General features: G+C 68.7%; 35 protein-coding genes and 2 pseudogenes. 21 read left to right on the plus strand and 16 right to left on the minus strand.

Annotated features, from left to right (window positions below):
• Positions 1–129 (plus strand): annotated as a pseudogene (locus tag ACZ4LX_RS33920) (IS110 family transposase); the annotation flags it as partial.
• Between the two features lie 40 nt (positions 130–169).
• Complete coding sequence (locus ACZ4LX_RS33925) at positions 170–391, plus strand: IS3 family transposase (RefSeq protein ID WP_467650857.1); 222 nt, start codon at positions 170–172, stop codon at positions 389–391.
• On the opposite strand, the gene ACZ4LX_RS33930 is transcribed toward ACZ4LX_RS33925, so the two are convergent.
• Positions 325–606 (minus strand): DUF6188 family protein, encoded by a 282-nt coding sequence (locus tag ACZ4LX_RS33930; protein WP_467650858.1) that lies wholly within the window; start codon positions 604–606, stop codon positions 325–327. The genes ACZ4LX_RS33925 and ACZ4LX_RS33930 overlap by 67 nt on opposite strands.
• A 266-nt stretch (positions 607–872) precedes the next feature.
• Here ACZ4LX_RS33930 and ACZ4LX_RS33935 point away from each other — a divergent pair, with 266 nt between their 5' ends.
• Positions 873–2,255: a serine hydrolase domain-containing protein gene (locus tag ACZ4LX_RS33935; RefSeq protein ID WP_467650856.1), complete on the plus strand. Its 1,383-nt coding sequence runs from the start codon at positions 873–875 to the stop codon at positions 2,253–2,255.
• Positions 2,256–2,306: 51 nt separating this feature from the next.
• On the opposite strand, the gene ACZ4LX_RS33940 is transcribed toward ACZ4LX_RS33935, so the two are convergent.
• Genes ACZ4LX_RS33940 through ACZ4LX_RS33950 form a run of 3 tightly spaced genes read right to left on the minus strand, consistent with a single transcriptional unit; the run spans position 2,307 to position 4,449 of the window.
• Positions 2,307–3,470, minus strand: coding sequence for a winged helix DNA-binding domain-containing protein (locus ACZ4LX_RS33940; RefSeq protein ID WP_467650855.1), 1,164 nt, complete (start codon positions 3,468–3,470; stop codon positions 2,307–2,309).
• A 29-nt stretch (positions 3,471–3,499) separates the two neighbouring features.
• Positions 3,500–3,952 (minus strand): GNAT family N-acetyltransferase, encoded by a 453-nt coding sequence (locus tag ACZ4LX_RS33945; protein ID WP_467650854.1) that lies wholly within the window; start codon positions 3,950–3,952, stop codon positions 3,500–3,502.
• Positions 3,953–3,990: 38 nt separating this feature from the next.
• On the minus strand, positions 3,991–4,449 hold the full coding sequence (locus ACZ4LX_RS33950; RefSeq protein WP_467650853.1) for a MarR family winged helix-turn-helix transcriptional regulator: 459 nt from the start codon (positions 4,447–4,449) through the stop codon (positions 3,991–3,993).
• A gap of 139 nt (positions 4,450–4,588) precedes the next feature.
• On the opposite strand from ACZ4LX_RS33950, the gene ACZ4LX_RS33955 reads away from it, so the two are divergent.
• The 3 genes from ACZ4LX_RS33955 to ACZ4LX_RS33965 all read left to right on the plus strand — a co-directional run bounded on the left by ACZ4LX_RS33955 (position 4,589) and on the right by ACZ4LX_RS33965 (position 6,985).
• Positions 4,589–5,803 (plus strand): MFS transporter, encoded by a 1,215-nt coding sequence (locus ACZ4LX_RS33955; protein WP_467650852.1) that lies wholly within the window; start codon positions 4,589–4,591, stop codon positions 5,801–5,803.
• Between the two features lie 59 nt (positions 5,804–5,862).
• Positions 5,863–6,288 carry a GlcG/HbpS family heme-binding protein gene (locus ACZ4LX_RS33960; RefSeq protein ID WP_467650851.1) on the plus strand — a complete coding sequence of 142 codons (426 nt, stop codon included), beginning with the start codon at positions 5,863–5,865 and terminating at the stop codon, positions 6,286–6,288.
• 67 nt (positions 6,289–6,355) lie between these two features.
• Positions 6,356–6,985: a hypothetical protein gene (locus tag ACZ4LX_RS33965; RefSeq protein ID WP_467650850.1), complete on the plus strand. Its 630-nt coding sequence runs from the start codon at positions 6,356–6,358 to the stop codon at positions 6,983–6,985.
• Between the two features lie 75 nt (positions 6,986–7,060).
• Here ACZ4LX_RS33965 and ACZ4LX_RS33970 read toward each other — a convergent pair whose 3' ends face one another.
• The 6 genes from ACZ4LX_RS33970 to ACZ4LX_RS33995 form a co-directional block, all read right to left on the minus strand.
• The gene (locus tag ACZ4LX_RS33970) at positions 7,061–7,969 is read right to left on the minus strand and encodes a GNAT family N-acetyltransferase (RefSeq protein WP_467650849.1); all 909 of its coding nucleotides are present in this window, start codon (positions 7,967–7,969) and stop codon (positions 7,061–7,063) included.
• A gap of 5 nt (positions 7,970–7,974) precedes the next feature.
• Entirely contained in the window at positions 7,975–8,502 is a 528-nt protein-coding gene (locus tag ACZ4LX_RS33975; protein WP_467650848.1) for a DUF2269 domain-containing protein, read from the minus strand.
• 236 nt (positions 8,503–8,738) lie between these two features.
• Positions 8,739–9,218, minus strand: a complete 480-nt coding sequence (locus ACZ4LX_RS33980) for an NUDIX domain-containing protein (protein ID WP_467650847.1) — start codon at positions 9,216–9,218, stop codon at positions 8,739–8,741.
• Between the two features lie 63 nt (positions 9,219–9,281).
• Entirely contained in the window at positions 9,282–10,178 is an 897-nt protein-coding gene (locus ACZ4LX_RS33985; protein WP_467650846.1) for a LysR family transcriptional regulator, read from the minus strand.
• 209 nt (positions 10,179–10,387) lie between these two features.
• The gene (locus tag ACZ4LX_RS33990; protein ID WP_467650845.1) at positions 10,388–11,551 is read right to left on the minus strand and encodes a cystathionine gamma-lyase; all 1,164 of its coding nucleotides are present in this window, start codon (positions 11,549–11,551) and stop codon (positions 10,388–10,390) included.
• Positions 11,552–11,618: 67 nt separating this feature from the next.
• Complete coding sequence (locus ACZ4LX_RS33995) at positions 11,619–11,996, minus strand: phage holin family protein (protein WP_467650844.1); 378 nt, start codon at positions 11,994–11,996, stop codon at positions 11,619–11,621.
• Between the two features lie 68 nt (positions 11,997–12,064).
• On the opposite strand from ACZ4LX_RS33995, the gene ACZ4LX_RS34000 reads away from it, so the two are divergent.
• The 4 genes from ACZ4LX_RS34000 to ACZ4LX_RS34015 all read left to right on the plus strand — a co-directional run bounded on the left by ACZ4LX_RS34000 (position 12,065) and on the right by ACZ4LX_RS34015 (position 14,288).
• Entirely contained in the window at positions 12,065–12,382 is a 318-nt protein-coding gene (locus ACZ4LX_RS34000) for a cupin domain-containing protein (protein WP_467650843.1), read from the plus strand.
• A 139-nt stretch (positions 12,383–12,521) separates the two neighbouring features.
• Positions 12,522–12,737, plus strand: coding sequence for a DUF5326 family protein (locus tag ACZ4LX_RS34005; RefSeq protein ID WP_467650842.1), 216 nt, complete (start codon positions 12,522–12,524; stop codon positions 12,735–12,737).
• 241 nt (positions 12,738–12,978) lie between these two features.
• Positions 12,979–13,749, plus strand: coding sequence for an IclR family transcriptional regulator (locus ACZ4LX_RS34010; RefSeq protein WP_467650841.1), 771 nt, complete (start codon positions 12,979–12,981; stop codon positions 13,747–13,749).
• A gap of 101 nt (positions 13,750–13,850) precedes the next feature.
• Positions 13,851–14,288, plus strand: a complete 438-nt coding sequence (locus ACZ4LX_RS34015) for an SsgA family sporulation/cell division regulator (protein WP_024489558.1) — start codon at positions 13,851–13,853, stop codon at positions 14,286–14,288.
• 81 nt (positions 14,289–14,369) lie between these two features.
• On the opposite strand, the gene ACZ4LX_RS34020 is transcribed toward ACZ4LX_RS34015, so the two are convergent.
• Positions 14,370–15,701, minus strand: coding sequence for a YibE/F family protein (locus tag ACZ4LX_RS34020; RefSeq protein WP_467650840.1), 1,332 nt, complete (start codon positions 15,699–15,701; stop codon positions 14,370–14,372).
• 195 nt (positions 15,702–15,896) lie between these two features.
• On the opposite strand from ACZ4LX_RS34020, the gene thiC reads away from it, so the two are divergent.
• On the plus strand, positions 15,897–17,687 hold the full coding sequence (gene thiC / locus ACZ4LX_RS34025) for a phosphomethylpyrimidine synthase ThiC (RefSeq protein WP_467650839.1): 1,791 nt from the start codon (positions 15,897–15,899) through the stop codon (positions 17,685–17,687).
• A 401-nt stretch (positions 17,688–18,088) separates the two neighbouring features.
• Here thiC and ACZ4LX_RS34030 read toward each other — a convergent pair whose 3' ends face one another.
• The 3 genes from ACZ4LX_RS34030 to ACZ4LX_RS34040 all read right to left on the minus strand — a co-directional run bounded on the left by ACZ4LX_RS34030 (position 18,089) and on the right by ACZ4LX_RS34040 (position 21,433).
• The gene (locus tag ACZ4LX_RS34030; RefSeq protein ID WP_467650838.1) at positions 18,089–18,910 is read right to left on the minus strand and encodes a hypothetical protein; all 822 of its coding nucleotides are present in this window, start codon (positions 18,908–18,910) and stop codon (positions 18,089–18,091) included.
• Positions 18,911–19,091: 181 nt separating this feature from the next.
• Positions 19,092–20,147, minus strand: a complete 1,056-nt coding sequence (locus ACZ4LX_RS34035; protein WP_467650837.1) for a metallophosphoesterase — start codon at positions 20,145–20,147, stop codon at positions 19,092–19,094.
• 173 nt (positions 20,148–20,320) lie between these two features.
• Positions 20,321–21,433 (minus strand): LacI family DNA-binding transcriptional regulator, encoded by a 1,113-nt coding sequence (locus tag ACZ4LX_RS34040; protein ID WP_467650836.1) that lies wholly within the window; start codon positions 21,431–21,433, stop codon positions 20,321–20,323.
• Positions 21,434–21,803: 370 nt separating this feature from the next.
• Here ACZ4LX_RS34040 and hisC point away from each other — a divergent pair, with 370 nt between their 5' ends.
• From hisC to ACZ4LX_RS34065, 5 genes are all read left to right on the plus strand, one after another.
• On the plus strand, positions 21,804–22,883 hold the full coding sequence (gene hisC, locus ACZ4LX_RS34045) for a histidinol-phosphate transaminase (RefSeq protein WP_467650835.1): 1,080 nt from the start codon (positions 21,804–21,806) through the stop codon (positions 22,881–22,883).
• 348 nt (positions 22,884–23,231) lie between these two features.
• A complete protein-coding gene (locus ACZ4LX_RS34050; protein ID WP_467650834.1) occupies positions 23,232–24,737 on the plus strand; it encodes a cytochrome ubiquinol oxidase subunit I in 1,506 nt (501 codons plus the stop codon).
• Positions 24,738–24,756: 19 nt separating this feature from the next.
• A complete protein-coding gene (gene cydB / locus ACZ4LX_RS34055; RefSeq protein WP_467650833.1) occupies positions 24,757–25,758 on the plus strand; it encodes a cytochrome d ubiquinol oxidase subunit II in 1,002 nt (333 codons plus the stop codon).
• Positions 25,759–25,804: 46 nt separating this feature from the next.
• Positions 25,805–29,509: a thiol reductant ABC exporter subunit CydD gene (cydD, locus tag ACZ4LX_RS34060; RefSeq protein ID WP_467650832.1), complete on the plus strand. Its 3,705-nt coding sequence runs from the start codon at positions 25,805–25,807 to the stop codon at positions 29,507–29,509.
• A 62-nt stretch (positions 29,510–29,571) separates the two neighbouring features.
• Complete coding sequence (locus ACZ4LX_RS34065; RefSeq protein WP_467650831.1) at positions 29,572–31,494, plus strand: sensor histidine kinase; 1,923 nt, start codon at positions 29,572–29,574, stop codon at positions 31,492–31,494.
• Between the two features lie 209 nt (positions 31,495–31,703).
• Here ACZ4LX_RS34065 and ACZ4LX_RS34070 read toward each other — a convergent pair whose 3' ends face one another.
• Together ACZ4LX_RS34070 and ACZ4LX_RS34075 are read right to left on the minus strand one after the other, a co-directional pair.
• Entirely contained in the window at positions 31,704–32,570 is an 867-nt protein-coding gene (locus tag ACZ4LX_RS34070; protein ID WP_467650830.1) for a Cof-type HAD-IIB family hydrolase, read from the minus strand.
• A 338-nt stretch (positions 32,571–32,908) separates the two neighbouring features.
• A pseudogene (locus tag ACZ4LX_RS34075) lies at positions 32,909–33,598 on the minus strand (LLM class flavin-dependent oxidoreductase); the annotation flags it as partial.
• Between the two features lie 29 nt (positions 33,599–33,627).
• Here ACZ4LX_RS34075 and ACZ4LX_RS34080 point away from each other — a divergent pair.
• The 5 genes from ACZ4LX_RS34080 to ACZ4LX_RS34100 all read left to right on the plus strand — a co-directional run bounded on the left by ACZ4LX_RS34080 (position 33,628) and on the right by ACZ4LX_RS34100 (position 40,575).
• Complete coding sequence (locus ACZ4LX_RS34080; protein WP_467650829.1) at positions 33,628–35,061, plus strand: recombinase family protein; 1,434 nt, start codon at positions 33,628–33,630, stop codon at positions 35,059–35,061.
• Positions 35,062–35,615: 554 nt separating this feature from the next.
• Complete coding sequence (locus ACZ4LX_RS34085; RefSeq protein WP_467650828.1) at positions 35,616–37,157, plus strand: DnaB-like helicase N-terminal domain-containing protein; 1,542 nt, start codon at positions 35,616–35,618, stop codon at positions 37,155–37,157.
• Positions 37,158–37,438: 281 nt separating this feature from the next.
• Positions 37,439–38,176, plus strand: coding sequence for a DUF2637 domain-containing protein (locus tag ACZ4LX_RS34090; protein WP_467650827.1), 738 nt, complete (start codon positions 37,439–37,441; stop codon positions 38,174–38,176).
• 267 nt (positions 38,177–38,443) lie between these two features.
• A complete protein-coding gene (locus ACZ4LX_RS34095; protein WP_467650826.1) occupies positions 38,444–39,004 on the plus strand; it encodes a MobC family plasmid mobilization relaxosome protein in 561 nt (186 codons plus the stop codon).
• Positions 39,001–40,575, plus strand: a complete 1,575-nt coding sequence (locus ACZ4LX_RS34100) for a relaxase/mobilization nuclease domain-containing protein (protein ID WP_467650825.1) — start codon at positions 39,001–39,003, stop codon at positions 40,573–40,575. Before ACZ4LX_RS34095 ends, ACZ4LX_RS34100 begins: the two co-directional genes overlap by 4 nt.
• Positions 40,576–40,612 lie beyond the last annotated feature (37 nt).

The following is a 40,612-nucleotide window of genomic DNA, read 5'->3' on the forward strand; positions in this document are numbered from 1 at the left end:
TACGTCACCCGTCGAACCGCAGAGGGCAAGACGAAACGCGAGATCATCCGCTGCCTCAAACGCTACGTCATCCGCGAGGTCTACCACCTCATCCGGCCTGCCCCGAGGACGTTCTCTGCGGGGAGTTGACAACTATAGGAGCGTCAACGCCCTCGCGGAGAATCTGTGGATGCTGACGAAGACCGAGTGCGTCCGCGGCCGTGTCTTCGCCACCAGGGCCGAAGCGAACCTCGCGCTCTTCGAGTACTTCGACGGCTTCTATAACAGCCGGCGCATCCAGAAGCGGCTTGGCTACCTCAGCCCGATCGAGTTCGAGGAGAAGCACTACGCCGAGCAGGCAACGGCCGAACGAACGAACCTGAAACCCTGCCAACCTTCGCTGACCAGCTGATCAGCACCTCCCGAGTGACGGGGGAACCTCACCCGCGGAAGGGCCGCAGCCACGTCCTGGATCTCCGGTGTCAGACGGACGCCGGGATTGGTGCGGACCGACCCGGACGAGAGTCGGGTCGGCGCTTCCCGCACAACTTCCCAGCGTGAGTCGAGGTTCAGTGTCAGCCGGAAGTCGATGCTGACCCTGCTGACGCACATGCCACGGAGGGTCAGAGCCCACCGGTCTCATGCTCGACTGGTTCAGCTTCACTGCTCGTCACCGCGCCATGGCGCACTCCGTCGCGTGCGCGGAGGCGTCTGGCCAGTCGCAACGACGGCGTCAGAGCCAGACCGTGGTGTTCCGGTTTGTGTTTGTTGCCTTGCAAGCCGCATTCGGGCCACTGCTGCAACTCTCCATACCCGCTTCCCTGCCGGTGGGGCCTGTGCCCGAAGCAGCAAATGAACTCGCCATGCGGCAGTGCGGAAGGTAGTTGTTGACGATGACTTCTCTTGCTGAACAGTTGCTACCGGGCACGCAGCGCGCCCTGCTGCACCGCATTGCCACGGCCCAGGCCGAAGGGCGCTCACCATCCTTCGTCGCTGCCGTGCAACGGCAGGGACACGTCGTCTGGAACGGCTCCCGCAGCTGTGTCGACGGCCATGCCCCGGATGCGGATACACAGTTCCGGATCGGTTCCCTCAGCAAGACGTTCACTGCCGTGCTGGTGATGAGGCTGCGGGACGAAGGCCTGCTGGATCTGGGTGATCCTCTGGAGAAGCACCTTCCCGGTACTGGTGTGGGCGACGTCACTGTCCATCAGCTGCTCGGACACAGCGCGGGACTCGGCGCCGAGTCGCCTGCACCTTGGTGGGAGCGGACACCCGGCAGTCTGCGTCCAGGTCTGGCGGACGTCCTCGGTGAGCAGACCAGAATGCATCCCCCCGGCCGCCGCCATCACTATTCGAACCCGGGCTACACACTGCTCGGAGCGCTGGTCGAAGCGGTGCGCGGAGTTTCGTGGGCGGAGGCCTTGAGAAGCGAGGTGCTGGAGCCGCTGGGCATGCACCGGACGAGCCCGCAGGCGCAGGCCCCGCACGCCGACGGCTGGGCTGTCCATCCGTGGGCGGATGTCATGCTGCCCGAACCGGTCGAAGACCTCGGTCTGATGGCGCCGGCCGGCCAGCTGTGGTCCACCACTGCCGACCTCCTACGCTTCGCCGCCTTCCTTGCCGACGGAGACGACCGGGTACTCGTGGCTGCGTCCGTGGCCGAGATGAAGGAGCCGGCGTCTCCGCCCGAGTCGGGTGACTGGAGCGGTAATTACGGCCTGGGACTCCAGGTGGTACGGAGGAAGGGCCGCACACTTGTCGGGCATACGGGTTCACTTCCCGGCTTCCTGGCCGCGCTCTGGTTCAGCGCCGAGGACGATGTGGCCGCTGTCGCATTCGCCAACGTCACGTCCGGGCTGGCGGTCGGTGAGGTCGCCGCCGAACTCGTTGACATCGTCGCCGAGTCGGAGCCACGCATCCCGGAGCCGTGGCGCCCGTTGCCCGAGGTGGACGCGGAGCTTCTCGCGCTGACCGGCCCGTGGTACTGGGGCGCCCGTACGAACATCCTGCGGCTGACTGCCGATCGGGGGCTGGAGCTGCGGGCACCGAACGGTCAGGGCCGCGGCGCCCGTTTCACCGCCCGTCCGGACGGCACTTGGATCGGACTGGACGGCTACTACGCGGGGGAGACGCTCCGGGTTGTGCGTAACGACGACGGCAGCGTGAACCACCTGGATCTCGGTTCGTTCGTCTTTACGCGTGAGCCTTACGATCCCGCAGCGGCCGTTCCGGGTGGAGTGGACGCGGATGGATGGCGCGGCTTGGGGAGTTGAGGGGACTGGGGAGTTGAGCGCTCGTTTCACGTGAAACGAGCGGAAGGCCATTCAGGCCGTCAACTCCCTTTCCAGCGGCGTGCGGAAGCGTGGTGTGACCCGAGCCTCGCCGACCCAGCCCGCAAGCCGGGAAGCCTCTCTCTCGATCGCGGCAGAGGCATCCCGGCCTGCGTCGGCAAGGAGCCGCCAGACCGGCTCGCCGTCGCCGCGCAGCGCCCATCCGCCCACGATCCGACCGTTCCACCACACGGTGGGGCCGGCGTTGCCGGAACGGTCGAAGAGCGCTGCCCGATACTCGGTGGGAAGGTGGAAGCCGCGATCGGACCACCCCATGGCGCTCGGGTCGAGTGCGGGCAGCAGGGCCGCCCAGGGCTCGGGTGCCGACTCGGGTTCGTAGTCCTGTGGTGCGACCCACCCCGTGGCGCCGCTGTCGAGCCGTACCTCTTCCGCGCCCGCGGTTGCCAGCGCCTTGCGGACCTGGCCGAGTCCCCAGCCAGTCCACCACTTGAGGTCTCCCTCGGACGCGGGGCCGTAGGAACGGAGCCAGCGCAGGGCAAGCTCCGCCTGTGCCCCGTCTGATTCCTGTGCGGGGCGGGGCGCTGATGCCGTCCACCGGAACTGGCTGGAGGTCCAGGACCCTCGTGGCCGGTCCCGTCGGATCCGTCCCTCGGCGGCCAGCACGCGGATGACCCGTGTGGCCACTCCCTGAACCGTCTCCTGCTTCTTTCCGGGGAAGAGTGTGATCTTGGTACGCAGGGCGGGTACAGCGGCGGAGAGCTCGCTGCCCGAGGCGGAACCTCGGGCAGCCAGGGCTGCGAGGACAGACTCTTCGGTGCCGGCCAGCCACTGGTCGTCCAGCCCGTTGCCGTCCTCCGCCAGGTGTTTGAGGAGTGTCCGGCGTTCTTTGGCGGCGACAGCGCGGGCATTCGACGCTTCGATCCGTGAGGCCATCTCCTCCGACACGACAAAGAGGGTGTTGCGCATGGAGAGCAGCCGGACCAGTGAGACGTCTTCGTAGAGGTGTTGTTCCACGGCGGCGACGTCCGGTACCTGGAGACGTGCGCAGGTGGAGAGGAAGACGGTGGCCGCGTCGGTGGCGTGCAGGGCAACGACGGCGTCGGCCACTGCGACGGGGGAGTCCGACCGCACCGAGGGGGCCAGAAGGTGGCGGCGGCCGATCCTGATGCGGCGCTGTTCGTCGCTGATGCGGTGCACAGTCGACTCCCTTGGATGCGGGACAGCGGTCAGAGGGCGAGTTTGAAGCCCACGTGGCTGGCCACGAAGCCGAGCCGTTCGTAGAAGCGATGGGCGTCGGTCCGAATCGCATCGGACGTCAGCTGGACCAATTGGCACTCCTGCCGACGCGATTCATCGACGGCCCACTGGATCAGCTGCGTACCGAGACCGCTGCCGCGCTCGTCCGCGTGGACGCGGACGCCCTCTATCACCGACCGGGTCGAGCCGCGCCTGGAGAGCCCGGGGATCACGCTGAGCTGCAGCGTCCCTACGACGCGGTCCGCGCGTACGGCGACCATCACATGCTGATGCGGATCGTTGGACAGCCGGTTGAACGCCGACAGGTAGGGAGCGAGATCGTCCGGCGACTCACGTTGGGCGCCCAGCGCATCGTCGGCGAGCATGGCCACGATCTGTGAGAGATCAGCGACGGTCGCAGGACGGATTTCCGGATCGTTCATGATCGGCAGCCTACGCCGCGCCCCCGTGGCGCGGCTCTCTATACGGGAACCTTCAACTGCTCGACCGTCCGGACCAGCGGCGCCAGTTCGGGGTTCCTGGCGGCCTCGTCCAGCGCGGCACGCAGTGCGGTGTCGTTGGTCGGCCGGGCTTCGGAGAGCAGCGTGAGGCCGGCTTCGGTGACATCGGTGTAGATGCCCCTCCGGTCGGTGTCGCAAAGATACCGGGTCAGCAGGCCCCGGTCCTCGAGACGGGTGACGAGACGTGTGGTGGCGCTCTGGCTGAGCACAACGGCGTCGGCCACCTGCTTCATCTGCAGATGTCCGCCCGGCCCGTTGTGCTGTCGGCTCAGGACGTCCAGCAGGGAGTACTCCCGCACGCTGAGGCCGTGCCCGCTCTGCAGCGCCCGCTCGATACGGGCCTCGATCTTCCCGTGGAGCAGGGAGAGCGCACACCAGCCTTGGGAAAGGGCGGTCAGGGCAGGGTCCGTCGCTGTCATGGGTCTCTCCTCCGTGCCGGAGTTGCTTGCGTCCAGGATAGGCGACGAGTGCAATAGCCCGCGCTTGCAATTAGTCGGCGTCTGCAATTATTGTCGACGCTCGTAAGGCGCAGACGCAACCTCCTGGAAGGTGGAACCCATGCCGCTGGCGCTCCTCGCCCTCGCCATCGGGGCATTCGGTATCGGAACGACCGAGTTCGTGATCATGGGGCTGCTCCCCGAGGTTGCTGCGGACTTCCAGGTCTCGATCCCGACCGCAGGCTTCCTCGTCACCGGCTACGCGCTCGGTGTCGTCGTCGGAGCCCCGCTGATGACCCTCCTCGGCACCAGGGTCAGCCGCAAACGCATGCTGATGATCCTGATGGCGCTGTTCGTCATCGGCAACGTGGTCTCCGCGACCGCCCCCGTCTTCGGAGTGATGCTCGCGGGCCGGGTGATCGCTTCGCTCGCACACGGAGCCTTCTTCGGCATCGGTTCGGTGGTGGCAGCTGATCTGGTCGCTCCGCACAAGAAGGCCGGCGCGATCGCCATGATGTTCACGGGCCTCACCGTCGCCAATGTCGTCGGCGTGCCGCTGGGCACCTACATAGGTCAGAGCGTCGGCTGGCGGAGCACGTTCTTCGTTGTCGCCGCCCTCGGTGTCATCGGTTTGCTCGGTGTGGCCCGGCTCGTTCCCGACCAGCCCCGCCCCGAAGGCGTCCGGCTCCGGCACGAGCTTGCCGCCTTCCGCAATGTGCAGGTACTGCTCGCCATGGCGATGACCGTCCTGGGCTTCGGTGGGGTCTTCGCCGCTATCACTTACATCACGCCGATGATGACGGAGATCGCCGGTTACTCGGCCTCTTCCGTCACCTGGCTGCTGGTGCTCTTCGGCCTCGGCATGGTCGGGGGCAACCTGCTCGGCGGCAAGTTCGCCGACCGTCACCTGATGCCCTTGCTGTATGTGTCGCTGGGTGGCCTCGCCCTTGTCCTGTCGCTGTTCACGCTGACCGCTCACAACCAGATCGCAGCAGCCGTCACCATCTTCCTGATCGGCGGCCTGGGCTTCGCGACCGTGCCCCCGCTGCAGAAGCGGGTGCTCGACCAGGCGGCCGGCGCCCCGACGCTCGCCTCTGCGGTGAACATCGGAGCCTTCAACCTGGGCAACGCTCTGTCGGCATGGCTGGGCGGCATCGTCATTGCCACAGGTCTCGGCTACACCGCACCCAACTGGGTCGGTGCGGTGCTCGCAGCTTCCGCACTGGTGCTCGCCGCCGTCTCCAGCACCCTGGAGCACCGTACGACCAGCCGAAGTCTTCTCGTGACCGACCACACCCCGGAGCCGGCCGTCGTACCCGCGGCCGCCCGGCGCTGACCGACTTCACTCCCGCACCACCCCCACCCCCACACCGCACCACATCAAGGAGCCCCTCCATGAGCACGTTCACTGTCGCTGCTGCACCGCTGACCACACAGGACGCGGAGGCACTGATCGATGTGGCCCGCACGGCCGCCGAGGCTGCAGGTGTCGCTGCAGCCGTCACCGTCCTGGATGCGGGAGGCCATCTGCTCGCTTTCCGGCGTGACGACCGGGCCGTTCTGGTCGCGGGCGAGACCAGCACCCGTAAGGCGTACACAGCGCTTCAGCTCGACGCACCCACGGCCGACCTCGTCGAGGCGGTCCAGCCGGGCGGACTCTTCCACACCCTGCCGACCGCCCTCGACCGCCCTCTGCTCTTCATCGCCGGTGGTGTCCCGGTTCACCGCGATGGCCGGCTGATCGGTGCCGTCGGGGTCGGTGGCGGTGCGCCCGAGCAGGACCACGCGTTCGCGACCACTGCTGTGGCCGCTCTCGTCTGAGGTCCCCTGCCCTGCGCAGCGGTAATTCGCTGGTGTCGGCTCCCATGTGTCCGGAGAATCTCCGTGCATGGGAGCCGACATTCATGGGTTCATCGAGTGCCGGTCGCGATGGGCGGAGCCGGAGGACGAGTGGTCGGCGGCCATCGATCTCGACCTGCTGTACCTGGGCCGGGATTATGACGCGTTCGGCTGCCTGTTCGGCGTGCGTAACTACGCAGGATTCATTCCACTTGCGGCGGAGCGAGGACTGCCCGAGTTGATCTCCGCCGCCGCACGCGCGGATTTCGACGACTGGGCCTCCAGCACGCACAGCCCCAGTTGGATCGCGTGGAGTGAACTGAAGTGCGTCGACTGGGACGAGTCCGCGGCGTCGACGGACCGGCGAATCCATGAGTACGAGTCGGTGGACGATACATGGGTCCTGGTCTCCAAGGCGGTCTGGAGCGCCCGATTCGCCGCCGCGGCAGGGCTCCCGGCAGATCCCGCGACTCGATTCGGCGGTCGCAACGGCCGGACGGACTGGCCGGAGGGAACGGAGTGGCGGGACGACGACCGCCTCTACCGGCTGGAGCGGATGACTCGGCGCGACGCCGTGCCGCCGGACGGTGAGTGGAAGCCGGTGTGGTCCGTGATGGAGTCCCTCGCCACCGTCCACGGAGACGAGAACGTCCGGCTCACAGTGTGGTTCGACAACTGAGCAGGGGTACCGAATCGGGGCCGGTGCTCCTGACGGTTCGGTTCTCCCGGTCAGCCGAACCGGACCTGTCGGACGTCAGCCGGTCGCTACGCTGAGCGGCGCAAAGCTCCTGGTCCAGTCCCCCGGCGGTGGTGGGTTCCCGAGTCGCATCAACGTGGTCGCCGAGCCGGGCTCGAGACCACATGCACCGAACCAGGTCAGCAGTTCTTTATGACGAGTGTCGATGTCCGCGCGCAACGGCCGGTCCGTCGCCCCGGCGAGGGAGATGACAAGCAGCTTCGCCGTGGCGGTGTCCCGTGCGATCAGCGGCCCGACCACATGGCTTTCCGAGCTGGGCCACAGCGCGGCGTATCCGACGAGCTCCCCGCGGTCCTCGGCCACCCGCAGATGATCGGCAAAGGCCGGGAGACGCGTCAGGAGCAGCATCCGGTCAAGACCGGACACCTTTGAATCCAGGCGCAGTATGGCCGGCAGATCCCCCGCTGTGGCAGGGCGGACGGTCAGGCCCTCAACGTCGGCCGCGCCCGGGGCACCCCCGGCTGTGCCGCTGCCCGGCCCGGCGCATGGCCGGAAGTACCCGCTCACCCGCTGGGTCCGGCCCACCGCGCTGAAACCGAGCTTCTCGTAGAGCGGCCGGCCTGCCGACGTCGCATAAAGGCTGAGCGGGGTGCCCCCGGTCGTGCAGATCACCTGTTGCATCAGGTGCCGCGCGATCCCCTGACGGCTGTAGCGCCCGGCGACCAGAAGCATGCCGATGGCGGCCATGTCCGGACCGTACGAGGTCACCACGCAGGTTGCCATCAGGCCCTTGCTCGCGGGGTCGTCGATGCCGTAGGCCGTCCCCGCGCTGAGGAGTAGTCCCCACCGGTGCTCGTCGCGCGGCCAGCCGCGGTCCTCGCTGAGATCGGCGCATGGGACCAGATCGTCCCGGGTGAGGCGCCGGATGGGTAGGTCGGCGAGCGGGCGGGGCAATGAGCTGGGCATAGAGGTCAGGCTGTCCGACGCGGTGATCGATCGTCCACCGTTTTAACGGATCTGCCCGAGACACGTAGCTGACGGCCGCGTCGAGTAAGCCCCCACGGCTTCAGTACGGAGATCGCGGTGATGAACAGATAGGTCGCGGTGGCCACCGAAGGGGCGATGACGAGGCTGATGTCGACAGTCCCGCGCTCTGCGGCCTCGTTGATGCTGGGGCGCAGGGAGAGGACCGACAGTCCCGTCGTGACCAGGGTGAGCCAGAACTTCGCCCACACCCAGCGATGCCTGGCCAGTCCCCACGGGGTGCCGAGCGACAGGATCAGGCCGCTGAAAAGGGCCGTCAGCGCGACCGGGACAACAAGCCAGTCGCTGAAGGCCTTCATCGCCCGGGTGGCGGCTTGCGCTGTGAACGGATCGCCGGTCCCGAATGCGGTGATGCCGAGCGTCAGCAGCCCGGCGGTGAGGCCGAGCCAGCTGACGGATACCGATACATGGGCGACGAGAAGGGTTCTGCGCGTGTGGCGCTGGAGTGGTTTCACGTGAAACACGGTGCAGTGGGACGCAGGGCGGGGCATCTGCCGAGGGGAGTATCCCGACGTACTGGTTTCGGCGTACGGGGGCGGGATAGCAGGCCCGCCCACCACCCGAAAGCAGCCGAGTCGCCGCCCCCTGACCGGGTGCCCTGCGGAGGCGGCCCGGCGTCGCAGGACCGCTGCGCCCGCCATACCGGCCCGGCTCCGCAGGAGGACGGCGCGAGCGGATACGCCCTCGTGGATCAGCCCAGGTCGGGCGCGTGCATGGCCCGGACACCCTCGATGTTGCCGTCCAGGTAGTGCCGCAGTGACAGCGGTACGAGGTGGACGGCGGCGATTCCGACCCTGCTGAAGGGCACGCGTACGACGTCGTACTCCCCGCAGGGGTCGTCGATCTCGGGGCCGTGGCGCAGGGACAGGTCCATGGATTCGAGTCGGCAAACGAAGAAGTGCTGGACCTTGACGCCCTTCACTCCGCCGCCCTCGATGTGTTCCACGGTGTCGACGAAGCAGGGCACCACATCGGTGATCTTGGCGCCGAGTTCCTCGTCCAATTCACGGTGCAGGGCATCGATGACAGTGGCGTCCTCGGGCTCGACCCCGCCACCCGGCGTGAGCCAGTACGGATCCACCCCTGGCTTGGTGCGCTTGATGAGGATGAGGTCGTCGCCATCGAGCAGGACGGCGCGTGCGGTGCGCTTGACCACAGGACGTTCGGTCATGGCAAGAGAGTGGCCCGCAGGACCGGTTCTGAAACACCTGAGGCCTCCTGGGCCGCCCTGCGGTCACCAGTCGGCTGCCGCGCGCAGCAGTAAATCGTGCGCTGGAGCGAGATGCGGAAGCGCGAGCGTGCCGGTCCGCGCGGCCAGGAAGTACGTACGCAGGGGTGGCACCGGTGGATCGAACAGTGCCACCACCTCTCCCCGTTCCAGTGCGCCCTCGCACAGATATCGCGGCAGCACAGCGAGCCCGGCCCCCGCCGCTGTGCATTCCAGGACCGCGCGCAGGTCCGGGGTGATGACGGCCCCGGCGGCCGCGGGGCGGCTGTCGAAGACCGCCGCCCAGTAGCGGGAGACGAGGGGCAGGCTCTCGTGCACCTCGACCACCGGCAGCTGCTCCAGGACCACCGGACCGTTGCGCCGTAGCGTTCCCGGTCCCAGACGCCCGGCCCACCGGGGTGCTGCGACCAGAACGTGCTCCTCGTCGCAGAGCGGCGCGGCCGTGAGCAGCCCGCCGCGGGGCCGGGCCGTCACGATGGCCAGGTCATGGTGCCCGGCGGCCAGACCGTCGAGCGTCTCGTCGGTGTCCGCAGAGAACGAACTGCGCAGTGCGAGGCCCTGGGCGATCAGCGGGGTGAGGGCAGGCAGAGCCCGCAGAGCGGTGAATTCCGGCGGTCCCGCCAGATGCAGTGTCCGTACGCCCGACTCCTCGTCGAGCTCGGTCTCTGCGATCTCGACCAGTGCGTCCAGGTGGGGAGCGGTCCGGTGCGCGAGCTCGTCGCCCATGGTGGTGGGTGTCACGCCGCGGGCCCTGCGGAGGAAGAGCGGCCGGCCCAGTTGTCGTTCGAGGGTGCGGATCTGTGAGGTCACGGCAGGCTGGGAGAGGCCGAGAAGCGCGGCGGCTCGGGTGAACGAGCCGGCGCGGTGCACGGTGACGAAGGTCCGCAACAGGGCCAGGTCCATGTGCGTCCCCTCTCGCCCGCGCGACCCGTTGGACCCGGACAACTATAAATATGTCGATAGGCCGCTGCCGCTACTGTGATTGGACACTGACGCACAGTCAACTAGCCTTGTCGAAGCGGTTCTTCGCGGGGAGAAGGCGGAGAACCGGGACGGTCCGAGCCACGAGGGGGGAGGCTCGGACCGTCCGTACCGTACCGGCGCCGGAAATCTCAGCTCCCGGTGACGGCCTCGGCCAGTGCGCGTTCGACATCGGCCACCAGGTCGGCGGCGTTCTCGGCCCCGACGGAGAAGCGGATGAAGCCGTCCGGCACGGCGTCGCCGCCCCAGCGGGCACGGCGTTCGGCGGTGGAACGCACACCTCCGAAGCTGGTGGCGTCCTCGACGAGACGCAGCGCCGAGAGGAAGCGCTCCGCGGTCCCGCGGTCCGCCAGCACGAACGAGACGACGGAGCCGAAGCGCCGCATCTGCCGCACGGCGTTCGGGTACGAGGGATCGGTGGGCAGACCGGGATAGCGCAGCCCGCTCACCGCCGGCTGCTTGGCGAGAGTCTCGGCAAGCACGAGGGCGTTCGCGCACTGTCGCTCGATCCTCAGCTCCAGCGTGGCCAGGGAGCGGTGGGCGAGCCAGGCCTCCATGGGGCCGGGGATCGCGCCGGCCACCTTGCGCCAGCGCCGCACACCCGCCGCCAGCTCGGAGTCTCGGCAGGTCACATGACCGAGCAGGAGGTCGCCGTGGCCAGTCAAGCCTTTGGTGTCGCTGGCCACCGAGAAGTCGGCGCCGAGCTCCAGCGGGCGCTGGCCGAGCGGGGTGGCGAGCGAGTTGTCGACCGCCACCAGCGTGCCGCCCGCGTGTGCCGCCTCGACGAGCCCCCGCACGTCGCAGACGTCGAGCCCGGGGTTGGAAGGGGTCTCGATCCACAGGAGCTTCGCCCCCTCCAGGACCGCCAACTGGGCGTCGCCCCTGGTCGGGGCGGTGCGTACCTCGACGCCGTAGGCCTCCAGCTGCGCACGTAGCAGCGGAAGTGCCTGGTAGCCGTCGTCGGGCAGCACGACGACATCGCCGGTACGCACCTGGGACAGCAGGACCGCCGAGACCGCCGCCATGCCGGAGGCGAAGACCGTGGTCTCGACGTTCTCACCCGGAGCCTCGAGTTCACCGATGGCCCGTTCCAGATGGGTCCAGGTCGGATTGGTGTCACGGCCGTAGGTGTACGGCCCTGTCGGCTCACCGGACAGATGGAAGTGCGCGGCGAAGACCGGGCCGGGGAGAACGGGCTCGTACTGCTGCGGTTCCGGCAGACCCGCACGTACCGCTCGGGTTCCCTCGTCCATACCCGCGCGTACCGCGCGGGTTCCGTCGTCCATGGTGTTCATGCTGCTTCCTCGTTTCTTTCCCCGGCCGGTCGCCGGTTCTGCCCGCGCTGTCGCAGGCGTCCTTGGTTCAGTCCTCGTCGGGGAGGACGACGTTCAGTGCCCAGGACACGATCGAAATGATCAGACCACCGAGGACGGCGGTCCAGAAGCCGTCGACATGGAAACTCAGATCCAGGGCGTCGGCCAGCCATGAGGTCAGCATCAGCATCAGGGCGTTCACCACCAGGGTGATCAGCCCCAGGGTGAGGATGAAGAGCGGGAATGTGAGCAGCTTCACCACCGGCTTGACCAGGAAGTTGACCAGACCGAAGATCAGCGCGACCACGATCAGGGTCAGTATCTTGCGGCCGGTGCTGCCGCCGGTCAGCGTGATGTCCTGGAGCAGCCAGATGGCCACGGCCAGCGCACCCGCGTTGGCGATCGTCTTGACTACGAAATTCTTCATGTGTCTGATCGTGGCAGACATGATCGGTGGCGGACACCGGCTGGACACAGGCAAGGGGCGGACGGGCCATGAAGGCATTCAGGCTGGACGAGCTGGAGGCGGAACGAGCCGCCAACGACGGCGCCTACCTCCAGTTCGTGCGTGAACGGAACATGTCTGTCGGCCTGTACGCCCTGGACGCAGGTGAACTCGACCCGCAGCAGCCGCACAACCAGGACGAGGTCTACTTCGTCGTCAGCGGGCGCGCTTCGATCACCGTGGGCATGGAAACGACGCACGTGGGCAGGGGAAGCGTCGTGTACGTACCGGCAGGCACCGCCCATAAGTTCCACCACATCACCGAGGACCTGCGAGTGATGGTGGTCTTCTCGCCGCCCGAAGGCTGAGCCGAGTCCGAGTGGGGCGAAACGCACCTCGGGGATCCCTAGGGGATCGATCAGGGGAGTCCAAGGGCTCCGGAGCCCCGCGGCCCGCCCCCGCGCCTCTAGCATCGAAGCAGAAACTCACAGAGACGAGGTATGGACGATGGCCGTGCGGGAGATATTCGCGGGAATGCCCTGGTGGGTGAAGTGGATCGCGGTGCCCGTCATCGTGATCGTCGTGTTCGGCGGTCTGATCGCCAGCATCGTCGGATTTGTGGTCTGGCTGCTGTTCAAGATCCTGCTTGTCGTGATCCTGGTCGGCGGGCTCGTCTTCGTCGTACGGAAGTTCATGTCGTCCTCGTCGGGAAGCGGCTGGTAAGCGTGGGCCCGGCTGGGCCGTTAGGCCAGCTGAGTTAAGCGGAAGACGAAACGGCACCCGGCCCGGATGCTCCCGATACAGTGGCAGTCCGCTGCCGCAGCCTGGGAAAACACCGGCAGTCACCACCCCGACCAGTGGTTTGTACGGCATCCGGCCTTCTGGACCCCAGGCCTGCGGTGGATCTGTGGGGGCGGCCCCCACAGGCGGGCTGACCGCCCGTCACCATGCCTGGGGGTGACCGTTGACCACGGCATCGAGTACCGCCGTTCCGACGCTGATCGGATCGGTGCAGCGGGCGCTGAGGCTGCTGGAGGCTGTGGGCACCCATCGCGACGGGGCACCGGCCAAGCAGCTGGCACGGGAAGCGGGGCTCCCCCTTCCCACCGCCTACCACCTGCTGCGCACGCTGACGCACGAGGGATATCTGCGCAGGGAGAACGGGGTCTTCCTCTTCGGCGCCGCCGCGGAGCGTCTGGTGGACGACGGCGCACTGCAGAATCGGCGCAGCAGAATGACGCAGTCCCTGGGGCGGTGGCGGGACATCATCGGGGCCCCGGTGTACTGCGCCGTCTATCGCGACGGCGAGATCGAACTCGTCGCCGTCGCCGACACCCCCGCCCTGCCGGCGGTGGAGGAGTGGGCGGCCTTCAGTGAGACGGGACATGCCCACGCGATCGGTCAGTGTCTGCTGAGCCAGCTCGACGAGCGGGCGCGCGAGGACCACCTGGACCGGCATCCGGTCAGGCCGCTCACCCGCTACTCCGTGCGTGACCGCGCGGCACTTCTTGAGCGACTGCGCTCGGTCGACCGTATGGAACCTGTCATCGAACGACAGGAGTACGCCCTTGGAACGGTCTGCGCGGCGATCCCGATCGCGGCCGGGTTCACCGCCGCCGCGATGGCCATTTCAGTCCCCCTCGACCAGGAAGAACGGTTGCTCCCCGCAGTCGAACGACTACGTGGCGAAGTGGCCAGCCTCTTGCGTTCGTTCGTGTTCTCTATCAGTATCTGAAAAATCACTCCTTGTGATCTGCTATCGGGTGCACCACGATGGCGTCAATAGGGCCATGGGGGATCATTCCTGGCCAGATTCATCTACTGCGGGGTTGAACGATGCGCGAGTCGGTTCAAGCTGAGGTCATGATGAGCTTCCTCGTCTCCGAGGAGCTCTCTTTCCGTATCCCGGTGGAGCTCCGGTACGAAGTGTGCGATCCGTACGCGATCCGGATGACCTTCCATCTGCCCGGCGACGCCCCCGTCACCTGGGCTTTCGGCCGTGAGCTGCTGCTCGACGGTCTCAACAGCCCCAGCGGTGACGGCGATGTGCACATCGGGCCGACGGAGCCCGAAGGGCTGTGCGATGTCCACATCCGGCTCCAGGTGGGCGCGGATCGTGCGCTGTTCAGGGCCGGCACGGCACCTCTTGTGGCATTTCTCGACCGGACGGACAAGCTTGTGCCGCTCGGGCAGGAGTGCACGCTGGGTGACTTCGAGGGAAATCTGGAAGAGGCGCTGGGGCGGATTCTGGCCGAGGAACAGAACGCCGGCTGACGAAGACCGTGCCCATGGCGCGTATGCCGGTCGAACAGCACACCTGCCGAACGGGTGAATCGCTCTCCGTGTCCGGGCACTTCAGGACCTCGCTCGGCGACGGCCTCCTCTGCCGCTGCGTACGGGTGCCGGTGTTCCGGAACCTGCGGAGGATCCGGTGCGGTCCGCGGCGACGACCAGTGCGGCGAGCGCGGTGGTCACCGGCACCGAGGCGACCAGTCCGATCGAGCCGATCAGTGTGCGAACGATCTCCTCCGCCACCAGTTCGCTGTTGGCCACCGCTCCCATGCTGCTTTGGGCGATCGAGAACAGCAGCAGCAGTGGCAGCGCGGCGCCCGCATAGGCGAGCACAAGGGTGTTGACCACCGAGGCGATGTGATCACGTCCGATTCTGATCCCTGCCCGGTAGAGCTCCTTGGCACTCATCGCCGGGTCCGCCTGATGCAGTTCCCAGACCGCCGAGGTCTGGGTGACCGTCACATCGTCGAGTACCCCCAGGGAACCGATGATGACGCCTGCCAGCAGCAGCCCGCTCATGTCGATGCCCGGATACAGGCCGTGAATGAGGCCTGTGCTGTCGTCGGTGTTCCCGCTCAGGCTTGCCCAGCCGATGAAGAGTGAGCCGAGCAGCCCGATCAGCAGCAGTGAGATCAGGGTGCCGATGACGGCGACCGAGGTGCGGGCGGTCAGTCCGTGGCAGATGTAGAGCGCGATCAGCATGATGGCGCCGGCCCCGACAACTGCGACGACCAGCGGGTTCGAGCCTTGCAGGATCGCCGGAAGGATGAACAGGGTCAGGACGGCGAACGACAGGGCGAGCGCCACCAGCGCCATGACCCCGCGCATTCTGCCCACGGCCACCACCGCCAGGGAGAAGATCCCCGCCAGTAGCAGCAAAGGGAACTTCCGGTCCACATCGGTCACGGAGTACTGGAGGTCGTGGGGTGCGTCGGGGGCGTACGCAACAACCACCCCCTGTCCCTTTCGCAGTTGCCGGGGCGCGTCCGGCTGGACGACCTCGATGAATGTGCGGCCCTTGTCCTGGCCGCTGGTCACTTCGACGGTGGCCTTCTCGCACAGGTTTTCGCCAGTGACCGGCTCGTCCGTCGGAGGCGATGTCTCACCGCTGACGGGGATCTGGGAGGCGTTCACGTCCTTGCAGTCGATCTTGCTGATATTCACCACCTTGCCCTGTTGGGTCTGCCGGTCGAAGCCGACACCGGTGCGCTCGTGCGCGGGCGCACCACCGGGCCAGAGGGCCACGAGCCCGACGACGACCGCGGCGGCGAACGGGATCAGCACGGCGGCGATCACCTTGCGCAGATGGCCGGAGACGGGTGCGGCGGGGCCATGGCTGTGGGAGTGCGCGTGCTGATGGCCCTGCGGTGCGGAGTCGTTATGAGGGGATGTCACCGGCCGATCATCGCAAGAGGGCGGAGGCCCTCTCGTCAGCCGGCCGGTGAGGACGCTAGCGTGGTGGCACCTTTGCACACGCGGGAGCTCGGAGCACCGGGCTGAGAGGGCGCTGATCTCCGTACGGCCGTACGGACAAGCTGCGCCGACCGCCGAACCTGTTACCGGGTAATGCCGGCGTAGGGAGTAGGTCTCATGACCACATCGGACGCACGCACGCCTGCCTCGAACCAGAGCGACGAGGCCGGGAAGTCCATCGGCTGGCACAAGGGGTACGTCCAGGGCTCACGCCCGGACCTCCGGGTGCCTGTCCGTCAGGTGCACCTCACCAATGGCAAGAACGTGACGTTGTACGACACCTCGGGGCCGTACAACGACCCCTCGGCCGAGACCGATGTCCGCCGCGGGCTGGCGCCTCTGCGAGAGAACTGGATCACCGCCCGTGGCGACACGGAGGAGTACTCGGGGCGCCCTCGCCGCCCCGAGGACGACGGAGTCAGGCACGCCTCGCAGCGCGGTGGGCTGCGCAATCTGGACGCGGTCTTCCCGGGCCGCCCGCGCCGGCCGCGGCGCAGCCGGGACGGCCGTCCCGTCACCCAGCTCGCGTACGCCCGCCGGGGCGAGGTCACCCCGGAGATGGAGTACGTCGCGATCCGGGAGAACGTCGGGCCGGAGGTGGTGCGCGAGGAGATCGCCGCCGGCCGGGCCGTGTTGCCGGCCAACGTCAACCACCCGGAGATCGAGCCGATGATCATCGGCAAGCGGTTCCTGGTGAAGGTGAACGCCAACATCGGCAACTCCGCGGTCTCGTCCTCCATCGAGGAGGAGGTGGACAAGATGACCTGGGCGACCAAGTGGGGCGCCGATACCGTCATGGATCTGTCCACCGGGCGCAACATCCACACCACCCGTGAGTGGGTTCTTCGCAACTCCCCCGTGCCGATCGGCACCGTGCCCCTCTACCAGGCGCTGGAGAAGGTCGACGGCAGGGCGGAGGAACTGACCTGGGAGATCTACAAGGACACCGTCATCGAGCAGGCCGAACAGGGCGTCGACTACATGACGGTTCACGCCGGCGTGCGCCTGCCGTACGTACCGCTGACGGCCCGCCGCAGGACCGGCATCGTCTCCCGGGGCGGCTCGATCATGGCGGCGTGGTGCCTCGCGCACCACAAGGAGTCGTTCCTCTACGAGAACTTCGAGGAGCTCTGCGCGATCCTCGCCTCGTACGACGTGACGTACTCCCTCGGCGACGGACTGCGGCCCGGCTCGATCGCGGACGCCAACGACGAGGCCCAGTTCGCGGAGCTGCGTACGCTCGGCGAACTGAACACGGTCGCCAAACGGTTCGGGGTCCAGACCATGATCGAGGGCCCGGGGCACGTTCCGATGCACAAGATCAAGGAGAACATCGACCTCCAGCAGGAGATCTGCGAGGAGGCGCCGTTCTACACACTGGGCCCTCTGACCACGGATGTGGCGCCGGCGTACGACCACATCACCTCGGGTATCGGCGCGGCGATGATCGCCTGGTGGGGGACGGCGATGCTCTGCTACGTGACGCCCAAGGAACACCTGGGTCTGCCCAACCGGGACGATGTGAAGACCGGGGTCATCACCTACAAGATCGCGGCTCATGCGGCGGACCTCGCCAAGGGGCACCCGGGGGCGCAGGAGTGGGACGACGCGCTCTCGGACGCACGGTTCGAGTTCCGCTGGGAGGACCAGTTCAATCTGGCTCTCGACCCGGACACGGCACGGGAGTTCCACGACGAGACACTGCCGGCGGAGCCGGCGAAGACGGCGCACTTCTGCTCGATGTGCGGCCCGAAGTTCTGCTCGATGAAGATCAGCAGAAGCATCACCGAGCAGTTCGCCCCGGATCCTGCCCTGACCGACAGTGCCGAGGTTCAGGCCGGGATGCTCCAGAAGTCGAGGGAGTTCTCGGAGGGCGGGAACAGGTTGTACCTGCCGCTCGCGGAGTGATGCGAAGCACCCGCGGCTGAGCAGGCCCTGAGGAGCGCAGGGCCGGCGGGCCCCGCAGGCCCTGTGCTCCTGAAGCCGTTCAGGCCTCGGTGCCGGCGGGTCTCCTATGTGCCCATGCACGACGCGCAGCCGATCGACCGGGGACCCGTCTGGCCGGAGGGGAATGCCACGGAGCGGATCCGCGAGTTCGTACGGGCTGCGACGGACGTTGCCGGGGAGCTGCCGGCCGCATGAGTGTCCGGTCGGGTTCGGTGCGGCGCCGCGCGGTCGGATGCGGCGCCGTACGGTCCGATCGTCGCCATCGTCGCCAGTCCGAAGCCGGACTTCGGCGGCGGTCTCCCCGGACGCGCTTCCGGCGACAGGCTTCCTGGGACTGACCTGACCTGACTGCCCGCGTCCGGTCAGTCCAGTTCGTTCTCCGGCCCCCCGAAGTCGGGGCTCGTGAAGTCCGGACTGGTGAACGTCGGGCGAGGCGCGGCGGCGGGTCCGTCGCCCGGACTGGAGAAGTCCGGCCGGCTGTAGCCGACCTTCGGGATGCGGTTGGCCGAGCGGCGCGGGATGCGCGCGGCCGGGGCGGCTCCGGGATCGGCGAGGGCGTCCCGCAGGAACGGCAGGATGCCGCGTTCCAGCAGGGCGTGCCGCCAGGCTTCCCGGGCGCGCGCCACGTCCTCCGGCAGCTCCTCGCCCTCCTCGAAGGCAGCCGGCGCCGAGCCGTTGCGCAGAGCCGTGATGAGGAGGCCGACACCGGCCACGAGGATCGCGGCAGCGGTCGCCGCCGTGAAGAACCAGCCCGCGCCGACCATGGTGCGTGCGAACGCCGGAGGCGGGTCGAGTGCCTTGAGGATGTAGCCGATGACCAGGAAGAGCACCGCGGCGGTGCCGGCGAGCAGCGGCGCCAGCACGGTGATGACGACTCCTATGCCGGCGCCCGACTGGTTCAGGCCGGTCGGGCCCGTGTCGGGTTCGCCGTCCTGGTCCCGGGCGGCGGCTGCGGCGCGGATCTCTTCGCGAGCCTTGATGTAGTGCTCGTACTCGGTGGCCGCGGCGGCCGTGATCAGCGCCGTGGCGGCCATCGCCATGGTGCGCAACTGCACCGGGTTGAGCCGTTCACCGACAGCGGCCAGATCCGGTCGTTCATGGGCGTGACGCAGTGCGTCGTCGAGGATCCGCTCGTACTCGGGGCGGTCCTCGGTCAGCAGGTGCGGAGCGCTGTTCATGTGCATCCCCCGATGCTCCGTAGGGCCTGTGCGCCCGGGCGAACCGGGCAGTCGGGCGGAAACGGAGGAGAGCCTGCTACTGATACGCCGATGGTAGAGCGCCCACGGCAAGGGGTGACAGGGGGTTTCCGGAAATAGGCCCAGTGGTCCGCGTGTTCAGGTCGGAAAGCGTCTTCCCCGAAGTACGTCAGTCATGCAGCGGGAGTTGGACGACCAGTAGCTTTCCGGCCATGGTCACTCCGCCGTCCATGGCGATGGCAAGGCCGTCCGCGTACACGTGCGGTCCGTCCACCAGCGGCCCCGACCTGTCCTCGCCGTCCTCGGAACCTACCTCGCCCAGAAGGTAGGGAATGGGGCTGTGACCATGGACGATGCGGCGGCCACCGTATGCCGCCATGAGCTCCTGCACGGCCTGTGGACCCGATTCGTCGCGGAAGGCGAACCTCTTGGTCAGCTTGCGGAAGAGGTCCCAGCACTCATCGGCGTCGTTCCGCGTGAGGATGGCGTGCACTGTGTCATTGACGTCCTCGATGGTGGAGCCGTAGTCGAGGTACGCCGTGGTGTCCGAGTGCATCAGGAGGTGCTCGTCCTCCTCGACGACGGCGTCCAGCCGGGACATCCACTGGAGGTGGACGTCCTGGAGCCGTTCCATGTCGGTCTTCTGGCCGCCGTTGAGCAGCCAGGCCGCCTGGAAGGTGGCGGTGCCGGCACCGGAGTTGACCGGGGTGTCACCGAACCTCTTGGCGCCGATGAGCAGCAGCTCGTGGTTGCCCATCAGGGCTTTGCAGTAGCCGCCGGCGGCCGCGGCCTCGGCGGACAGCCGCATCACGAGGTCGATGACGCCGATTCCGTCGGGTCCCCGGTCGGTGAAGTCGCCGAGGAACCAGAGCCGGGCGTTGCCCGCGGCCCAGCTTCCCTCGGCGTCGATCAGGTCCTGTTCGGTGAGGGCGGCGATGAGCTCGTCCAGATAGCCGTGGACGTCACCGACGACGTACAGCGGTCCGAGGCCGGACTCCTGGGCGGGCCGCGGGTCGGGCACGCTCCGTACCTGGACGGTGTCCTCGCGGCCGATCACGGGGAGGTCGCGCGCGGTCGGCGTGTACCCCTCCGGCGGTTCCCCCCCGGGGAAGGGGTTGCCCGGATGCGGGGCGGGCGGCGCAGCGGACTGCGCATAGGGCGGTACGCGGAAGTCGCGCAACGTCGCCGTCCGCACCACGGGTTCCTGACCGGCCCCCTGTGTCATCGACCCCTCCACCACCGTCGCGCCGCCGTACACCTGACGGGCCCTGCTGGTCGGGGTGGTCCGCGGTGTCGTGCGCCCATCATAGGAATGAGGATCGTGCTCTGTGACGCACCAGGGGTGGTGAATCCGTGAGCACGCCAGGTTCATCGGCCGATTAGTACCAATTGGCCTGATCAATCCCCTGCCGGGGAGCGTGGTGCGCTGACCGTGGTGCGCGGCGGACGGCGTTGCGAGGAGGTCCGGACGATGAGCTCCGTCGGTATGACCCGTTCCACCGGGCCGTCCTGGTTGACCCCTTCGATGGCGTCGATGAGCAGCTGGACGACCGCCGTGCCGATGCGGCGCGGTTTGAGTGACAGCGTGGTGATGGGCGGCTCGGTCGTCGCGTACACGGTGGACTCGCTGCAGCAGACCAGGAGCAGGTCCTCCGGGACGCGCAGGCCGTACCGGCGGGCGGCTGCCAGCAGATCGGTGCCGTTGGGGTCGAAGAGGCCGTAGACGGCGTCCGGGCGGTCCGGACGGGCCAGCAGGCGGTCGGCCGCCACCGCGCCCGCGCACGGGTCGTGGGCGGGGTAGGACTCGTACACCGGGTCCTGGCCGACGCGCTCGCACCAGTGGAGGTACGCGGTCGTGGACAGCCGGGTGTACGTGTCGGTGGTGGTGCCGGTGAGCAGCCCGATGCGGCGGGCTCCGGCTGCGGCGAGGTGGTCGAGGAGGTCGAGGACGGCTGCCCGGTGGTCGTTGTCGACCCATGCGGTGACAGGGAGGGTCCCGGCCGGCCGGCCGTCGGAGACGACGGGTAACCCCTGTCGTACGAGCTCGGTGACCACCGGGTCCTGGTCGGAGGGGTCGATGACGACGGTGCCGTCGAGGGCGACGTTCGACCAGACGTCGTGGCGCGAGGTGGCGGGAAGGATGACGAGGGCGTAGCCGCGGGCGAGCGCGGCGGAGGTGGCGGCTCTGGCCATCTCGGCGAAGTACGCGAATTCGGTGAAGGTGAAAGGTTCATCCCCGTAGGTCGTCACGGTCAGGCCGATCAGGCCCGACTTGCCGGTACGGAGCGTTCGGGCCGCGGCGGAAGGGCGATAGCCCAGGCGCTCGGCGACCTCACGGACATGGCTGCGGGTGGCGTCCGGGAGCCTGCCCTTGCCGTTGAGCGCGTCGGAGACAGTCGTGATGGAGACCCCGGCGGCGGCGGCCACGTCCCGGATTCCTGCTCGTCCCTGCCGGCCGCCGCGCCGGGGGGTCTCCGTCCGGCTCACCTGGTGCTTCCCTGCTGCTGTCATGGCGAGCCGATAGTAGGGCTCGCGCGGGCAGTTGGCCCGATCGCATATGCACCCGTTAAGAGGCACGTTTCTGCATGGTCATCAAGCCTCAATCGCCTTGTTAACAGAGGGTGTTGTGGGGTCATGCCGTCATGTGTCACGTGTCGGGCCGGATGGGCCTGGCGATACGTCGATGTCTCGAAGAGGTCTCAACTCACCTCTTCGGGGGACGCGCGCCACGGAGTGAGCCACCGGCGCGCGCCACCGCGAGGGGCGCTCCCCCTCATTCCGGGGTTCACCGGACCAATCCCCGGTCCACCATTCGCGTCGGCGCCCAATCCTCATAAGGTGAGCAGTATTGATGTGTAAGGACGGTCGAGGAGGACCTGCGGTGAGCGAGACGAGTCCCAAGCTGCGTGCCGAACTGGATGGCGTCCCCGCCTATGTGCCGGGCAAGCCGGCCGCGGCGGACGGACCGCTCGCGTTCAAGCTGTCCTCCAATGAGAATCCCTATCCGCCGCTGCCGGGGGTCATGGAGTCCGCGCTGGCCGCGGCCGCGAACTTCAACCGGTATCCGGACCTGGCGTGCACCGGCCTGATGAACGAGCTGGCGAACCGTTTCGGTGTGCCGCTCTCGCACCTGGCCACCGGCACCGGCTCGGTCGGCGTGGCCCAGCAGCTGCTGCAGGCCACCTCGGGCCCGGGTGACGAGGTCATCTACGCCTGGCGTTCCTTCGAGGCGTACCCGATCATCACGCAGGTCAGCGGGGCGACGTCGGTGAAGGTGCCGCTGACCGACGGTGAGGTGCACGATCTGGACGCCATGGCGGACGCGATCACCGACCGGACCCGGATGATCTTCGTCTGCAATCCGAACAACCCGACCGGCACCGTGGTGCGCCGGGCGGAGCTGGAGCGGTTCCTGGACCGGGTGCCGGGGGATGTGCTCGTGGTGCTCGACGAGGCCTACAAGGAATTCATCCGCGACGTGGAGGTCCCCGACGGCATCGAGATCTACCGGGACCGGCCCAATGTGGCGGTGCTGCGGACGTTCTCCAAGGCCTACGGTCTGGCGGGGCTGCGCGTCGGCTTCGCCGTGGCCCACGAGCCGGTGGCGGCCGCGCTGCGCAAGACGGCGGTGCCCTTCGGGGTCAGCCAGCTCGCCCAGGACGCGGCGGTGGCGTCGCTGCGGGCCGAGGACGAACTTCTGGGACGGGTGGGCTCCTTGGTGTGTGAGCGGCAGCGGGTGCACGAGACGCTGGTGCGGCAGGGATGGACAGTGCCCGAGTCCCAGGCGAACTTCGTCTGGCTGCGGCTGGGGGACCGTACCGCCGACTTCTCCGCGGTCTGTGAGAAGGCCGGCGTGGTGGTGAGGCCCTTCGCCGGCGAGGGTGTGCGGGTCTCGATCGGCGAGGACGAGGCGAACGATCTGTTCCTGAAGGTGACGGAGTCGTACCGCAAGGATCTGTAGCACCGGCAGCTTCCGGCAGCCCCGGCCCCGCACCTCGTTCGTTCGCGAGGTGCGGGGCCGTTCTGTGTGGGTGCAGGCGCCGGTTCGTCCTGCGTATGTGGCCGTAGGGGCCGGGGTGCCGTCGCGCGGCGACGACACCCTGCTGGGTGCCACCGGGGTGTCTGCTTCGGGGGTAATGATTGTTACGTCCTTGGAGGGGTACCCCGGTCCTACCTCCCGAAAGCGTGTGCGCCATAATTGCTTGTGAATGTGAACGCGTTCACAAGCGTGTCCTGTTTCCTCCGCTGTTCAGCCGGATTTATAGGACAAACTGCCGGTGTAATGGCGGCGACGTAAGGAGAAGACGACGTGGAGCTGGCTCTGGCGCCGGAGACCCTGGCGCGATGGCAGTTTGGAACGACCACCGTCTACCACTTCCTCTTCGTTCCCCTGACGATCTCTCTTGCCGCGCTCACTGCCGGCCTGCAGACCGCCTGGGTGCGGACCAACAAGGAGAAGTACCTCAGGGCCACCAAGTTCTGGGGAAAGCTCTTCCTGATCAACATCGCCATGGGCGTCGTCACGGGCATCGTCCAGGAGTTCCAGTTCGGAATGAACTGGTCCGACTACTCGCGGTTCGTCGGCGACATCTTCGGTGCCCCGCTTGCGTTCGAGGCGCTGATCGCCTTCTTCTTCGAGTCCACGTTCATCGGACTGTGGATCTTCGGCTGGGACAAGCTGCCGAAGAAGATCCACCTCGCCTGCATCTGGATGGTCTCGATCGGCACCATCCTCTCCGCGTACTTCATCCTGGCAGCCAACTCCTGGATGCAGCACCCGGTCGGCTACCGCATCAACAAGGAACGCGGGCGCGCCGAGCTCACCGACTTCTGGCACGTGCTCACGCAGAACACCGCGCTCGCCCAGTTCTTCCACACCATCACGGCGGCCTTCCTGGTCGGCGGCGCGTTCATGGTCGGCATCGCGGCCTTCCACCTGGCACGCAAGAAGCACATCCCGGTGATGCGGACGTCGCTGCGGCTCGGACTGATCACCATCGTGATCTCCGGTCTCCTCACCGCTGTCAGCGGCGACCAGCTGGGCAAGGTGATGTTCAAGCAGCAGCCGATGAAGATGGCGGCGGCCGAGGCGCTGTGGGACGGGCAGAACTCCGCCCCCTTCTCGATCTTCGCGTACGGAGATGTGAGCAAGGGCCACAACTCCGTCGAGATCTCGATCCCCGGGATACTGTCCTTCCTCGCCGACGACAACTTCAACTCGTACGTCCCCGGAATCAACGACATCAACAAGGCCGAACAGGAACGCTTCGGGCCCGGCGACTACCGGCCCAACATCCCCGTCGCCTTCTGGAGCTTCCGGTGGATGATCGGCTTCGGCATGGCGTCGTTCGGACTCGGGATCCTCGGACTGTGGCTGACCCGGAAGAAGTTCATGCTGCCGCCGGGGATGCGTACCGGTGAGGACGAGGTGCCTCATCTGGTCCTCTTCAAGAACAAGGCGCTGAGCCCGAAGCTCGCCAAGTGCTACTGGATTGTCGCGCTCTGGACCCTCCTCTTCCCCCTGATCGCCAACTCCTGGGGCTGGATCTTCACCGAGATGGGCCGTCAGCCCTGGGTGGTCTATGGCGTTCTGCAGACCCGTGACGCGGTCTCCCCCGGTGTATCGCAGGGCGAGGTGCTCACCTCGATGATCCTGTTCACGGTGCTCTACGCGGTGCTCGCCGTCGTCGAGGTCAAGCTCCTCGTGAAGTACATCAAGGCCGGACCACCGGAGCTCACCGACGCCGACCTCAACCCGCCCACCAAGATCGGCGGCGACGACGACGCCGACCGGCCCATGGCCTTCTCCTACTGAGGACACAGGGAGCCGAGAGATGGAACTCCACGACGTCTGGTTCGTGCTCATCGCCGTTCTCTGGACCGGCTATTTCTTCCTGGAGGGATTCGACTTCGGGATCGGTGTCCTGACCAAGCTCCTGGCGCGGGACCGGAAGGAACGACGGGTCCTGATCAACACGATCGGGCCTGTCTGGGACGGCAACGAGGTGTGGCTGCTCAGCGCCGGCGGGGCGACCTTCGCCGCGTTTCCCGAGTGGTACGCCACGCTGTTCTCCGGCTTCTACCTGCCGCTGCTGATCATCCTGCTCTGCCTGATCGTGCGGGGTGTTGCCTTCGAGTACCGGGCGAAGCGGCCCGAGGCGAAGTGGCAGACCAACTGGGAGCACGCGATCTTCTGGACCTCGCTGATCCCGGCCCTGCTCTGGGGTGTGGCCTTCGGGAACATCGTGCGCGGCGTGAAGATCGACGCGGACATGGAGTACGTGGGCAACTTCTGGGACCTGCTCAATCCGTACGCGATTCTCGGCGGACTGGTCACGCTCTTCCTCTTCACCTTCCATGGCGCGGTGTTCGCCGGACTCAAGACAGTCGGGGACATCCGGGCCCGGGCGCGAAGGCTGGCGCTGAAGCTGGGCGTGGTGACCGCGGTTCTCGCTCTGGGCTTCCTGATCTGGACCCAGATCGACAGTGGTGACGGCTGGAGCCTGATCGCGATGCTGGTCGCCGTGGTGGCCCTGGTCGCGGCGATCGGGGCCATTGCGGCGGGGCGCGAGGGCTGGTCCTTCGCCTTCTCCGGGGTGACCATCGCGGCCGCGGTCGCCATGTTGTTCCTGACGCTCTTCCCGAACGTCATGCCGTCCTCGCTGAACGACGCCTGGAGCCTTACGGTCACCAATGCTTCGTCCAGCCCGTACACGCTGAAGATCATGACCTGGTGTGCGGGGATCGCGACTCCCGTCGTCCTGCTCTACCAGGGATGGACGTACTGGGTGTTCCGCAGGCGAATCGGTACGCAGCACATCGCCGAAGCGCACTGAACGCAGTGAGTGCCATGACCGAGCCGAGCGCCCTGGGGTGTTTCACGTGAAACCGATCGATCCGCGTCTGCTCCGCCACGCCCGTGCCACTCGCCTGTTTCTCGTGGCAGTGGTGGCCCTCGGAGTGGCCGGAGCGGCGCTGGTCATCGCCCAGGCGATGCTTGTCGCCGAGGTGGTCGTGGGCGGATTCGAGGACGGGCTCACCGGTACGGGCCTCCGCACGCCTCTCCTCCTGCTTGCCGCGGTCGCACTCGGCCGGGCCATGGTCTCCTGGCTCACCGAACTGGCTGCTTACCGGGCCGGTGCGGCCGTCAAGTCCGAACTGCGCGGGCGCCTTCTGGCGCGGGCAGCGGAGCTGGGCCCGGACTGGCTGAGCGGGCAGCGCACCGGTTCGCTGGTTGCTCTCGCCACTCGGGGGATCGACGCGCTCGACGACTACTTCGCGCGCTACCTTCCGCAGCTCGGACTCGCCGTGGTGGTGCCGGTGGCTGTGCTGGCCCGGGTCGTCACCGAGGACTGGGTCTCGGCGGCGATCATCGTCGTCACGTTGCCGCTCATTCCGCTCTTCATGATTCTGATCGGCTGGGCCACGCAGTCGCGGATGGACCGGCAGTGGCGCCTGCTCTCCCGGCTCTCGGGGCACTTCCTCGATGTGGTCGCGGGGCTGCCGACGCTGAAGGTCTTCGGCCGGGCCAAGGCCCAGGCCGAGTCCATCCGCACCATCACCTCGCAGTACCGGCAGGCCACCCTGCGCACACTGCGGATCGCTTTCCTGTCGTCGTTCACCCTGGAGCTCCTCGCGACCCTGTCGGTGGCCCTCGTCGCCGTCACGATCGGCATGCGGCTTGTCCACGGTGAGCTCGACCTCTACACCGGACTGGTGGTGCTGATCCTCGCGCCCGAGGCCTATCTGCCGATCCGGCAGGTAGGTGCTCAGTACCACGCCGCGGCCGAGGGACTCTCGGCCGCGGAGGAGATCTTCGCCGTCCTGGAGGCCGAGCCGCGTACGGGCGGTACGCAGAACGTCCCCGGCTCGATGCGGCTGGAGCTGGAAGGTGTGACCGTTCGGCACGCCGGGCGCACCGAACCCTCGCTTGCCGAGGCCTCGCTGGTGGTGGACGAGGGGGAGACCGTCGCGCTGGTCGGTCCGAGCGGCGTCGGCAAGTCCACCCTGCTGAACGTGGTGCTGGGGTTCGCGGACCCCGACGAGGGCCGGGTGCGGGTCGGCGGGACCGATCTGGCGGCCCTCTCCCCCGAGCGCTGGCGCGAGCGGATCGCCTGGGTCCCGCAGCGGCCGCACCTCTTCGCGGGCTCGATCGCGGAGAACGTCCGGCTGGCTCGCCCCGAGGCGGACGACAGCGCGGTGATGGCCGCCCTGCGCGATGCCGGAGCGTACGACTTCGTTGCCGCGCTGCCGGACGGCGACCGCACGCTCCTCGGCGAGGACGGTGCGGGACTCTCCGCCGGACAGCGCCAGCGGCTGGCGCTCGCCCGGGCGTTCCTCGCCGACCGGCCGGTGCTGCTGCTCGACGAGCCGACCGCGAGCCTGGACGGTGAGACGGAGGCGGGCATCGTCGAGGCGGTACGACGGCTGGCGGCGGGCCGGACCGTGCTGCTGGTCGTCCACCGGCCGGCGCTTCTGTCGGTGGCCGACCGAGTGGTGACGCTGACGCCTGCCGGACCGGCGGACCAGCCGGCCGAGCGGGTGGTGACCCCGGCGCCTGCCGGAGTGGCTGAGCGGCTGGTATCCCCGGCACCTGCCGGAGTGGCCGACCAGGCGTTGATGCCGGCGCCTGCCGGACCGGCCGACCAGGCGTTGATGCGAGCGTCTGCCGGACCGGCCGTGAGGGCGCTCGATGAGGTGTCTGCCGCGATACCGGACGGGGCGTCCGTCACGGTGCCTCGGGCGGGGTCCGCCGTCGCGTCCGCTGCGGTACGTGAGGCGGCGCGTGAACCCCAGGCGCTGCGGGAGACCGCTGCGGGGACCGGACACGTGCTTGCCCGGGTGAGGGAGGCCGCCGGCGCGCAGCGTGGACGGCTGCTGCTGGCACTGTTGCTGGGGAGCCTGGCGACGGGTTCGGCCGTCGGTCTCATGGCTGTCTCCGGCTGGCTGATCTCCCGCGCCTCCGAACAGCCCCCGGTGCTCTATCTGATGGTGGCGGTGACGGCGACCCGCGCATTCGGGATCGGGCGGGCAGTCTTCCGTTATGCCGAACGCCTCGTCTCGCACGACGCCGTGCTCCGCATGCTCGCCGAGCTCCGCGTAGCCGTCTACCGAAGCCTGGAGCGCATCGCGCCCGCAGGACTGCGCCGGACCCGACGCGGCGACCTGCTCTCCCGGCTCGTCGCCGATGTGGACACCCTTCAGGACTACTGGCTGCGGTGGCTGCTGCCTGCCGCTACCGCCGTCGTCGTAGGAGTGGGAGCCGCAGGCTTCACCGGCTGGCTGCTGCCGGAGGCGGGCCTCGTGCTGGCCGCAGGGCTGTTGCTGGCCGGGATCGGGGTCCCGCTCGTCAGCGGAGCCTGCGCCCGGCACGCGGAGCGCCGCCTGGCACCCGCACGGGCCGAACTGGCCACCAGGGTCACCGACCTGCTCGGTGGAACCGCCGAGCTGACCGTCGCGGGCGCGCTTCCGGGGCGCATGGCCCGGGCCAGGGAGGCCGATGGCGCGCTGACCCGGATCGCCGCCCGGGCGGCGGCCGCCACCGCGCTCGGCGGCGGTCTCAGCGCCCTGATCGCCGGTCTCACCGTGGTCGCGGCCGCCCTCGTCGCCCTCCCCGCAGTGGCCACCGGCCGACTGGCCGGGGTGGAACTCGCCGTGGTCGTCCTCACCCCGCTGGCCGCCTTCGAAGCCGTGGCCGGCCTGCCGGTCGCCGTGCAGTACCGGCAGCGGGTCAAGCGGAGCGCGGAGCGGGTGTTCGAAGTGCTGGACGCCCCGGTCCCCGTGCGGGAACCCGCCGTCCCGGCCGAAGCACCTTCGTCGCCCTTTCCCCTGGAGGTGCGGGGGCTGTCCGCCCGTTACGCGGGGGCCGGACACGATGCGTTGGACTCCGTCGACCTCACGCTGGAAGCGGGCCGGCGCATCGCGGTCGTGGGAACGTCCGGTTCCGGGAAGACCACGCTGGCTCAGGTCCTGCTCCGGTTCCAGGACGCGCGGACAGGGACGTACCGGATCGGCGGGGTGGAGGCGTCCGCGCTGGACGGGGACACGGTGCGACGGTTCGTCGGCCTCTGCGCCCAGGACGCCCACATCTTCGACAGTTCCATTCGGGAGAATCTGCGGCTGGCCCGTACCGGTGCGACGGACGCGGAGCTGCGCGACGCTCTCGGCCGGGCCAGGCTGCTCGACTGGGCGGAGGCACTGCCGGACGGCCTGGACACCCTCGTCGGTGAGCACGGCGCACGCCTTTCCGGCGGTCAGCGCCAGCGGCTCGCCCTGGCACGGGCGCTGCTCGCGGACTTCCCGGTGCTGGTCCTGGACGAGCCGGCCGAGCACCTCGACCTGCCGACGGCCGACGCCCTGACCGCAGACCTGCTGGCGGCCACCCAGGGGCGTACGACGGTATTGATCACTCACCGTCTCGAAGGGCTGGCAGCCGTCGACGAGGTGATCGTGCTGGATGCGGGTGCTGTCGTACAGCACGGCCCGTACGAGGCCCTCGCGGCTGTCGACGGGCCGCTGCGCCGGATGCTCGCGCGCGAACGGGATACCGCATGCGTCTCCGGCGAACCGGTGGGAGCGCATGGCTGAGATGTTGGGCCGGCTACTGCTCTCGACTTTCCCCAACAAAAGGTACTAACTACGCTCTGGGTATGTCAGAGCAGGATCCGAACCACCCGCAGTATCCGAAGGACGCGAAGGGCGCGAAGGGCGCGAAGGACCCGAAGGACCCGAAGGACCCGAAGGACGCGAAGGACGCGAAGGACCCGAATCACTCGGATCAACCGTTGAAGCCATCGGGCTCAGGGGATCCGCTCGGCCCGCTCGATCCGCTCGGACCCACAGATTCGGCGGGTTCGGCAGACCCGCTCGACCCGACAGGCCCGACGGACCTGCTCAACGCCGCGACGGAGGCGACCCGCAGCCTGCAGGGCCTGTCCACCGAACTCACCGCTCGTGTCCCGCGCCTGCTGGAAGCCATGCGCTCGGTGGGCACGGGGCTCGAACTCCACTCCACGCTCGACCGGATCTGTGAGACGGCCGCCGAGTTGGCACACGCCCGCTACGCGGCGATCGGTGTCGTGGACGAGGAGGGCGAGGGTCTTTCCGACTTCGTCACCTACGGAGTCTCCGAGGCCGTGGTGCGCCGGATCGGCCGTCGGCCGGACGGCCACCGGGGACTGCTCGGTGCTCTCATTCACGACCCCCGCCCCCTGCGGCTGGCCGACCTGACGTCCGACCCCAGGTTCGCGGGCTTCCCGCCCGGCCACCCAACGATGCGCACCTTTCTCGGCGTTCCGATCCGGGTCCAGGGCGACATCTTCGGCAATCTCTATCTGGCCGAAAAGACCGATGGCGGTGAGTTCAACGACTACGACCTGCACATGGTCCGTGTGCTGGCCACAGAGGCCGGCATCGCCATCGGTAACGCGCGTCTGTACGAGGCGGCCAGGCAGCGCGAGCGGTGGATCGACGGCTCGGTGGCCGTCACCACCGCTCTGTTGTCCGGCGGAGACGCCGACGACGCGCTCTCCGTCGTTGCCGAACAGGCTCGTCATCTCGCCGGATCCGCGGCAGGCATCGTGTTGCTGCCGGCGGAGGACGGGGGGCTGGAGATCGTCGCCGTCTCCGCGGAAGACCCGTCCGCCTCGCTCGGAGTGATCATTCCGGCGCACAGTCCAGTGGTGGCCCGGCTGTTGAGCGGTGAGGCGGTCTTCATCGACGACTCGGCCACCGACTCCCGCCTGATCACCAGGCTGGCAGACCGGTTCGGCCCGAGCATGATGCTTCCGTTGCACAGCGGAGGCCGGGTGCTCGGTGCGCTCGTCACACCGCGCGCCAGGGGCGAGCGGCCGTTCACGGAGACCGAGCGGACCCTCGCCACGCAGTTCGCCTCACAGGCCGCGCTGGCGCTGATGATGGCCGAGGCGCAGCGCGACCGGGAGCGGCTGGCGGTCTACGAGGACCGCGACCGCATCGCCCGCGACCTCCACGACCTGGTCATCCAGCGGCTGTTCGCCACCGGGATGATGCTGGAGAGCGCGCAGCGACGGTCGGATGTGCCGGAGGTGCAGACCGGGGTGGGCCGGGCGGTCGACGAACTGGACGTGACGATCCAGGAGATCCGTACCGCGATCTTCGCGCTGCAGCAGGAGCCTGCCGAAGCACCCTCCGGGCTGCGCACCCGCGTTCTGCGTGAGATCAACATGGCGGCGGTCCCGCTGGGCTTCAAACCGTCCCACCGCTTCCTCGGCCCGGTCGACTCCCTGGTCGGTGAGCTGACCGGCAAGAACCTGATCGCGGCGCTGCGGGAGGCGTTGTCCAATGCCTTCCGCCACGCCGATGCGGGACGGATCGATGTGGTCGTCGATGCGACCGCCACGCTGCCCGACGGACGGGACGCGGTGCGGCTCTCGGTCGCCGACGACGGGGTGGGCATCCCGGCGGGCGGTCGGCGCAGCGGGCTGCGGAACCTGGCCCGCCGGGCGGAATCACTCGGTGGGGCCAGTTGGTTCGGGCCCGGCATCGGCGAGGACGGTGCCGGTACGACGGTGGTGTGGCAGGCGCCGATCTGAGGGCCGGGGCCGGGGCCCCGGGTGGATACGGGACGTGCCCCTCGGCTGTGACCGCCGGGGGCGGGCGGGTATGCGCCCTTCGGCTCAGACCGCCGGGGCGCTGCTCTCTCAGCAACGGGCCTCCGCAGTGTGCCGATCCCCGAGGCAGCCCCTCAGCGCACTGCCCGCGCGGGACGACTCTCAGCGCACCCCTCGCCAGGACGGCCCCTTCAGAGCTGCGCGTGGGGGCGTGCGTGTTCGGCGATGATCCGCTCGATGACGACCGCGACGCCGTCTTCGTTGTTGGTGACCGTACGGCCGGAGGCCGCCGCCAGAGCGGCCGGATGAGCGTTGCCCATCGCGTACGACGTACCTGCCCAGCTCAGCATCTCCACATCGTTCGGCATATCGCCGAAGGCGACGACCTCGGCCGAGGTGATGCCGCGCTCGGCGCAGCACAGCTCCAGCGTGCTCGCCTTGGAGACACCCGGTCCGCTGACCTCCAGGAGCGCCGTGGGGCTGGACCGGGTGAAGGATGCCCGGTCGCCGGCCGCGCCGAGGGCCAGGGCGAGGAAGTCGTCCGGGGCAAGTTCGCCGTGGTGGGCCAGGAGCTTCAGCACGGGGGTGCCGTCACCGGGCGTCTCCTCCTGGAGCAGCTTCTCGGCGACGGCCACCGTCGCGCCCGGGTCCAGGTGGAAGGGGGGGTAGGCCGGTTCGTAGTGGATGCCGGTGGCCAGCTCGACGGCGAACGACGTGCCGGGGGCGGCCGCACGCAGGGTGTGCACGACATCGAGGGCCGTCCGCCGCTCAAGTGCCCGCACCTTCAGCAGCCTGCCACCGGCGTGCAGGTTGGCGACGGCCGCGCCGTTGGCGCAGATCGCCAGGCCGTGGCCGTGCACATGGTCGCTGACGACATCCATCCAGCGGGCGGGTCGGCCAGTGACGAAGAAGACCTCGATACCGGCCTCCTCGGCAGCGGCGAGCGCCGCGATCGTGCGCTCCGAGACGGTCTTGTCATCACGCAGAAGTGTGCCGTCCAGGTCGGTGGCGATCAGCCGGGGAGCGGCAGAAACGGGCTGTTCGGTAGCTGAGGTCACGGGTCCATTCTCGCGCACGAGGGTGCACGGGCGTGCGTAGGGGCGCACATCTGAGTACGCACGCCTCTGAACAGGGGAACGTTCCTCTGGCATATGTCGTCGGATTCTCGTGCGCCACCTTCGGCGGAAGCGGGTGGTGGAGGGCTCAGCGGCTGGGCGGTCAGCCGTTGTCCGATGGGGCGCGGGCAGCGAGGGCTAGAAGGACGGCCATCACCTCGGCCAAGCCGTACTCGCCCCTCACATCACATCCTGACCTGGGAAACGTGCTCTTCGGCAGGCTCGGCCCGTCGACCGGCGCCTGCCGAGGGGCCGAGCCTGCCGAGGGGCCGAGGGGCCGGTCACCTGAGTTGGGTGAGGGCCTCGGTCGCGATGGCCTCGAAGGTCTTCTGGTCGGCCGCGAAGTCGGTGTCCGCCATCGGCCAGTGCACGACGATCTCGGTGAAGCCGAGCTCCTGGTGTTTGCCGGCGAAGTCCACGAAGGCGTCGACGGACTGCAGCGGGCGGCCCCGGTCGGGGGTGAATCCGGTGAGCAGAACCTTGCCGAGTCCGGCCACGTCACGGCCGATGGCGTCGCACGCGGCGGTCAGCTTCTCCACCTGTTCACGAAGCGCTTGAACCGACTCCTCCGGGGTGCCCGACGCGTACAGCTTCGGATCGCCGGTGGTCACCCACGCCTGCCCGTACCGGGCGGCCAGCTTGAGACCGCGGGGCCCGGTTGCGGCCACCGCGAAGGGAAGCCGGGGGCGCTGCACACAGCCCGGATTGTTCTGGGCGGCACCCGCCGAGTAGAAGGCGCCGTCATACGAGACCGTGTCCTCCGTGAGCAGTCGGTCGAGCAACGGCACGAACTCGGCGAACCGGTCAGCCCGCTCGCGCGGGGACCACAGTTCCTGCTCGCTGTGTGCGAGGGCGCTCGCATCGAAGCCGGTACCGCCCGCCCCGATCCCGAGCGTGATCCGGCCGCCGGAGATGTCGTCGAGTGAGATCAACTCCTTGGCGAGGGTGACCGGGTGCCGGAAGTTCGGCGAGCCCAAGCCTTGCTCATACGATCGGTGCCATGCCCCGCCCCAAGCACCGAGAGCCGACCATCACCCCGGGTGAACCGGCCGCCCTGTACTGCCGAATATCCCAGGCCGACGATGACGACCAGACCGGCGTCGACCGGCAGGAACGTATCTGCCGGGAGATTGCCGAACGCCGTGGTCTGGCCATCGACCCCGCCCACGTCTTCGTTGACAACAGCCGCTCCGCCTGGCGCCGCGACCGCAAGCGACCCGGCTGGGACCAGCTCCTCGAACACGCCCGGCGTCGCGAGTTCCGGCACATCATCGCTTACCACCCCGACCGGCTCATGCGGCAGCCGCGCGACCTGGAGGAGCTGCTCCAGGTCTCCGACGAGCAGGAGATCGTGCTGCACGGCGAGGCGAACCGCCGGAACCTCTCTGACCCCGACGACCGCTTCATCCTCCGCATCGAGGTCGCCCACGCCTGCCGCTCCTCCGACGACACCTCCCGGCGCCTCAAATCCGCGCTCGCGGAGCGGGCCGAGACCGGCATGCCGCACTCGGGCAAGCGGCGGTTCGGGTACGAGCCCGACGGCATGACCGTCAGGGAGGGCGAGGCCGAGATCGTCCGCGAGGTCTTCGACCGCTATCTCAAGGGCCAGAGCCCGGTCGCCATCGCCTTGGTCCTCCACAAACGCGGCATCCGGACCGTGTACGGCAAGGAGTGGACCCAGGGCACCGTCCGGGCGCTGCTCGACTCCCGCCACGTCGCCAGCATCCGCATGCACCAGGGCGAGGAGGTCGGCGCTGGGAAGTGGCCCGCCATCATCGACGCCGGCACCTGGGCCGAGGTCCGCGCCCGCCGCGAGTACCGGTCCGCGATCCACCAGACCAACCTGGAACTGCGCCGCTTCTACCTGCTGCGCGGCCTGGTCATGTGCAGGCGCTGCGGCACCCTCATGTCCGGCACCAAGGTCGGGGCGGTGCCCTCGTACCTGTGCACGCGCAAGAGCCGTAACGACGAGAAGAAGTGCGTCCGCCGCATCGCCGCTGTGAAGCTGGAGGAGTTCGTCACCGAGGCCGCGATCGACCTGCTCGGCCGCCTCACCGTCTCCGGCCGGCTCTCCTCCGCCACACCCACGAACGCCCTGACCGAGGCGGTGGAGGCGGACCAGCGGCAGCTCGCCGAACTCAACCAGATGTGGACCGCCAAGGAGATCTCCACGGCGGAGTACCGGGCGATGCGCAAGGGCATCACCGACCGAATCGCCAAGGCCCAGAAGCGGATGGTCGTACGTCCGGTGAAGCTGCTCGACGGACTTACGGGTCCGGGGGCCAGGGCGGCCTGGGAGGCCGACGAGATGACGGACGAGCGGCGCAACGCGGTGCTCCGCTTCCTCTTCGCTGGCGTAGTCATAGACGCGTCCGGCAAGCCGAGCGGAGTCTTCGACTGGGACCGCATCGACATCGAACAGAACCAGCTCTGAGGGCCGGGCAGGCTCGGGCGGGGGCGGATTATCCACGAGATCGCCGGTTCACCCAACCGGCGATCCTCCGGAAACTTAAGGGCGTCGCGTTCGGACGGCCTGCCAGTCGGCCATGAGCGCGGCACGCGCGGCCACAGGTGTTGGAGCACCTGGACGCAGCGCGATGCAACCGACCGCCCGACGACCTCACGCGGTGCGGGGACTGCCATCCCCGCACCGGCCGCAAGGAGCTGCCCGTGCGCCCGCCGCCCCAGGCGACCCCAGCACCGACAACCGCCACCACGACCCGAACCGCACGACACGAGGAAGCCCGAGCCCAGGCCCTGCGGCGTGTCTGCGCCGGCTTCACCACGACGATCAGCCCTCACAGCGCGGCACGGCTGGCCGACCTGATGACCGCGTCGCGATACGAAACGGCTGCCTGAGCCACCACGCAGAAAAGCGGCCCCGGTGTTGGAGCACCAAGGCCGCTGCTACTCCCAAGACGACCGCCCAAACGATCTACACGGTGCCGGGACCTGCCAGTCCGTATCGGCCCGAGACAAGGAAGCTCAGTGCCCCAGGGTACGACCCCGCAGTGGCAAGCACCATCCGCTCACCCCCACACCGGCCCGCAGGACGCGATCGGCGTCACGGCCCCCCAGCCCCACGACGCCGACGCCGAGGCCGCCGTGCTCGGGGCCTGCATGTTCCACAGCGCGGCCATCGACGAGGTCCGGCAGGCGTTGGAACCGGGCGACTTCTTCCGTCCCGCGCACACCACGATCTGGCACGCCTTGCTGGAGCTGCGCAGGCGGGAAGCGCCGACCGACGCGATCGCGCTGTCGCACCAGCTGAAGACCACCGGCGACCTCACGCGCGTGGGCGGCTCGCCATACCTGCATTCCCTGGCGGCCTCGGCAACCGTGGGTTCAGGTGCCACGTACTACGCGGACATCATCCGCAGCCACGCCGACCTGCGTGCCCTGCAGTCCACGGCGCTGCGCGTGCTCCAAGGCGCCACCGCGCCGGGAGCCGACCCGGCGGAGGTACGAAGCCTGCTGGCGGCATCGCTGAGCGAGGCCGCCGACCGAGCCCGCCACAGCTCGGGCGGGCGACTCCAGCGGTACGCCGTGGACGGCTGGTCCTTCGTCACCGACACCCCCACCACCACCGAACCCGTGTGGGGGACGCCGGGAAAAGCGGCCTGGGCATCGGGTGAAAGCCTGATGCTCGTCGGGCCTCCCGGCGTCGGGAAGTCGACGATCGCCCAGCAGATCGTCCTCGCCCGCCTCGGCCTGCTCGCCCAGGTCCTGGACATGCCCGTACGCGAGGGGGAGAAGGTCCTCTACATCGCAGCGGACCGGCCCAGCCAGCTCGCCCGAGCCTTCACCCGGGTCGTGCACCAGGCCGACCGGGACATCCTGGGTCGGCGCCTGGTCTTCTGGTCGGGACCACTGCCCGCCTCGCTCAACACCGAGCCTCAGCTCCTCGCCGAGCTGGCCGCCGAGCACGGTGCGGACACCGTGGTGATCGACAGCCTCAAGGACGTGGTCGGCAAGCTCACCGACGACGAGGCCGGCCTCGCGTACAACAACGCCCGCCAGCAGCTCCTGCGCGACGGCGTCGAGCTTCTCGAACTGCACCACCAGCGCAAGCAGGGCCCCGACGCCTCGCGCACCCAGCGCCCTGTCCTCGACCAGGTCTACGGTTCAGCCTGGTTCACTGCGGGCGCGGGGAGCGTTCTGTTCCTCAGCGGCGCGGCCGGGGACCCGGTGGTCCACCTCCATCACCTCAAGACCATCAACGACGAGATCGGCCCGCTGCCGGTCATCCACGACCACCCCCGTGGTACGTCGCGCGTCGACACGAGCCTCGACCCGCTGACCCTCCTGCGGCAGGCGGGCTCCCACGGCCTCACCGCCCGCCAGCTCGCCACGCAGGTCACCGGCGAGGACAAGCCCGTCGCGGCGGACATCGCCAGGGCGCGGCGTCGCCTGGAGAACCTCACCAAGAGCGGGCTCGCTGCCCAGGAGACCGGTGCCGGCGGCGGCACCGGGGGCGGCCAAGCAACCCGATGGAAGGCCGTCACCCGCCACATGATCGCCGTTTCCTGACCGGCGGACCCGTACGCGGTGCCGTACGCGCCCCGACCCGCCGAGGGCGTGTACGCACCGCCTCCGCCGCGTACGAATCTCGGGAAACCGCAGATCAGACGCTTACGCGCCATCGAACGGCGCATTCACACCCTGGGCGCGTACGCGCTGCCCCCTCCTTGGAGAGGGGGCAGCGTAGACGCCTCCGCCCTCACAGCCCGTGGAGAACCACCCTTGCTCGTCACCACATCCCCGGCCGACACCACCCCAGCGCTTGTCGCCACTGCGACGGGAGCGCGGGCATGACCAAGCAGAGCACCGAGCGATACGCGCTCGCGGCGGCCGGAGGGGTCATCGTCGCCCTTACCATCGGCGCCTTCTGGCTCTCGTACGCGCACCTCGCCGAGGTCGCAGGGCAGCATGGGCTCAGCGGCTTCCCCGCGCGACGATGGACATGGCCTGCCACCCTGGACGCCTTCATCATCGCGGGCGAGCTGCTCATGCTCCGTGCGGGTCTGCGCCAGGTGACCGACCGATGGGCCATCGCCATCACCACCATCGGGTCGGTCGGTTCCATCGCGCTCAATGTGGCGGGCGTGAGCGGAGCCGACGCTTCCCCCACTGCGCACTGGCTCGACTACGTCGTCGCCGCAGTCCCGCCAAGCGCCGCCCTCCTCGCCTTCGGCGTCCTGATGCGGCAGCTCCACCAGCTCGTGGCCGAGCCCACCGACCGTCCGGTTCCTGTTCCTGATCAAGTCCCTGATTCGGTGGCCGGTAGTTCCGTTCAGCGACCGGAACCCCAACGAACAGTTCCGCAGAGCAAGGCACGCGGTGGTCGACCGCCCGGCGCCACTCTCGATGAACTGGTTGAGATAGGCCGCATCGCCGTCGCCGAGAAGAGGAGCCTCACGCGGGCGATCGTCCAGCAGGCCATACGGGACAAGGGACTTTCGGTCAGCGGTAAACGGCTGACCGAAGTGATGAACGCCCTTCGGCCCGAGTTCGATACCGAGGCCGGATCCATCCCGACCGGCAGCTGACGATCCTCGTGGCCGACCGGAATTTGAAGTCCCGTCCCAAAGGCCCGCAGCCCGCGCCCCGGCTAGCTCCTCACCCCCCTCACGGAGAAACAGATCGTGATGCACGACCGCCACCCCATCGGTACCCCCGGCGCACGTCCGTCGCCGGCGAAGTCGTCCAGGATCTTGGACCGTTTGCGGCAGGCGTTTGGACGGGCTGACCCGGGCGGAGCCAGTAGTACCCCGAGTCCGACTCAAGGCCGGTCTTCGGGGATCTCCGCCCCAGGGGTGGCGGAGACGGCCCAGCACCAGGAGGCGCTGGGCCGGGAGGTCGGGGCCGAGGGCGGCTCTGACCAGGACGAGCTCCACGCCGTCCAGCAGCAGATCCTTAGCCCCGCACCCGCCACCGAACCGACGGCGGGCGAACGAGCACCGCAGAGCGTGCAGCCGACGATCCGCCGCTTCACCGGCACCAAGCGGACCGTCCGTGTCGGACCGCTGCGCTTCACCGGCGACGAGCACGCCGCGCTCCAGGAGGCCGCAGCCGAGCACGGCTACAAAGGGGAATCCGGCTTCACCGCGGACATCGCCCTCGCCTTCATCACCGGCCGGTTCACGGCGAACCTGCCGCTGTCCGAGGACCGCCGCCGCACCCACATGTTCCGCGCCCAGGTACTGCGCGAGCTCAACCGGATCGGCGTCAACATCAACCAGATCGCCCGCGCCCTCAACAGCGACCGCACCCCGCCCGACGTACGTGACCGTCTCGACGAGCTCCACCACCTGCTGGACCTGATCGCCCGAGCCCTGCGTGCCCCCGCCGAGACGGAGAAGGAGCAGGCCGCGTGATCGCCGCCATCAAACCAGCCGGTACCAACACCCGTGGCCTGCTCGCCTACCTCTACGGCCCCGGCCGCCACGACGAGCACCTCGACCCGCACATCATCGCCGGCTTCGCCACGCTCGGCATGCCCGACCCCGGCCGGAACCCGGACGCCACCCTCACCCAGCTCGCCCACCACCTCGACGAACCCGTGCACCTCCGGAACAGCGAGTTCGGGAAGAAGATCACCGACCACGTCTGGCACTGCCCCGTCCGCGCAGCCCCCGAGGACCGGCAACTCTCCGATACCAAGTGGGCCGACATCGCCCAGCGCATCGTCGAAGCCGCCGGCATCGCCCCGCCCGGCGACGACCTCGGCTGCCGCTGGATCGCCGTACGCCACGCGGACGACCACATCCACATCCTCGCCACCACCGTCCGCGAAGACGGCCGCCGCCCCAAACTCCACGGCAGCGGCATCCGCGTCGGCGACGCCTGCCGCCAGATCGAGACCGACTACGGCCTTCGCCAGCTGAAGAAGGGCGACCGCACCGCCGGAAAGCGCCCCACCCAGGCAGAGATGCACAAGGCCCAACACCTCGGCTGGGACCAGACCAGCCGCGACTGGCTCCAGGACCGCATCCGCGCCGCCATCCCCCACGCCGGCAACACGGAAGAACTCCTCACCTACCTCGAAGCCGACGGCATCGCGATCAAGCCCCGCCGCGGACCGTCCGGAGACCTCCTCGGCTACGCCGCCGGCCGCCCCGGCGACCTCAACAAAGACGGCGAACAGATCTTCCACCCTGGCGGAAAGATCGCCCCCGACCTCACCCTCCCCAAGCTCAAGGCCCGCCTGGAAACCACCGCACCCGAGGAACACCCCACCGCACGCCGCCAGCGCCCCACCACCCCCTGGCACCAGGCCACCGATGCCGTCGACATCCTCAACTCCGACATGGCTGACGACACCCACGCCCAGGCCCACATCACGGCACTCGGCGAACTCATCGAGGCCACCGCCCAGAAGGCACCTGACCACTCCCGAGCCGAACTACGCACCGCAGCACGGACATTCGCCCGCGCCCAGCGCTCCCAGATCCGAGCCGAGCACCAGGCCGCCCACACCCTGCGCCGCGCGACCCGCGACATCGCCCACACCACCACCGGCCCCGACGGCAGCACCTTCGCCGCCCTGCTCGCCGCCCTCGTCTGGGCCACGATCATCGCCGCCCGCTGGCACGAAGCGAAGAACCACGCCCACCAGGCCAAAGCAGCCCGCCAAACCCTTCACAACCTCCAGACAGCCGCCGACCATGCGCTCGTCCCGGTCATCGACAACCTTGCCGCTCGCCGGCCGAGCGACCAGGCCAGCCGGACCCTGACCCATGACGTCCGAGCGGCCGTGCCCGACCACGCCGACCGCATCCTCACCGACCCCGCCTGGCCGGCCCTCGCCACCGTCCTCGCCGACGCCGAAGCAGGCGGCCACAAACCCCACCAGCTCCTCAAGGAAGCCGCCGCCCAGCGCGAACTAGGTGTTCTGTCCACGGAGGTTGGTGACAGGTTTCACGGTGGGGTGATCTTGAACGAGTGAGGGCCTTCCGGGTTCGGTGTGGATTGCGACATCAACA

Source organism: Streptomyces sp. NPDC026062 (genome assembly GCF_055568375.1).

What these genes read in the sequence shown, in the direction of transcription:
- ACZ4LX_RS33925 (WP_467650857.1), top strand. Translation starts at nt 170, where the DNA reads ATGCTGACGAAGACCGAGTGCGTCCGCGGCCGTGTCTTCGCCACCAGG.
- ACZ4LX_RS33935 (WP_467650856.1), top strand. Translation starts at nt 873, where the DNA reads ATGACTTCTCTTGCTGAACAGTTGCTACCGGGCACGCAGCGCGCCCTG.
- ACZ4LX_RS33945 (WP_467650854.1), bottom strand. Translation starts at nt 3,952, where the DNA reads ATGAACGATCCGGAAATCCGTCCTGCGACCGTCGCTGATCTCTCACAG.
- ACZ4LX_RS33950 (WP_467650853.1), bottom strand. Translation starts at nt 4,449, where the DNA reads ATGACAGCGACGGACCCTGCCCTGACCGCCCTTTCCCAAGGCTGGTGT.
- ACZ4LX_RS33955 (WP_467650852.1), top strand. Translation starts at nt 4,589, where the DNA reads ATGCCGCTGGCGCTCCTCGCCCTCGCCATCGGGGCATTCGGTATCGGA.
- ACZ4LX_RS33960 (WP_467650851.1), top strand. Translation starts at nt 5,863, where the DNA reads ATGAGCACGTTCACTGTCGCTGCTGCACCGCTGACCACACAGGACGCG.
- ACZ4LX_RS33965 (WP_467650850.1), top strand. Translation starts at nt 6,356, where the DNA reads ATGGGAGCCGACATTCATGGGTTCATCGAGTGCCGGTCGCGATGGGCG.
- ACZ4LX_RS33970 (WP_467650849.1), bottom strand. Translation starts at nt 7,969, where the DNA reads ATGCCCAGCTCATTGCCCCGCCCGCTCGCCGACCTACCCATCCGGCGC.
- ACZ4LX_RS33980 (WP_467650847.1), bottom strand. Translation starts at nt 9,218, where the DNA reads ATGACCGAACGTCCTGTGGTCAAGCGCACCGCACGCGCCGTCCTGCTC.
- ACZ4LX_RS33985 (WP_467650846.1), bottom strand. Translation starts at nt 10,178, where the DNA reads ATGGACCTGGCCCTGTTGCGGACCTTCGTCACCGTGCACCGCGCCGGC.
- ACZ4LX_RS33990 (WP_467650845.1), bottom strand. Translation starts at nt 11,551, where the DNA reads ATGAACACCATGGACGACGGAACCCGCGCGGTACGCGCGGGTATGGAC.
- ACZ4LX_RS33995 (WP_467650844.1), bottom strand. Translation starts at nt 11,996, where the DNA reads ATGAAGAATTTCGTAGTCAAGACGATCGCCAACGCGGGTGCGCTGGCC.
- ACZ4LX_RS34000 (WP_467650843.1), top strand. Translation starts at nt 12,065, where the DNA reads ATGAAGGCATTCAGGCTGGACGAGCTGGAGGCGGAACGAGCCGCCAAC.
- ACZ4LX_RS34005 (WP_467650842.1), top strand. Translation starts at nt 12,522, where the DNA reads ATGGCCGTGCGGGAGATATTCGCGGGAATGCCCTGGTGGGTGAAGTGG.
- ACZ4LX_RS34015 (WP_024489558.1), top strand. Translation starts at nt 13,851, where the DNA reads ATGCGCGAGTCGGTTCAAGCTGAGGTCATGATGAGCTTCCTCGTCTCC.
- thiC (WP_467650839.1), top strand. Translation starts at nt 15,897, where the DNA reads ATGACCACATCGGACGCACGCACGCCTGCCTCGAACCAGAGCGACGAG.
- ACZ4LX_RS34030 (WP_467650838.1), bottom strand. Translation starts at nt 18,910, where the DNA reads ATGCACATGAACAGCGCTCCGCACCTGCTGACCGAGGACCGCCCCGAG.
- ACZ4LX_RS34035 (WP_467650837.1), bottom strand. Translation starts at nt 20,147, where the DNA reads ATGACACAGGGGGCCGGTCAGGAACCCGTGGTGCGGACGGCGACGTTG.
- ACZ4LX_RS34040 (WP_467650836.1), bottom strand. Translation starts at nt 21,433, where the DNA reads ATGACAGCAGCAGGGAAGCACCAGGTGAGCCGGACGGAGACCCCCCGG.
- cydB (WP_467650833.1), top strand. Translation starts at nt 24,757, where the DNA reads ATGGAACTCCACGACGTCTGGTTCGTGCTCATCGCCGTTCTCTGGACC.
- ACZ4LX_RS34065 (WP_467650831.1), top strand. Translation starts at nt 29,572, where the DNA reads ATGTCAGAGCAGGATCCGAACCACCCGCAGTATCCGAAGGACGCGAAG.
- ACZ4LX_RS34080 (WP_467650829.1), top strand. Translation starts at nt 33,628, where the DNA reads ATGCCCCGCCCCAAGCACCGAGAGCCGACCATCACCCCGGGTGAACCG.
- ACZ4LX_RS34090 (WP_467650827.1), top strand. Translation starts at nt 37,439, where the DNA reads ATGACCAAGCAGAGCACCGAGCGATACGCGCTCGCGGCGGCCGGAGGG.